Consider the following 57,671-nt stretch of genomic DNA (forward strand, 5'->3'; position numbering starts at 1 on the left):
TTAATAAATAAAGACGGCTTTACCTTTGAAGAAATAACAGAACTCTTCTTATCTAAAAAAGGAAATAAACTGCAAGCAGATAACTTAATTCCTTTCGAAGACATGAAAGAGAAAATTTGGTCTCTCGAAACCGAAATTTTTGCACCATGTGCAGCTTCAAGATTAATAACAAAAGCGCAAATAGATGAAATGATTAGCACAGGTTTAGAAGTGATTTCATGTGGCGCTAACGTACCTTTTGCTGATAAGGAAATCTTTTTTGGACCTATTATGGAGCATACCGATAATAAAGTCAGTTTAATTCCAGACTTTATTTCTAATTGTGGTATGGCCAGAGTTTTTGCTTACTTTATGGAACGAAGAGTACAAATGACAGATGAAGCTATTTTTAAAGACACCTCGCAAACTATAGAAGCAGCACTAAGAAAAGTACACGAAAAAAATAAATCTAAAACCGGAATTAGTAATACGGCTTTTGAAATAGCCTTAAGCCAACTTGTTTAAAAAATAATTATGGAAGCAATCATTATTAGTGTATTCGTCGTTGGTTATTTAGCCATTACACTAGAACACAATTTAAAAATTGATAAACTTATCCCAGCTTTGGTTATGATGGCTATTTGTTGGGCTCTAATAGCATTAGGATTAGATCACTTTACCCAATGGTTTGATTCTGGAAAGCATGCTTTATTAGATAACTTTGGTTTATTAGCGCATGAAGAAAAAATGCATCTTATGGAAGAAACGCTGTTGCACCATTTGGGCAAAACAGCCGAAATTCTAGTATTCCTTTTAGGCGCTATGACTATAGTTGAAATTATCGATTATTTTGATGGCTTCTCAACAATTAAAAATTATGTAAAAACAAAAAGTAAAAAGCGAATCTTATGGATTTTTGCTTTTCTGGCTTTCTTTCTATCGGCTATCATCGATAACTTAACAGCAACAATTGTATTAATTTCCATACTTCAAAAACTAATAAACGATAGAAATGTTCGTATTTGGTATGCTGGGTTAATCGTAATAGCCGCTAATGCAGGTGGAGCTTGGTCTCCAATAGGCGATGTAACAACCACTATGTTGTGGATAGGTAATAAAGTAACAACAGGACACTTGTTTGTATATCTATTTATTCCATCGTTGTTATGTATGTTGGTTCCTGTATTTATTGCCTCTTTTTTACCAGCATTTAGAGGAGAATTGGAAGGTCAAGACGACAGTAATGATAAACCTAAAAACAAGTTTAGTTCTACAATGTTGTATTTAGGATTAGGCGGCATTGTTTCGGTTCCTATATTTAAAACCGTTACACATTTACCTCCTTATGTAGGAATGATGTTGGCTTTAGGTGTAGTTGCCATTTTTGCCGAAATTTATAGTAATACTAAGTTTGCCATGTCTTTTGATACTACAGGAGATGCAGATCACCAAGGGCATCATAGTCCTGTGCATCATTCATTATCAAAAATTGAAATGCCAAGTATTTTATTTTTCTTAGGAATTTTAATGGCCGTTGCTGCCTTAGAATCTTTAGGAATCTTATTTGGTTTTGCAGAATCATTACAAGAAAATATGCCGATGTTAGGAACCGAATTACACCATGAAGGTGTTTCTGATTTAGTTGTGCTTTTATTAGGTGTAGGATCGGCTGTAATTGATAATGTACCATTGGTAGCGGCTAGTTTAGGAATGTTCTCTGTACCTACCGATAACGAATTGTGGCACTTTATAGCCTATTCAGCAGGAACAGGAGGAAGTATGTTAATTATTGGTTCTGCTGCTGGTGTTGTGGCTATGGGTATGGAAAAGATTGATTTCTTCTGGTACCTGAAAAAAATTGCTTGGTTGGCATTAGTAGGGTTTTTAGTAGGCGCTGTCGCATTTATGTTTACAAGAACAATTTTTTAACAAAAAATCAGTTATAATAGTTTTATAAGATTCATTAATTTATGATATATACAATAATTCAAGAAGCTCAAGAAGGTGCCGAGCTATTACCAGAAGGCGAAGAGTCTGTCGAAAAAACGTTATCTATAATCGAATTGATTGGTAGTGGTGGAACAGCAGGTCAAATTATTATAGGGTTGTTATTTATTTTATTAGTAGGCGCTTGTTATATTTATTTCGAGCGTTTATTTGCCATAAAAGCAGCTTCAAAAATAGATGCCAATTTTATGAATCAGATTAAAGATCATGTTAGTAATGGTAAAATAGATTCGGCTCAAATGTTGTGTGCTCAAGTAAACTCGCCAGTTTCAAGACTAATTAATAAAGGAATTACACGTATTGGTAAACCTTTAGAAGATATTAATACAGCCATTGAAAATGCAGGTAGATTAGAAGTCTACAACCTAGAAAAGAATGTAAGTATTCTAGCAACTATTTCTGGTGCAGCTCCTATGATTGGTTTTCTTGGTACAGTTATTGGAATGATATTATCCATATTTGAAATTGCAAATTCAGGAGGACAAATTGATATTAAACTTCTAGCAGATGGTTTATATACAGCAATGACAACCACAGTAGCTGGTTTAATAGTGGGTATAGTTGGTTATATCGCTTACAACCATTTAGTGGTTAAAACCGATAAAGTGGTATACCAAATGGAAGCTAATTCCCTAGAGTTTTTAGATCACTTAAACGAGCCTATCTAAATGAATTTAAGAGGAAGAAATAAAGTAACCCCCGAATTTAATATGTCGTCTATGACCGACATTGTATTCCTGTTGCTTATCTTTTTTATGCTAGCATCTACTTTGGTAACAACCAATGCAATAGACATTTTATTACCAAAAGCCAGTGGAAAAACCGAAAATAAAAAATCGGTAGCTGTTAGTATCAAGAAAGATTTAACATATTATATCGACCAAAGAAGAGTAGGCGTTAGTGTTCTTGAAAACGAACTTATTAATGCGCTTTCTGGAGATTCGCAACCTACCATTGTTTTAAGAGCCGAAAAATCGGTGCCTGTAGATAATGTAGTTAAGGTTATGGATATTGCAAATAGAAATAAATTTAAGGTTATACTAGCTGTAAAACCTAATTAACATGAAGTACCTCGAGACCAAGCACGAAAGAAACTCAGCAAAAATTACGGTATTAATTACGGTAATTTTACTGCTGTTGCTATTTGTCGTTGGTCCGCCTTATATGGATCCGCCAGTAGAGTATGGCGTAGCTGTTAATTTTGGGACTACAGACTTTGGCTCAGGACAAGTACAGCCCAAAAAACCTGTAAAATCTGAACCTGAAGTAGTCGAGCAACCACCTCAAGAAACTGTTTCAGAAACCACACCATCAACTTCTTCAGAAGCTAAAGAAGAAGTTATGACTCAAGAAACTGCAGAATCTATAGCTATAAAAAAACAAAAAGAAGCTGAAGCTAAGGCAAAAGCAGAGGCCGAAGCCAAAGCTAAAGCCGAAGCCGAGCGTATTGCCAAAGAAAAAAGAGAACAAGAAGAGAAGAAAAAGAAACTCGATGCTCTTATTGGTGGCGTTAGTAAATCTGAAGGTGTTACTGGTAGCGAAGGTAACGATAACCAAGCAGGAGATAAAGGGCAATTAGATGGCGACCCTTATGCGCCAAGTTATTTTGGCGATCCAGGTAGCGGTAATGGCGGTGTTGGCTATGGCTTAAACGGTCGCGGTAAAGCTACTTACAATACCTTAAGACAAGATTGTAATGAAAGTGGTATGGTAATCGTTAAGATTATTGTAAACCGCAAAGGAAATGTAATTCAAGCAACACCAGGAGTTAAAGGAACTACTAATACTGCGTCTTGCTTGTTAGAGCCAGCAAAAAAAATAGCATTGTCTCATAAATGGCGACCAGATGCGAATGCGCCAGCCAAACAAATAGGCTTTGTGAAAGTAAACTTCAATTTAGGACAGTAAGCCGTCCCATGACTTATCAAGAAACTATAAAATGGCTATTTTCCAGATTACCTATGTATCAAAGGCAAGGGAAGTCGGCATATAAAGCCGATTTAAGTAATACGCTTACATTAGCCGCTCATTTAAATCACCCAGAACAACACTTAAAGACCATTCACGTTGCAGGAACAAATGGCAAAGGTTCCACAGCTAATATGCTAGCATCAATATATCAAGAAGCAGGATACAAAACGGGCTTATTCACATCGCCACATTTAAAAGATTATAGAGAGCGTATAAGAATTAACGGAACCCCCTTAAGTAAACAGTTTGTTATTGGTTTTGTTAAACGAAACAAAGCATTTTTAGAAAAAGAATCGTTGTCATTTTTTGAAATGACTACCTTAATGGCTTTTGACTATTTCTCTAAAAAGAATGTTGATATAGCTATCATAGAAGTTGGTTTAGGAGGCCGATTAGATTCCACAAATATTATACAACCATTAATGTCTGTTATTACCAATATTGGTTTAGATCATACACAGTTTTTAGGGAATGATTTGCCGACTATAGCTAAGGAAAAAGCCGGTATTATTAAAAGAAAAACGCCTGTTGTTATTGGTGAAACACAAAAAGAAACACAAGCTGTTTTTAAGGCAATAGCGGCAGAGAAAGCATCACCAATTTATTTTGCTGACCAATTGCAAGAAAAGCTATCTTATAAAAGTGATTTGTTGGGAGCATATCAACAAAAAAATATAAAAACAGTGGTGCAAGTAATAACTGTTTTAAATGAAGTATCTTCTTTTAAGGTGTCAAATGATAATATAAAGCAAGGTTTTCTTCATGTTGCAAAAAATACAGGTTTAAAAGGCAGGTGGCAAGTGTTACAGCATAATCCAAAGGTTATTTGTGATACAGTTCATAATGCAGAAGGGCTTTCGCTAGTGATTAATCAATTAATGAAAGAGTCATTTAACAGTTTGCATATTGTTTTTGGTGTTGTAAACGATAAAGATTTAACTTCTTTGTTTACTATTTTACCCAAACAAGCAACTTATTATTTATGTAAGCCAGATATTCCACGAGGTATGGATGAAAAAAAATTAAAAAGTGAATTTGATAAAGCTAATTTTATGTCTAAAATATACGGCAGTGTAAATCAGGCGTTTTCAAGCGCAAAAGAGCAAGCTAAAGAGGACGATTTAATTTTTGTAGGCGGAAGCACGTTTACTGTAGCCGAAATAATTTAATTTTTTTTCGAAAAAAGTTTTGCAATATTAAAAACTGCATTATATTTGCAATCCCATTACGGAAGGGCGCGTAGCTCAGTTGGTTCAGAGCACTTGGTTTACACCCAAGGGGTCAGGGGTTCGAATCCCTTCGCGCCCACAAAAATTAAAAGGTCTGTTATTGTAACAGACCTTTTTTTATGGGTCATTAACTCAGTTGGTTTAGAGTGTTACCTTGACAGGGTAGAAGTCACTGGTTCGAATCCAGTATGACCCACTAAAAGAAATCTAAGTGCTAAACTTTAGGATTTTTAGTTTCTTTCATCAAAAAAATCTTCTATTTTTATCTACTAGATAGTAATGTGTAGATTATGCTTTTAAAAAATATTAAGAATCTTTATGAAGACATTTTTATGTCTTACAATACACCAGCATTAAAAAAGCATATTGAAAAAATTAAAGAGCTCGATGCATTTTTACCTCATACGTCTACCTTTTTTTGCATTACAAACACACAAGAGTTAGGTTTTGAATATATAAGCAAGAATATGTTTTCTTGTTTAGCTATTGAACCCGAAAAATTTAAACAAGATGCCATGCATTATTTTTGGAGTAGAATTCACCCAGATGATGTAGAGCATTGGTTAAAGGCATTAAACTCACTCATGGATTATACGTTAAATGAAATTGATGAGCAGGAACGTTATAAAATGAGTTATACCTGGAATTACCGATTTAAAAATGGTCATGGTAAGTATGTAAATATTGTTCAAAATACAACACCTCTTGAGTTTGATGCTTTTATGAAACCAATTATAGGGTTGGCCCATTATACCGTTTTAGATCCTAACATAAAATTGGATGTTACGGCTACAGCAAAATATTTAAGCGATAATGGCGAATATGAAACAAGGTATTTTAATTGTTTTAATAAAAAGCTTTTAGATAATGAGATAACTAATCGAGAGCGCGATATTGTACGCTTGTTAGTGCTTAATTATTCTAGTAAGGAAATTGCTGAACGTTTAAACATTAGTTCGAATACAGTTGATACACACCGTAGAAATATTTTAAAGAAATTAAATATAAACTCTACAGGAGAGTTAATAGGAATGCTAAAAATAAATCAAAATTTACTATAAAAATACTCAAATTGAGTATTGTGTATTAGGTTAATGATGCCGATCTTTGAATTGCTATTATTAATCTAAGGGAATATCATAGAGCGCTTATCGTTATTTAATGTTGAGTGCTCTTTTTTTTATAATACATCTAAAGCTCTTTCCAGCGCCATTCCTCTAGAACCTTTAATTAAAATGTACCTGTTTTTTAGCGGCGTTTCTTTTAAGTGATTAGCTAAATCTGCGTATGTTTTAAATGCCAACATATTTGCAGATGAAGCTTTAGTTTTTGAAAAGTGTTCTCCTACAACTATAGCTGTTATATCATTTTGTTTCTCTAAAAAAGATACAATATGTTGATGCTCGTTTAAAGCATTATCTCCAAGCTCAAACATATCACCTAAAATAAGTGTTTTATTTTTATAGTTGAGGTTTGCAAAGTTCTCAAGAGCAGCCATCATACTTGTAGGATTTGCATTATAAGCATCGAGAAGAACTTGATTAGACGCTGTTTTTATAATTTGCGAACGATTATTAGATGGGACATAACTTTCTATAGCTTGTTTTATGGCCGTTTTAGGAACTTTAAAATATTTTCCAACAGCTATTGCTACAGCAATGTTATTAAAGTTATACTGTCCAATTAAGTGACTGTTTATGCGTTCAGACATATATTCTAATGCGACAAAAGGCTCTGATGCTATAAAGGTGATTTTAGTATTTTTAGAAGATGAACCAAATGAACACGCATTGTTATAGTCGCCAATTTGTTTCGTTTGTGTTTTATCATCTTCATTAAAAAAGATAATCTTGTTATACTTTTTTAAGTGGTCGTATAATTCCGATTTAGCTTTTACAACACCTTCTAAGCTTCCAAAGCCTTCTAAATGAGCCTTACCAAAATTAGTGATTAAGCCAAAATCGGGTAGCGCTATGTTACATAAAAAGGCAATTTCTTTATGATGATTAGCGCCCATTTCAACTATAGCAATATCTGTATCGGGTTTTATGTCCAACAACGTTAAAGGAACGCCAATATGATTGTTCAAATTTCCTTTAGTGGCCGTTACGCTATATTTTTCAGATAATACGGCTTTAATTAACTCCTTGGTTGTGGTTTTGCCATTACTACCTGTTAATGCTATAATAGGCGTTTTTAATGTTTGTCTATGATGAGTTGCTAAGTCTTGTAAGCTTTTTAAACAATCTTCTACAAGAATATGGTTATTTGATGTTTTAAATTCTTTCTCGTCTATTACTACGTATTTAGCGCCTAATTCTAAAGCTTTGTTGGCAAAAGTATTGCCATTAAAATTGTCACCTTTTAGGGCAAAAAATAAATCACCTGGGTTAATTTTTCTGGTGTCTGTAGAAACCGCACTACATTCTAAAAATAGTTTATAAAGAGCATTAATTGTCATAAAGTAAATGTAAGAAAAAAGCCCTGATAAAAAATCAGGGCTTAGCTTTTTTTAAACGTTGAATTATTACTTAATTCTTTGTTTTGTTTCTTCCTTTAGATTTTGATCCTACTCTAGACATAGCACATCTAAACCCAATATAATCTGTGGCCATAGTTTGTGGGAAATAACGTCTTTGAGCAGGGTCTAACCAATATTCTCTATCTTTCCAAGAACCACCTTTATAAACTCTTACTTCGTCGTTAATAAGTGATGTTCTTTTGTTAGACTTATCGTATTCTCTAATCATTTCACCTGTAGAGTCTACATGTTCTACATTGTGTTTAGGAGAGTTATACATTTTTCTTGTTTGCGAAGCTGTTGTTTTTCTGCCATCATCAAATTCATCGTAGTCTCTGTAGTAACGAGAAGAACGTTTGTCACCGTCTCTAAAGTTACGGTTATCACTTCTATCAAAGTTTTGTCTTAAGTAAGTTTCGTCTTCATCTACAGGAACTTGAGCGATTTCACCTGGTAAATCTCTTGCAATAACATCGCCATTAGGAAGTGTATCGTAAACAATTTCATCAACTGTTACAATTTTAACGGTACCATCTTCACTAATAGAGTTTTTTGTATACACGTTACCACGGTAGTAGTTAAAGTCGTTAAACTCATCGTCTACGATAGGTCTGTAAACATCGGCAACCCATTCGGCTACGTTACCAGCCATATCGTAAAGACCAAAGTCGTTAGGCTCGTATTGTTTTACGGCATTGGTTATATCTGCACCATCGTCAGACCAACCTGCAATTCCACCATAATCACCTTTTCCTTGCTTAAAGTTAGCTAATTGATCACCTCTTACTTTACGTTTACCTGAACGTGTATATTGGCCATCCCATGGATATTTTTTTCTACCTCTATAAATATTGTAGTTTCTTAACTCTGTAAGGCCTAAAGCAGCATATTCCCATTCAGCTTCGGTTGGTAGTCTATAATCTGGTGAAATAATACCAGTTTCTCTACCTGCGTGTACATTAATAGTATCTCCAGAAGCAGTAGTTTGTACTCTTCTTCTAGTATTTTGTGGGCTAATAATACTATCGTTACCTCCGTATGTTTGTGTAGGCGCATTAATGTAAGTGTCTGTGTTAAATGTTTCGCCAGCTTCAACTGCTATTTTAGCATCTCTAGTAATGTAACCTTCTTCTTCTAGGTATAATTCGTTAACACGGTCTGTTCTCCAATTAGCGTATTCAACAGCTTGAATCCAGCTAACACCAACAACTGGATACTCTCCATATGCTGGGTGACGAAGATAATTTTCAGTCATAACTTCGTTGTAACCTAAACGGTTTCTCCAAACTAAAGTGTCTGGTAAAGCACCAGTGTAAATACCTTTAAAATTTTCTTCTGTAGGTGGGTAAGTTCTTTTAATCCAATCTAAGTATTCTGTGTACATTTTATTGGTTACCTCTGTTTCATCCATGTAAAAGGATTGTACGTGTTGTTGATTTGGACTATTATTCCAATCGTGCATAACATCGTCTCCAACTTTACCCATGGTAAAAGTTCCGCCTTCAACAAATACTAATCCTGGAGCTGTTTCTTGCTCTTTAAAATCGGTGTTGTATTGAAAACCACCATCTCTAGAGTTAATGTCCCAACCAGTTCCTCGTGAGGTGTTTGAACTGGAAGATCTTTTACAACCAACAAGAGATACTGCTAAAACCGTAGTTAACAATACCTTACATACCATTGCTTTTTTCATATCCATACGTTTAAGTAAGCTTAAAATATTTTTGGTGACGCAATATAATAATTATACCCAAGATTACAAGCAAAAATTAAAAATTTACATAAAAAAACATGCATTTCATCCTGTAATTTATGCATTACAACGATGATTTTTTGGGTTTAATCATAATTATTTGCCGTAGTATAACGCTAAATATTTTATTTTATTATTGTAATTTTGAAACGTTTTTTAAAAAACGTGCTATTAATCAATAATATTGCCATATTATTTACGTTATTGCTACCAATGAAAAAGAAATTAATACTTTTTGTTTTTTTAGTTAGTACTTATGTTCATGCGCAACAAAAGCAGTTTGAAATTCAGTGGGATGGGTATCAAACATTGTTTACTAGTAGTTATAAAGTAGAAGTACCTTTTTTTAATAAAGAGAACTTTAATTACAATGCTATTGATGGGTTACAATTTATAACGCAGTGGCAAAGTGGATTTATAAATGAAGCCTCTGTTTCGGTTGATAATGTTACTTATGAAACCATTTCGAGAGCGCAATTAAAAGATGTCGATGTTAGTACTATTCCTAATAATTTAAGATTTTCAGCAAAAAATACAGAGGCTCGTGGGGTTTCTGGCGTAGAGTTTAAGTTGTCACCGATAATAAAATTGAATAATAATTCTTTTAAGAGAGTAACTTCTTTTACGGTAGATTACAATTTGGGTAGTTATAATAGAAATGCTAGTAACAGGCAAAATATTGATGACTCTGCTTTAAGTACTGGACAATGGTTTAAGTTTTATATCGATAAAACGGGGGTGTTTAGATTATCGAAAAGTTTTCTGTCAAACTTAGGTGTTAATGTTAACGATATTGATCCAAGAACTATAAAACTGTATGGTAATGGCGGTAATATGATTCCTTACTCCAATGCATTACCTCAGTCCTACGATGTTCGTGAAAATGCCATTAGAGTGGTTGGAGAAAGCGATGGCGTTTTTAATGATAATGACTATATTTTATTTTATGGTCAAGGGCCAAAATCCTGGGATGTTGAAAAAGGCACACACGTAAACTGTTATACTAATAGAACTTATTACTATATTAATATAAGTCCAGGTTTGGGGAAACGTATTCAGCCTTTTATTCAACCTACAGGAAATGTAGATATGGTAATAAATACATTTCATGACTATCAATTTCATGAAAGCGATGAGTTTAATTTAGTAAGAGTAGGAAGACGTTGGTTTGGGGACCGTTTTGATATTGAGAATAATAAAACATTCACATTTCAATTTCCTGATCTTGTTGAAACAGAGCCTGTAAGTTTTAATATACAAACAGCATCAACAGCAGAGGTTTCTACAAGTTTAGATGTTTCTATTAACTCTCAAGATGTTTCTACATTAATATTTTCACCTATTACCGATTCTAATTTAGCTATTCCAGCTAGTTATGCACAAGATGTTAATGTTAATTCATCCACAATTACAGTTAATTTAAATTATAATAATAGTGGGAATCCAAGTTCTATGGCCTATTTAGATTATATTGCTATAGAAGCTACCAGGAATCTTAACTTTTCTGGAAGACAACTTACATTTAAAAACAATGATGTTAGTCGTGAAAATGGGATTGGACAATATGATATTACCAATACGTCACAAGTATCAGAAATTTGGGATGTAACAGATGTTTATAACGTTACTAATTTTGTTAATACAGATAATAGTAATACACTAAGTTTTACGTCCAATTTAGGGAGTGAAAAAAGCTACGCGCTTGTCACGCCTTCCGATTATTACCAAGCATTTTTAGGTGAGCGTACACGAGTGAGTAATCAAAACTTAAAAGGCACAATTTTTCAAAACCAACAAGGCGAATTTGAAGATATTGATTACCTTATAGTTGCTCCTCAAAATATGCTTAATCAAGCCGAACGATTAGCGCAAATTAATCGCAATTACAACAACTTAAATGTTAAAGTAGTCTCTTTAAGTCAAATCTATTCAGAATTTAGTACAAGTAACCCAGATATTGGAGCTATAAGAAACCTTGTAAAATATATTTATGATAACGCAAGTTCCTCAGAACATAGAATTAAATATTTATGCTTATTTGGCGATGCATCATTTGATTATAAAAACAGAATAGAAAATAATACAAACATAGTGCCTTCTTGGCATGCGTACAATAGTTTTAACTTAACCAATTCCTTTGTGTCTGATGATTTTTATGGTATGATGGGGGATAATGAAGGAACCATGGCGACTTCAGATAAACTAGATATTGCTGTAGGAAGAATTTTAGCAGATACACCACAACGTGCGAGAATTTTAGTTGATAAAATAGAGACTTATTACAAAGAAGCTTCTTTTGGTAGATGGCGAAATAATTTTGTCGTCTTATCAGACGATATAGATGAAGAATGGGAAAGTGTCTTGCAAGAAACCACAGATGGGATTGCAAATACCATTACTGAGGAACACCCGTTTTTAAACCCCATAAAGATTCATATGGATGCTTATCAGCAAGAGTCTACAGCAGGTGGAGATAGTTACCCTACTGTAAATACAGCTCTATTAAATGCAATTGAAAATGGCGCTTTAGTAATTAATTACTTTGGCCATGGTGGGGAAGACGGATTAGCACACGAACGTATTTTTCAAAAACCAGATTCACAAAGCTTAAATAATATTTGCAAACTTAATTGTTTTGTAACGGTAACCTGCGAATATACTCGTTTTGATAACCCGTTACGTCCAACAGCAGGCGAGTTTACTTATTGGAATGAAAATGGAGGTGCCGTTGGATTAATCTCAACAACACGTCAAATATTTGTAAATGTTGGTATTACATTTAATAATGTTTTAGAAGAATATCTATTTTCATTTAATGACGACGATGAATATCAAGATTATGAGTTTCCCTCAATGGCAGAGGCTTTAAGGCTAACCAAAAACCATCCTAATATCTCAGGTATTGGGCAAAGACGTTTAGTGTTTTTTATAGGTGATCCAGCCATGAAATTAGCGTTTCCTAAGCCTAATGTAAGATTAACCGCTGTTAACGATGTGCCTTTAAACCAAGGAATTGATGTGCTAAAAGCACTTGATAGAGTAAAAATTTCTGGCGAAGTTACTGATGTTTCAGGCAATGTGCTTTCAAATTATAATGGCGTGCTTTCTACAACTATTTTCGATAAAAAAATTGAACGTGAAACCTTAGGGAATGATGGAACGCGTTCCGGCGGTCAGCTTATAATTATGCCTTTTGAAACCTTAGGAGAAACACTCTTTAGAGGACAAGCTTCCATAACCAACGGGCAGTTTGAATTCGAATTCGTCATGCCTAGAGATATTGGTATAAACGAAGGTTACGGTAAAGTTAGTTTTTATGCAAAACAAGACGAGCAATTAAACGACCAATCTGGTGCCGCTGTAAATACCATTTTAATAGGGGGTATTAATAACGAAGCTCCAGAAGACAACAATGGCCCCATTATAAACCTGTTTATGAATGACGAAAGTTTTGTCTCAGGAGGCATAACTAACGAGTCTCCAAGTTTATTAGTGAAATTGGAAGATGATAATGGTATTAATACAGCAAGTGGCATTGGACATGATATTGTAGCAATAATCGATGGCGATGAAACCAATCCGTTTGTGTTAAACGATTACTACGAAACCGAGCTAGATAACTTTCAAAGAGGAATTGTAAATTACCCTTTTCGTAACTTAGACCCAGGCTTACATACATTAACATTAAAAGCTTGGGATGTTTATAATAATTCTTCCACCTCCGAAATCCAATTTGTGGTACAGAACGAAAATCAGCAACTTGTTATCGATAATGTATTGAATTATCCAAATCCTTTTGTTAATTACACCGAATTTTGGTTTAACCACAATAGTTCATCGCCGTTAAACGTTTCAGTACAAATATTTACGGTTTCAGGGAAATTAGTAAGAACTTTAAACAGTCAAACTAATTCCTCTAATTGTTGCAATAATGGAACATCGTCCTTGTCAAGAGACATTATTTGGGATGGTCGAGACGATTTTGGCGATAAAATAGGAAAAGGCGTGTATGTATATAAATTAAAAGTACATTCCCCATCATTAAATAAAACCGTAGAGAAAATAGAGAAACTTGTTATCCTTTAAGAAAAAATTATATTTGTTAAATAAATCATGTTTATGAAAAAATACATTCTTGCCCTATCTGCTTTATATTTTGGAGTGCAAATACAGGCACAAGCACAAACAGTTACAATTCCAGATGCACAAGATTCCCGCGTTATAACCACAGGATTGCCGTTTGTGTTAATTGCGGCTGATGCCAGAGCAGCAGGTATGGGAGATATGGGAGTGGCAACATCCGTAGATGCCTTTTCCCAACAATGGAACCCAGCAAAATATGCCTTTTCCGAGACTAAACAAGGTGTTGGGGTAAGTTATACCCCGTATTTAAGTAAGTTAGTAGATGATATATTTCTGGGAGGATTAACGTACTTTAATCGTTTAAATGAACGAAGTGCTTTTGGAGCTAGTTTTAGGTACTTTTCATTAGGAGAAATTGAATTTGTACAAGATGAAAATAGTACACCACTGGCTATGAACCCTAACGAGTTTACCTTGGATGTATCGTATGCTTTAAAATTAAGCGAGCAGTTCTCTATGGCGGTTGCCATGCGTTTTTTACATTCCGATTTAAAATTACCTGGTTATTCTGGCGATCCAGAACCAGCGAGTACATTTGGTGTAGATATTTCAGGATATTACCAAAGCGAAGAAGAAGCTTATGCTAATTTTAATGGGCGAACGCGTTTAGGCTTTGCTATACAAAACATAGGCCCAAAATTTAAATACGATGCTCAAGGTCAAGAAAACTTTCAACCAACAACCTTACGTTTAGGTGGTGGATTCGATTTTATTTTAGACCAATACAATACCGTTGCTGTAACTGCTGAAGTAACAAAATTATTAGTGCCAACACCACCTAAATACGGGACAGAATATGAATATACCGATAATAATGGCAATGGTGTTTACGATCCAGAAAATGGTACAGATGAAACCGATACAGATGAATTAGGAGCTATTGTGACGCCTTCTGTAATTATGGATGGCCAAGATCCAGACGTAGGCTTTTTTCAAGGAATGTTCCAATCGTTTGGCGATGCGCCAGGTGGATTTAGCGAAGAAATGAAAGAATGGACTTGGGCTTTAGGAGCCGAGTACCGTTACCAAGATTCGTTTGCCTTTAGAGCAGGGTATTTCAATGAATCCGAAGAAAAAGGTGCGCGTAAGTTTTTTGCTCTAGGCGCAGGATTTAAATACAATGTTGTTGGGGTAGATTTATCTTATTTATTCTCAGCATCAAAAGTGCAAAGTCCTTTAGAAAATACGTTACGCTTTACGTTGTCGTTTAACATCGATAGAAATGCGTACCAAGAATATTAATAGGACGCCTTAAAATAAAAGATTGATAAAAAACTATTGCGAATGCAATAGTTTTTTTGTCTCCAATAGTTTTTAATAACTTTATAATATGAAAGAGATTAAAATAGAAGCTACATTAATGGTATTTAATAATGTAGATGAATTGCCCGAAGATGTCGCTAAATTAATGGCAGTAGCCATGGAGGCAAGGGCTAAAGCCTATGCCCCATATTCTAATTTTAGTGTTGGAGCAGCTTTATTGCTAGATAATAACGAAGTTATATCGGGTAACAATCAAGAAAATGCCTCTTATCCATCTGGACTTTGTGCCGAGCGAACTGCTATATATTATGCTGGAGCAAACTTCCCAGATGCTAAAGTGTTAAAAATGGCCATTACAGCAGGTTCAAGAATGCAGCCAACCATAACACCTATTCCGCCATGTGGCGCATGTAGACAAGCTATTGCAGAATACGAAGTAAAACAAGAAACCCCTATAGAAATTTATTTTATGGGAGAAACAGGTAAAGTGGTTAAGTCTAATTCGCTAGCAGACTTATTACCTTTAGGGTTTGATAAGTCCTTTCTATAACGTTTTCGTGAATTTTTAAGGGTTTCAGGTTTTTTCATTAATAAGTAAAATGCTATTTTTGTTATTCGGTTTTTAAACAAACACAATCAATGCAAAAAGTAACTAAAGAAACATATCTAAAGTGGTACGAAGATATGTTGTTTTGGCGCAAGTTTGAAGACAAACTAGCCGCAGTGTATATTCAACAAAAAGTTAGAGGTTTTCTTCACTTGTATAATGGTCAAGAAGCTGTATTAGCAGGTGCTTTACACGCTATGGATTTAACCAAAGACAAAATGATAACCGCTTATCGTAATCACGTACAACCTATTGGTATGGGCGTTGATCCTAAAAGAGTCATGGCAGAGCTGTATGGTAAATCTACAGGAACATCGCATGGCCTTGGTGGTTCCATGCATATCTTTTCTAAGGAACACGGGTTTTATGGAGGCCATGGTATCGTAGGAGGCCAAATTCCTTTAGGTGCTGGACTTGCATTTGGCGATAAATATAAAGGCAACGACGCTGTAACTATTTGTTGCTTTGGCGATGGTGCTGCAAGACAAGGTTCGTTACACGAATCATTCAACTTAGCAATGCTTTGGAAGTTACCAGTAGTATTTGTTTGTGAAAATAATGGTTACGCTATGGGAACTTCAGTAGAGCGTACAGCTAATCATACCGATGTTTGGAAACTAGGTTTAGGTTATGAAATGCCTTGTGGTCCAGTAGATGGTATGAATCCAGTAAAAGTAGCCGAAGCATTTGATGAAGCAATTCAACGTGCTAGACGAGGTGAAGGACCAACATTTTTAGAATTAAAAACGTATCGTTATAGAGGACACTCAATGAGTGATGCACAGCATTACCGTACAAAAGAAGAAGTAGAAGAGTACAAGAAAATAGATCCTATTACACAAGTAAAAGATATTATTCTTGAAAAAAACTATGCTACCGAAGATGATATAAAAACCATTGACAAGCGTGTTAAAGATTTAGTGAAAGAATGTGAGAAGTTTGCAGAAGAATCACCATATCCAGACAAAAACGTGATGTACGATGTCGTTTACGAACAAGAAGACTATCCATTTTTACAACATAAACTATAAACTATGGCCGAAGTAATTAATATGCCGCGATTAAGCGACACTATGGAAGAAGGAACGGTTGCCACTTGGTTAAAAAAAGTTGGTGATAAAGTAGAAGAAGGTGATATTTTGGCCGAAATAGAAACCGATAAAGCTACAATGGAGTTTGAGTCTTTTCACGAAGGAACATTGCTTCACATAGGTGTGCAAGAAGGTGAAACAACAAAAGTAGACGAGCTTTTAGCTATTATTGGAGACGAAGGCGAAGATATTTCAGAGTTACTTAATGGAAGTACAAGTTCAGATTCTGAAAAAGAAGAAACTCCTAAAACAGATGAAACTACTTCAGAAGAGTCTTCTGAAGCTGTTGATATTCCAGAGGGTGTTACAGTGGTTACTATGCCACGATTAAGTGATACCATGGAAGAAGGAACGGTTGCCACTTGGTTAAAAAAAGTTGGTGATAACGTTGAAGAAGGTGATATCTTGGCAGAGATAGAAACCGATAAAGCCACCATGGAATTTGAATCATTCCAATCTGGAACCTTGTTACATGTTGGGCTGCAAGAAGGAGAATCGGCCAAAGTAGATGCGTTGTTAGCTATTATTGGCCCTAAAGGAACAGATGTTTCTAACATTGCCAAGAATTTTAAAGCACCTTCTACTGAAACAAAAGCAGAAGCACCTAAAAAAGAAACAGCACCCAAAACAGAACCTAAAGTTGAAACGCCAAAAGCAGAAACCAAAACGGTAGACTCTGCGCCAACAACAGCTTCTGGAGATCGTTTATTTGTATCGCCATTAGCTAAAAAAATGGCCGAAGAGCGTCATATTAATTTATCGCAAGTACAAGGTTCTGGAGAAAATGGACGCATTATAAAAAGAGATATAGAAAACTTTACACCAGCAACTGCCGGAGCATCAGTAAGTAAATTTGTGCCTGTAGGACAAGAAGATTTTGATGAGGTTGCTAACTCTCAAATGCGTAAAACAATTGCAAAACGTTTAGCGCAATCTAAATTTACAGCACCACATTACTATCTAAATGTGGAGTTTGATATGGATAATGCTATTGCATTTCGTCAACAGTTTAACTCCTTACCAGATACCAAAATTTCATTTAACGATATTGTTGTTAAAGCTTGTGCTTTAGCATTAAAACAGCATCCGCAAGTAAATTCGCAGTGGTTTGATGATAAAATGCGTATGAATAACCATGTGCACATTGGTGTTGCTGTTGCTGTGCCAGATGGTTTGGTAGTTCCTGTGGTTAAGTTTGCTAACGAGCAAACCTTACCGCAAATAGGCGCTGCTGTTAAAGATTTTGCAGGAAAAGCACGTAATAAAAAATTAACGCCACAAGAAATGGAAGGAAGCACCTTTACGGTGTCCAACCTAGGTATGTTTGGAATAGAAAGCTTTACGTCTATTATAAATCAACCAAATTCAGCCATTCTTTCTGTAGGCGCTATTGTACAAAAACCTGTTGTTAAAAATGGGCAAGTTGTTGCAGGAAACACAATGAAACTTTGTTTAGCTTGTGATCACAGAACAGTTGATGGTGCAACTGGAGCACAATTCTTACAAACCTTAAAAGGATATATTGAGAATCCAGTAACAATGTTAGTATAGTTTTTATATATGATATAAAATGATTAAAAATCCTGCTGTATTTAGCAGGATTTTTTTGTTAATGATAATTTTTATTGAATTGCTGGTAGCAATTTCTTTTTTTTCTTAAAAAATGTTAATTTGTTGTCTTTTACTAACTGAATTTAACGTTTATACGATGAAAAAAGGACGATTAACCCAACTTTTCTTTTTCTTTTTTATTGCAAATACATCTTTCCACTTTTTAGAAGCTCAAGTTTTTCAAAGAGTTGAAGACATAGCTGGGTTTGAATCCTTACTTCAAAATCATGGCGTAGCAGTGGCAGATTTTAATGGAGATCATGTTTATGATATTTTTGTGGTTGCAAAGGCAAAAGACCAAGTTGGCGTTGAAAAAACCCATAGTAAGTTATATATTAATAATAATAATGGCAGTTTTACAGATGTAACATTATCCTCTGGACTAAATAATTTACTAACCGAAGATTATGCTGATGACGATGTTTTTTATGTCTTTGATGGCCCAAAAATTGGAGCCTTTTGGGGAGATTACGATAATGATGGTCTACCAGATTTGTTAATGACTAATACTTATAATGTATTATTATTTCATAATGAGGGAGATGGTACTTTTTCTGATGTTACAAATATGGCAGGTTTTAATTTGCCAACAACATGCCAGTTTACTGGGGCAACTTGGTTTGATTATAACAACGATAGCCTCTTAGATATTTATATCTGTGAATGGGGTAATTGTAGTTCAAATCAGATGTTTAGGAATAATGGAGATGGCACTTTTACTAATATCACTGATGAAGCTGATATGATAGAGACTACCCCAAGAGCTAGTTTTACTGCATTACCATACGATTTTAATGATGATGGTTTAATGGATTTATACGTGACTAACGATTTTAGAATACCAAATTATTTATATATTAATGATGGAGACGGTACATTTTCAGAACAGGCAGAGTATTTTGGAGTAGACAGCACTATTGATGATATGGGGTTAACCATGGGAGATTACAATTTAGATGAAACCCTAGATATTTATATTACTGGTAAGGGTGAGTCTGCACTTTTTAAAAATGGGGAAAATGGGTATTTTTCAAATGATGAACAATCAGAAGAAATTTTATACAATTCTGGTTGGGCTTGGGGAACTACATTTGCAGATTTCGATTTAGATGGCGATGAAGATTTATTTATAACTAATGGTTATTATAATTCAGGCCCCGAGTATAACTTTTATTATCAAAATGAATTTAATATCAATAATGAGTTTCAGGATGCGACAAACTCTGTTGGACTTCATGATTTGTCTGAAGGAATCAACCCTGTAGATTTTGATTATGATAATGATGGCGATTTAGATTTATTTGTTACTAATGCAGATATAAATCCGTTTTTTTACGAAAATACTATACTTAATTTTGAAAATTCGATTACTTCAAGTAACAATTGGTTTCAAATATCATTAGAAGGGACTATTTCTAATAGAAGTGCTATAGGGACAGAAGTTACCTTAACAACAGAAACGAGAACACTTAAAAGATATTTTAGTGGCGTAGGCATGTTAAGTCAAAGTATAAAACCATTACATTTTGGATTAAATAATGATGAAAATATTCTTGAAATAACCATAAAATGGCCATCAGGTTTATTAGAAGTATATGATCAAAATATTCAAATAGATAGTTTTTATAAAGCTGTAGAAGGTGGAAGTTTAACAAATTTAAATATAGAACCTAGTATTAAGGTTTATGGCTGTACAGATCCTATATCGTGTAATTATAATCCTAACGCAACGTTAAGTGATGGAAGTTGTACTTATTTAGCATCAGGAACAATATCCGGTTCAGTAAATGTGAATTTTTTAAGTGAAGAAATTTATGGATACGCAATTGATCCAGAATCAACTGCTCATTGGGAAGTACAAGGAGGGGAAATTTTAGAAGGACAAGGCACTTCTCAAATTTTAGTTAAATGGGGCTTAAACCAGTCTGGAGAAATTAGTGTTACTGAGATGGGAACTAATTGTTCAGGACAAACAGAAACATTAAATGTAAACTTAGGTCTTTCCGAATCATTTGAAGGTGTTTCTGTAGCGCGACTTTGGAATGAAGCTTTATTAGGAGCAATTAGAAAAGATTTTGCTAGACCAACTGTACATGCTAGAAACCTCTTTCATTCTAGTGTGGCTATGTATGATATTTGGGCAATATATGATGATGAAGCTACACCCTACTTTATAGGAAATGAAGTTCATGGGTTTAGCAGCTCATTGGAGGAGTTCTCTTCATCAGAAGATATAAATGAATCCAGGCGAAGAGCTATTAGTTATGCTGTGTATAAGTTGCTAACGTATAGGTTCCAAAACTCACCAAACCAAGAGCAAACGCAACTTATGTTTGATTATTTAATGGAAGAATTAGGGTACGATACATCAATTACATCAATTGATTATCAATCAGGAGAACCTGCTGCTTTAGGAAATTACGTCGCCGAAATGCTTATTAATTATGGATTAATAGATGGAGCTAGAGAAAGTACAGGGTATGATAATGAGTATTATGAATCAATTAATCCACCATTGGCGCCAGAGTTTCAAAATAGTACTATTCAATATCCCAATCGTTGGCAGTCTTTAAATTTACAAACCTATATAGACCAAAGTGGTAACTTGATAGAAGGAGATAATATACCTTTTTTAAGCCCAGAATGGGGTAATGTTTATGCATTTGCTCTATCAGAAGAAGATAAAACAACGTATACAAGAGATGGAAATACCTATTTTGTGTTTAAAGATCCATCAGAGCCGCCTTATTTAGGAGCAACAGAAGAGGAAGCATCAAATAATGCTTACAAATGGGCATTTTCTTTAGTATCGGTATGGAGTTCTCATTTAGACCCAAGTGATGGTGTACTTTGGGATGTATCACCCAATTCTATTGGTGGATTGAATATAGAAGATTTACCAGACTCTTATTTACAGCATCCTAGTTTTTATGACCTATTAGAAGGAGGAGATCCTAGCGAAGGCCACGCTGTTAACCCTAGTACAGGTCTTTCTTATGAAGAACAATTAGTTCCAAGAGGAGATTACACAAGGGTTCTTGCAGAGTTTTGGGCCGATGGACCAGATTCTGAGACGCCTCCAGGTCATTGGTTTACACTCCTAAATTATGTGTCAGATCACCCTGATTTGGAGAAAAGGTTAAATGGTCAAGGCGACATTTTACCCGATTTAGAATGGGATGTTAAAACCTACTTTATTTTAGGTGGCGCAATGCACGATGCGGCAGTTGCTGCATGGAGTGTTAAAGGTTGGTACGACTATATAAGACCTATTTCGGCTATTCGTTATATGGCTAATTTAGGTCAAAGTAGCGATAATACATTAAGTAATTATCATGTTGATGGTATTCCTTTAATTCCTAATTATATAGAAGTAGTTGATGAAGGCGATCCTTTAGCAGGAGCTACAAATCAACATGTAGGCAAAATTAAATTGTATACATGGAAAGGACATGACTATGTGTATGATACAGAAACAGATGTGGCAGGTGTTGATTGGATTTTAGCTGAAAATTGGTGGCCTTACCAAAGACCTTCATTTGTAACGCCTCCTTTTGCAGGATATGTTTCTGGACATTCTACCTTTTCTAGAGCGGCAGCAGAAGTAATGACTTTAGTAACTGGCGATGAATATTTCCCTGGAGGCATGGGAGAGTTTGTAGCGAGAAAAAATGAATTTTTAGTTTTTGAAGAAGGCCCTTCAACCGATGTGGTTTTGCAATGGGCAACCTATAGAGATGCTTCAGATCAATGTAGTTTATCGCGTATTTGGGGAGGAATTCATCCACCTTCAGATGATATTCCAGGACGTTTTATGGGAGAGGAAATTGGTATTGAAGCTTATAATTTTGCCATTCCTTATTTTTACGGCTCTCTAGGCCTTGATGAGTATGTGTTAAATTCAAATTTATATCCTAATCCTGTAACTTCAGGTAATGTAATACATATTACACATGCTAATCCAAAAGATACTTATGTGCTTTATGATTTGAGTGGGAGACAAATAGATATTGAGAAAATTAACGATGGACATCAAAACGAAACTGTTAGAATAAGAATTCCTCAATCTACTTCAGAAGGCATTTATATACTGAGTTGGAATGGCCATTCTGAAAAAATCATTGTCAAAAATTGATAATACTTGTCTTTAAAATAGCTGTTAAAAATCCTGTATCCATACAGGATTTTTTTATATTCGGAAAATCATAAAAACACCTCATGAAACATCTACTTTTATTAGTAATTCCGTTAGCGCTTTTAAGCTGTAAAAAAACAAATGGCCAAGTTGAAAAGCCTTTTATATCAAATGCAGAGCTCAAAAATATGGTATCTTATTTGTCATCAGATGAGATTAAAGGCCGTAATACAGGAACCGAAGGAATAGACAAAGCCGCAACATTTATAGCGCGTAAGTTTAAAGAATTTAATGTAAAACCTTACTATAAGACTTATCGCGATTCATTTATGGTAAAAGGAAAGCAAGCATTTAATGTGATTGGTTTTATAGAAGGAACAGATAAAAAGCTAAAAGACGAAATTATCATTCTAGGAGCACATTATGATCATATAGGATTTGGGAAAAAAGTAGGAAACGATTCTATTGCTAATGGTGCAAACGACAATGCAACAGGAACAAGTGCAGTTATTGCAATGGCGAAGTATTTCTCTAAAGTAAAAAATAACAAGCGTAGTATAATGTTCGCTTTATTTTCGGCAGAAGAGATGGGACTACGAGGTTCTATACACTTAGCAGAGCGTTTAAAAGAAGGCCATGCTAAAATTTATACTGTAGTAAACTTTGAAATGATAGGCGTCCCTTTAATAAATGTAAAGCATCAAGCTTTTTTAACAGGGTATGAGTTATCTAATATGGGAGAAAAGATAAACGGTTATGCCAATACAAATTTGGTTGGTAAATCTGATGTCTCTAAAAAATATAATTTGTTTAAGAGATCGGATAACTATGCATTTTATAACGCATTTAAAGTGCCAAGCCATACATTATCATCTTGCGATTTAACTAATTTTGATTATTACCACCAAGTTGGTGATGAGGTAGAGCTGTTAGATTTTACTTTTATGACAGATTTAATAAACAATACAATTCCGGCAATAGAGAAAATGAGTAACACTCCAGTGCAAGAAATTAAAATGCATAAATAGCAGAGTAACATGAAAAATATTATTATAACAGGAACAAGTAGAGGAATTGGCTTAGAATTAGTGCAAATTTTAGCCAATGCTGGACACAATATTTTAGCACTTTCTAGAAATGAACTACCAGTTGCCAATTTAAAGTTAGAGAATGTAACAACATTTTCTTTTGATTTAAGTCAGGAAACCAATTATAAAAAAGTGGCCGAATTTGTAACATCCAATTGGAACCAAGTAGATATTTTAATAAACAATGCAGGCGCCATTTTAAATAAACCGTTTTCAGAAACAACAATGGCCGATTTTGATTATGTGTATAAAACAAATGTTTTTGGAGTTTCAGAAATGATACGAACAGTATTGCCCTTTATGCATAAATCAAGTCATGTAGTTACTATAAGCTCTATGGGCGGTGTGCAAGGAAGTATGAAATTTCCCGGATTAGCAGCATATAGTTCTAGTAAAGGCGCCGTTATTACGCTTACCGAATTACTTGCCGAAGAGTATAAAGAACAAGGCCCATCGTTTAATGTATTAGCGTTAGGTGCTGTGCAAACCGAAATGCTTGAAGAAGCGTTTCCTGGCTATAAAGCCCCAACATCAGCTAAAGAAATGGCCAATTATATTGCCGAGTTTTCTCTAACAGGGAATACATATTACAATGGAAAAATGCTTCAAGTATCTAATTCTACACCATAAGCTTGTTCTTAAGCTGAAAATAAATAATTTTGCGGCATAAAATAAACTAACAATGCAACAAACTACAAACACCATATTAATGATTCGTCCTATAAACTTTAGGATGAACGAGCAAACAGCTGTTAATAACTATTACCAAAAGGTTTTAGATACTTTATTACCAGAAACAGTTAATGCAAAAGCACAACAAGAATTTGATAGTTATGTAGAAAAACTAAGACATGTTGGTGTCAATGTGGTTGTTGTAAGTGATACAACGGAGTTTGATACACCAGACTCTATTTTTCCAAATAATTGGATTTCATTTCATGAAAACGGAACCATAGCCTTGTATCCTATGTTTGCAGAAAATAGAAGACTAGAGCGTCGTGAAGATGTTTTAACGCAACTAGAAGATAGCGGTTTTATTATAAAAGACGTTGTTGATTATACAAGTGCAGAGGAAGAAGATGTTTTTCTTGAAGGTACAGGAAGTTTATTGTTAGATCGTGTAAACAGAAAAGCGTATTGTGCATTGTCACCAAGAGCAGATGAAAGTTTGTTTATTGAGTTTTGCGAAGATTTTGAATTTACACCTGTAGTTTTTCATGCCAATCAAACCGTAAATGGCCAACGAAAAGCTATTTATCATACCAATGTTATGATGTGTTTAGCCGAAACCTTTGCCGTAATTTGTTTAGATAGTATAGATGATAAAAAAGAACGTAAGAATGTTATCGAGCACCTTAAATCTGATGGAAAAGAGATTATAGCAATTACCGAAGATCAGGTAAATAGCTTTGCGGGGAATATGTTGCAAGTAAAAGGCGAAAACGAAAAGCGTTTCTTGGTAATGAGCCAAGCTGCTTATCAAATCTTAAATCAAGGGCAAATATCAAAAATAGAAACCCATTGCGAGATTCTTACAAGTTCATTAGATACAATTGAAGCTTGTGGTGGCGGAAGTGCAAGATGTATGATGGCAGAAGTGTTTTTGCCTAAGGCTTAATTAACAGAAGCCATAGCGGCTAAATTTTGTGTATTACCGTTGCCGTTTTCGGGTTTACTTTTAGGGAGTTCAATATAAAACGTACTTCCTATGTTTAAATCGCTTTCAACCCATATTTTGCCATGGTTAAGCTCCACTAAATCTTTACAAATGGTAAGACCTAAACCAGTACCTTTTTCATTTTGTGTACCAATAGTTGTAAAAGACGTGTTTTTAAACAACTTATCTTGATTTTCTTTAGAGATACCAACACCAGTATCAGAGATACTAATAATCGATTTGCCAGCGCTAATATGATTAGATATGGTTATAATATCTCCAGCTTTGCTAAATTTTATAGCATTTGTGAGTAGGTTTTGAATAATAATCTCAACCATACTTCTATCGGCGTAAACAAAATCCTTTAAAGTTTTATCTTGAAGTCGGATGTTTTTCTTTTCTAATTTGTGCTCTAATAAGTGGACTTTTTCTTCAAATACTTCTTGAATATCAAAAAGACTAGGATTAGGCTCAAGTGCTTGCATTTGCGATTTAGACCAGTTTAAAAGGTTAAATAACAGTAAAGAGGCGTTGTTGGCGTTTTCGCTTAATTCTGGAATTAACGACTGAAATTCTTCGGGGGTTACAGAGCCATCTTTTAATAAATCTATAAAGCCTTTAATAGAGGTTAGCGAATCTTTTAAATCGTGCGATACAATAGAAAAAAGCTTGTCTTTTACTTTGTTTATTTCTTCAAGGTGATTTGCTTGTTCAAGAATAGCTTCGTTTTGCAACTCGATTTTCTTGTTTTTGTTTTCTAATGCTCGGGTGTACTTTATTCTGCTATTGCGTTTCAGATAAATTAACACTAAAAAGGTAGAAACAATGACTAGTGCGGCAAGTAATGCGTAAAGAATTAATTTAAATCGATTGCTTTCTTCTTTATGGGCATCTAAAGAGTTGTTGGTTGTTGTTTTTTCTGGAGCTATCTCGGTGTCATCAGTTTCAAATAAATCTGAAACAACAAAGTCCTCTTGTTGTGCCGTATCTTGTTGAGTGGGAGATTGTTTGTCTAGTTTATTTTTTAGTTGATAGAATTCACGCTGCCAAATAAAAGCTCTATCGAAGTTTTTGTTGGTAGAGTCTAAAGCTTTTAAAAGTTTAAAGTTTCTAAGCTGTTCTTCTTTATTGTCTATAGTTACAGCAATATCTTTAGCTTCTATTAATTGCCCTTCGGCGTAGCGTAAATAATTGCGCTTAAGGTTTAGTTTTCCTAAGTTATTTAAGGTGACTAATAAGCCATTTTTATTATTAAGATTACGATTTAGTTTTAATCCTTGTATTAAATATTCGGCAGCTTTGTCGTAATCGTTAAACTGTAGGTATTCGCCACCAAGTTTAGGGTAAACTTCACCTTTTAGAGAATCGGTTAGCGTATTTGAGTTTAGTCCTTTTTCGTAATACTCAATAGATTTTCTATACTCTCTTTCTTTTGAATATAATTCGGCTAATCTTAGTATGGTATTAATCTCTCCATCGCCCTCATTTTGTTGCTCAATATGTAATGATTTTGAATAAAACTCGATGGCTTTATCATAATTGTTAACACTGTAATAAGCCTTTGCTAGATTGTTGTAGGCTAAGTGTAAATCATTAATAAGATGTCTTTTTTCAAATTCTTTTATAGCTGAAAGCGAATATTGCAACCCTTTATTATAATGGCCTCTTTCTATTTCTATTAAACCAATATTATTATTTATTTGGGCTATGCATAAGGTGTCGTTTAAAGAAGCATAAATACTTTTGGATTTATTGTAATAATCCATTGCATTTAAGTAGTCTTTCTTTTTAGTGTAAATAAGTGCTTTGTAGTAATTTACTTTGGCAACACCTAAATTATACTCTAATTTATTTGACAATTTTTCACTTTCCGAAATAAATTTTAGGGCTTTATAGTAGTCTTTTTGTTCATATAATACCTTAATTAATTCTATAGAGGTCTTAACTTTTAAGGTATCTGGATTTTGAAAAGCTAATTGTACGGTAAGACTATCCTGTTTTTGGGTTTGAGAATAACCAAAAAAAAGACAACAAAAAGCAAATACGGTAATTAGCTTCTTCATACAATAGTTACACACCAAAGGCACATAATTCCTGTCTTCTTGTAGAGGGATGGAGAAGCGGACTAATTCTTTATTTACCTAGGTAAAATGTGTTAGTTAGTTTTAAAAAGCCCATTATATATATTAAGGACTTAATAATTAATAGCTTTTACAGTAACAAAAATTGTAAAATCACATCTTAAAAACTAATTTTTGCGTTTTATTGCGAAAAAATTAGACGAAAGGTTCTCTTGATTTTTTTGACAAAAAGGGTGTTCGATGAACGGTAAAAAACACAGAAAAAGAGCTAATTTCATCGATAAATGGTTTTAGCTAAAATGAGTGTTTTAAATAAGATTCTTCTATGTTTCCAAAAAACGCGATAAAACGTATCTTTGCATACTTAAAAAAGTACGTTTTCTTATGAACCTTCAACAAGAGTTATCTATTCAAGTAAAAGAAGCAGTTAAAAATATCTATCAAAAGAATTTAGATTCAGTAGAGTTTCAAGCAACTCGTAAAGAGTTTGCAGGAGATATTACTGTGGTTGTTTTTCCAATGTTGCGTGTGGTTAAAGGAAACCCAGTTCAAATAGGAGAAGCTATAGGAGACTTCTTAGTTGAACATGTTGAAGATGTTAAAGCCTATAATGTTGTAAAAGGGTTTTTAAATATTGAAATTAACGATAGCTTTTATATTAATTTTTTTAACCGAATAAGAGAGCAATCTAAATACGGATTTGAAACGTCTAAAGAAGGTGACAAGGCTGTTATGGTAGAATATTCTTCGCCAAATACAAACAAACCGTTGCATTTAGGTCATATAAGAAACAACCTTTTAGGCTATAGTGTTGCTGAAATTTTAAAAGCATCGGGAAAGAAAGTTTACAAAACTCAAATTATTAACGATCGTGGTATTCATATTTGCAAAAGTATGTTAGCATGGAAACGTTTTGGTAATGGTGAAACGCCAGAATCTACCGGACTTAAAGGAGATAAACTGGTTGGTAATTACTACGTAAAGTTCGATCAAGAGTATAAAAAAGAGATAGAGAAACTAATGTCTAAAGGCGTATTAGAAGACGATGCCAAAAAGCAAGCGCCCATTTTTATTGAAGCCCAAGATATGCTTAGACAATGGGAAGCTGGCAATGAAGAGACTGTCGCACTTTGGGAAAAAATGAATGGTTGGGTTTACGATGGTTTTGATATTACCTATAAAAACTTAGGTGTAGATTTTGATTGTTTATATTATGAGAGCAATACCTACCTTTTAGGGAAAGAATTTATAGATCAAGGTTTAAAAACAGGCGTATTTTATAAAAAAGACGATGGGTCTGTTTGGTGCGATTTAACCAACGAAGGTCTCGATGAAAAACTGGTGCTTCGTGCCGATGGAACGGCTGTTTATATGACACAAGATATTGGTACAGCCATACAGCGTATAAAAGATTACCCCGATGTTGGTGGTATGGTTTATACCGTTGGTAACGAGCAAGACTATCACTTTAAAGTACTGTTCTTAATCTTAAAAAAACTAGGCTTCGATTGGGCAAAAAACCTCTATCATTTAAGCTATGGTATGGTAGATTTACCTACTGGAAAAATGAAAAGTAGAGAAGGAACCGTTGTCGATGCCGACGATTTAATTGTCGAGATGGCAAATACTGCTGAAGACATTTCGCAAGAATTAGGCAAATTAGATGGTTATAGCAAAGAAGAAAAACAAGACCTTTATAAAACCATAGGTTTAGGTGCTTTAAAGTATTTTATACTAAAAGTTGATCCTAAAAAACGCATTCTGTTCGACCCTAAAGAATCTATCGATTTTCAAGGAAATACGGGGCCTTTTATTCAATATACTTATGCTAGAATACAATCTATTTTAAGAAAAGCAGATAATATAGATATATCGGTTTCAATTGAAAACATCACGTTACATGACAAAGAAAAAGAGCTTTTAAAACACGTTCAGTTATTTCCTGAAACAATTCAATTAGCCGCCGATAATTATAGTCCAGCCATAATTGCCAATTATATTTACGATTTAGTTAAAGAATTTAATTCATTCTATCAAAATGTATCTATTTTAGGAGCCGATTCCGATGTCGAAAAAGTGTTTAGAGTACAATTGTCTAAAACAGTAAGTCAAGTTATTAAAAATGGCTTTTTATTACTAGGTATTCAAGTGCCAGAACGTATGTAACCTCTTTATTTTTTTATGGATGATACCTTAAAAAATCACTTACCAGATAACGCCATATACCATGTGCTTCAACTTCTAACCGAAGAACATCTTACGATAAAAGTTACAGGCGAACGCAAAACAAAACATGGCGATTATAGGCGTTTACCAAATGGAAAACATCAAATTACCATAAATGGAAACCTTAATCCTTATCGGTTTTTAATAACTTTAATTCATGAGATTGCTCATTTTGAAGCATTCAAGAATTACGGAAAATCTATTAAACCACATGGCATTGAATGGAAGCAAACATTTAAACAATTAATGTTACCTTTTTTAAATCCAAGTATTTTCCCTGCGGAACTATTACCATTACTAGCAAAGCATTTTAAAAACCCCAAAGCGTCAAGCGACACCGATGTTACGCTTTCGTTAGCATTAAAACAGTTTGACGAACCTAACAATAAAACCTATATATTTGAAATACCTTTTGGAAGCACGTTTAAACTTTATAATGGGCGCGTTTTTAAAAAAGGGAACAAGCGTGTAAAGCGTTATGAATGTGTTGAGGTTAAAACAGGAAGACTATACCTTTTTAATCCTAATGCAGAAGTTGAACTAATAAATTCTTAAGATGAATAAAAATTATTATGCCATATTAATGGCAGGTGGAGTAGGATCACGATTTTGGCCAGTAAGTACACAAGATTACCCCAAGCAATTTCACGATATGCTTGGAACAGGCGATACCTTAATCCAAAAAACATTTCATAGATTAAGTCAACTTATTCCACAAGAAAATATTTTCATCTTAACCAATGAAAAGTATAATAATTTGGTTCTAGAACAGTTGCCAGAAGTAAAGCAACGACAAGTCGTTTTGGAACCAGCCATGCGAAATACAGCACCATGTATTTTATATGCTTCTTTAAAAATACAAAAAGAAAACCCCAATGCTGTAACGATTGTAGCACCAAGCGACCATTGGATTGAAGATGAAAAAGCTTTTATAAACAATGTGGAAGAATCCTTCGAGTTTTGTGCTAAAAATGATGCGTTAATAACATTAGGAATTCAGCCTACATTTCCTAATACAGGTTATGGTTATATAGAGTTTGATAAAACAACAACCCAAAGTATAAAACCCGTTAATCAGTTTCGTGAAAAACCAGATTACCAAACAGCAAAAAGTTTTATATCGCAAGGTAACTTTTTATGGAATGCTGGTATTTTTATGTGGAGCGTTGAAAGTGTTATTTCAGCATTTAAAAATAATCAACCAGAACTTTTCGAACTTTTTCAAAAAGGGTATGCATATTATAATACCAAAAAGGAGTATGATTTTATTTTAGAGAATTATGCCAAAGCCGAAAATATTTCGGTTGATTATGCAGTTATGGAAAAATCTGAAAATGTATTTGTATTACCCGCTACTTTTGATTGGAACGATTTAGGAACTTGGGGAAGTTTGTATGATAAGCTTGAAAAAGACACCAATAATAATGCTGTGGTTAATGCCAAAACATTGGTAAACGAGGCTTCTGGAAATATGATTAGAAGCAACAAGGATAAAATTGTAGTAGTTGATGGACTAAATGACTATATTATAGTTGATAAAGACGAAGTTTTGCTTATCTTTCCTAAAGCAAAGGAGCAAAATATTAAACAAGTTCTTCAAAATGTAAAAGACACCTTTGGAGAACAATATGGGTAAATAACCTATGGAAGAAAATAAATTCAACTTCAACGAAGACGAAAAAATAAAAGAGCAAAAAGTAGAAGAGTCTAAAGAAGCCGTAAGGAAAGATGCTAAAGGACTTATACAAAGCGTTAAAAAGTTTTTAGACGAATTACTAGATTTTAGAGACGACACCGATAGGGACGCTACCATAGAAGCCATAAAAAATGATATTTCATTTAAAGGCGCAACAGCATGGATTCTTATTTGCTCTATTTTTGTAGCCTCTATAGGGTTAAATGCTAACTCAACAGCAGTTGTTATTGGTGCCATGTTAATTTCGCCATTAATGGGGCCAATTTTAGGGGTGGGAATGTCTATAGCTATAAACGATATAGACACTTTAAAACGATCTTTAATAAACTTAGCCATCATGATTGTGTTAAGTTTAATTACAGCTTTTTTATTCTTTTATTTATTTCCACTAAGCGAAGATAATTCAGAACTTTTAGGAAGAACACGACCAGATATTCGCGATGTTTTAATTGCGTTTTTTGGTGGTTTAGCTTTAATTATAGCCAGAACCAAAAAAGGAACGATAGCTTCGGTAATTTTTGGTGTAGCCATTGCTACCGCTTTAATGCCACCGTTATGTACTGCAGGTTACGGTTTGGCACAAGCCAATTTTGAATATTTCCTTGGGGCGTTATATCTATTCACTATAAATACCATATTTATAGCCTTGGCAACTTTTATAGTGCTGAAAATTTTAAGGTTTCCAATGCTTAAATATGCCAATTCTAAAAAGCGAAAGCGTATTGCTAGAATTGCAACTACTTTAGCCATTGTAGTTATGTTCCCGGCTACTTGGACCTTTGTTCAAGTGCTTCGTGAAACAAACTTTAATAATGCGGCCAGCTCCTTTATAGATAAGGAAGTAACAGCTTTACCGCATGGCGACTATTTAAAAAAGAATGCGACGTATAATTATATGGATGGCAATGAGCCTGTAATAGAAATAAACACGTTTGGCTTAGATGAAATTCCTGAAGAAACCATAGCTCTTTTAGAAGGAAGATTAAAAGATTATAGTGTTTTAAATACCACATCTTTAATTATTAACCAAAATGATAATGATGGTATAGACAGCTTTAAATATATGCAAGAATTAAAATCTAGAGACTCTATTGCATTATTAACACAAAATCAGAAAATAACAATTTTAGAGAATAGAGTGAAGCAACTTTCTAAGTTTGAGAAAAATCAAATTCCTATGGATAAAATAGGGCAGGAGATTAAAATAAATTACGATAATTTAGAGCGCTTATCTTTCTCAAATGTGATTACATCCGATTTTTCTAAAATCGATACCATTTCAGTATTTACTGCAAAATGGAAAAAAGAAGTGGATAATAATACGATTGAAAAAGAACGTAAAAAATTAGAAGCCTGGCTTAATTACAAACTTGATTTAGATAGTTTAATTGTAAGGGTGCAATCTTAACTTGCTATTGATTTTCTTCTAAATACATTTTACGAACCTTCTTAAATAATTCAGAAGAGTACACAAAATTAGTTACAGCATCGTTATCTGTTTTAAAAATGGTGTTTTTACTACCTTCCCATGCTTTATGACCATTTTTTAAGAAAACAATTTTCTCACCTATTTCCATAACCGAATTCATATCGTGAGAGTTTATTACTGTTGTAATATTATATTCGTCTGTAATTTCTTGTATTAGGTTATCAATAACAATAGCTGTTTTAGGGTCTAATCCAGAGTTTGGCTCATCGCAAAACAGATATTTAGGTTTGTTTACTATGGCTCGAGCAATGGCAACACGTTTTTGCATACCACCGGAAGCTTCGCTAGGCATTTTATGGTGCGCATTTTCTAAATTCACACGTTTTAAAACAAAGTTTACCCGATCTTCCATCTCACTTTTACTTTGTTTAGTAAACATACGTAATGGAAACATAACATTTTCGGCAATCGTCATAGAATCAAATAAAGCACTGCCTTGAAAAACCATACCTATTTTTGATCTAATATCACGTTTTTCATCGCTATTAAGGTTGCCAAAAACTTTTCCGTCGTAAGATATAGTACCTTTTTCATAGTCAAAAAGACCTAATAAACACTTTAAAAAAACAGTTTTACCAGAGCCACTTTGCCCAATAACTAGGCTTGTTTTACCTTTTTCAAAAGATGTACTAATGCCTTTTAAAATGTGGGTGTTACCAAAAGATTTATGTAAGTCTTTAACTTCTATCATTAGCTTAAAAGTAATTGGGTAATAATGTAATTTAAAAGTATAATAGCCACACTAGTCCATACAAATGCCGTTGTACTTGCTTTTCCTACTTCTAAAGCGCCGCCTTTCATAAAAAAACCATAAAACGATGGAATTGTTGCTAAAAGGAAGGCAAAAACAATAGTCTTTATAAAAGCGTAAGTAATATGAAAGGGCATGAAATCTAATTGAATACCTGTAATGTAATCATCTAGAGTACTAAAACCACCATAAATACAAGCTGCCATACCGCCTAAAATGCCTAAAAACATAGCAATTGAAATTACAAATGGATATAGCATTAAGGCAACAAACTTAGGGAAAACCAAATAGTTAATAGCGTTAATTCCCATAACTTCAAGAGCATCAATTTGCTCGGTAACACGCATGGTTCCTATACTAGAGGTTATAAACGACCCCACTTTTCCGGCCATGATTATAGAGATGAATGTAGGGGCAAACTCTAAAATGACAGACTGTCGTGTTGCAAACCCAACTAAATACTTTGGAATAAGAGGATTGGTAATATTTAGCGCAGTTTGTATGGTAACAACACCACCAACAAAAAACGAAATAAAGGCTACAATACCAAAAGATCCAATTATTAAGTCGTCAATATCTTTAAGGATAAGACCTTTCATCACAGACCATTTAGTAGGCTTGCGAAAGATGTCTTTTACCATAATAAAATAGGCACCAATGTTATGAAGGTATGTCATAAAGGATTTTGTTGTTGCTAAAGTATAAAAACTCTAGGTTTTTTAACCTTAATTTTAAATTAAGATGTGCAAAAAAATGTACTTTTGATGTTCAAAATCAAATATTGTATCATGAAAGGCTTCCTTAGTTTATCACTTGTTTTATTATTCATATTACCAGTAACAGCCCAACAGAAAAGTAACCAAAATAATCCTAAATTAGTAGTAGGTATTGTGGTTGATCAAATGCGTTACGATTACCTAACAAGGTTTGAAAGTAAGTATGGTAATGGCGGTTTTAAACGATTAATAAATGATGGTTACAACTGCAAAAATCATCATTTTAATTACATTCCAACAAAAACAGCGCCAGGACACGCATCGGTTTATACAGGAACGACACCAAAAAATCATGGTATTATAGCTAACGATTGGTATGATAAGTACACTAAAGAAATGGTGTATTGTGTAAATGATAATTCAATGACTCCTGTTGGAACAACATCTGATGATGGGAAAATGTCGCCACACCGATTAAAAACCACAACATTTGCCGATGAAAATAGAATGTTTACACAAAAAAGAGGCAAAACAATAGGTATAGCCATAAAAGATAGAGGGGCTATTTTACCTGCTGGGCATACGGCTAATGCAGCATATTGGTTTAGAGGTAAAGATGAAGGGAAATGGATAACAAGTTCGTTTTATATGGACGAGTTGCCAACATGGGTAACCAATTTTAATGCTTCTGGAAAAGCAGCATCTTATTTAAAAGTTTGGGATACATTTTATGATATTGATACCTATGTTGAAAGTACTAGCGATTTAAATAATTATGAGGGTGGTTTTAAAGGCAAAGAAACCGCAACATTCCCTTACAATTTAAAAGCCTTGTCAAAAGACAATGGAGGTTACGATATTATTAAATACACCGCTTATGGAAATAGTTTAACGGCCGATTTTGCTATAGCAGCAATAGATGGTGAACACCTTGGAGATGATGCTATTACTGATGTACTAACAGTAAGTTTTTCTAGCCCAGATTATGTAGGGCATAATTTTGGGGTAAGTTCAAAAGAAGTTCAAGACACGTATATCCGTTTAGATAAAGATATTGAGCGTTTACTAAATAAACTAGATAAAACAGTTGGAAAAGGTGAATACACGGTATTTTTAACAGCAGATCATGGTGCTGTAGAAGTACCAGCATATTTACACGATCATGATATTCCAGCAGGATATTTAAATACTAAGGAAGCAAAACAGCGATTGTCTAAATTTTTGCAGAATACGTTTGGAGATTCAGATTTAGTTGAAAATGTAAGTAACGATCAAATATTTTTAAATAGAGAAAAAATAAATAACTTAGGATTAGATTTAGCTCATGTGCAAACAGCTATTGTAAACGAAATTATTAATTATAAGGATGTTTATAAAGCTTACACAGCAACAAATATGGCATCGTTATCTTATAATAATGGTATAGAAATGTTATTGCAAAATGGTTACAATCAAAAACGATCTGGCGATGTTTTAGTTATTTATGCACCAGCACATATTTCATATAGTAGAACAGGTTCAACACATGGTTCTGGATTTAATTATGATACGCATGTACCATTATTGTTTTATGGAAAGGGAATAAAACAGGGCGAAACTTTTGAAAAAACAACTATTCCTGATATAGCTCCAACTATATCTGCATTACTAGGGGTAAGCTTTCCTAACGGAAGTACTGGACAGCCTTTAGAGAAGGTGTTAGATTAATTATCTTCTGTAAAGAAAATAATTATCTACTAGTTCTATATAAGTTCGTTTTGCTTCTTCTTTAGAGATGTTTTTTGCTTGAAATAAAGCGTTTGTTTTAAACGCATTTATAATAGGTTTTCTGCTGCTAGGTCTACCATAGTTATCTGTAGCCTTTTTGTAGTAGGCGTATAAGCGAAGTAAAAAATCTGCTGGGAAAGGCTCTTTATGGTTATTAATCCTTTCTACAGCATCTTTAAAAGCGATATCTAATTCTTCTGAGTTCATTAGTTCATTTTACTTTTCTGCAATAACGGTTTCACCTCCACGAACTTTTTGGTTAAGTTCTACTTTAATATTGCTATCTAAAGGTAATAATAAGTCAACTCTCGATCCAAATTTAATAAATCCAGAATCGCTTCCTTGTATAACACTTTGGTTTACTTTAGCGTAGTTAACAATGCGCTTTGCTAAGGCTCCTGCAATTTGCCTATGTAAAACTTCGCCAAAATACGTGTTTTTAACAACAACTGTAGTTCTTTCGTTTTCTTCGCTAGACTTAGGGTGCCATGCTACTAAATATTTACCTGGATGATATTTACTGTAAAGTACTTGACCACCAATAGGGTAACGTGTTACATGAACATTTAAAGGCGACATAAATACACTTACTTGAATTCTTTTATCTTTAAAGTATTCTTTTTCAAAAACTTCTTCTATGGCAACAACTTTACCATCTACGGGAGATACGGCTTGTTGTTCGTTTACTTGTGTGTAGCGTTTAGGGTTTCTAAAAAACTGAAGAATAAGAATAAAAAATACTAAAATGGCTATCATTAATAGTGTACGAAGCCAAGAAATAGTAATAAAATAGTCGGTAAGTAGAAAGGTAGCCACAACAAAAAAAGTAGCTCCTAAAATAATTTTATGTCCTTCTTTATGAAACATAATGTAATAGTTGTAAGTATAAATATATAAATGGTGCTGCAAAAATAATACTGTCTAATCTATCTAAAAGACCACCATGTCCAGGCATGATAACACCACTATCTTTTACATTGGCTTGGCGTTTAAATTTAGATTCTATTAAATCTCCTAAAGTACCAAATACACTAATTATTATAGCTAATACTAACCAATTAGTAAATCCTAATGTTTCGGTAAAGGTAGCAATAAAATAGCTAGCTATGGTAGAAAAAAATAAACCGCCTAAAAAACCTTCTACAGTCTTTTTAGGAGAAATTTTTTCGAATAACTTTTGTTTTCCAAAATTCTTACCTACTAAATAGGCAAATGTATCGTTCGTCCATATTAAAATAAAGGATCCTAATAGTAAAAAAGGATTGTATTCTTCATAGTATTGAGCAATCAATATTATAAAAACAAAGCCACTAGATAGGTAAAACGTTGTAATGATGAATCGTTTAGAAATAAAAAGCGGAATGTTCTTGTGCGTGAATAAGTCTTTAACCAAGAATAAAAGTACAAATATCGTGGTTACATGAAATATTTGTGTAGCTTCTTTTAGCCCATAATCACTTTTCATTACAAATTGCCAATAGCCAAAAACAATATATAAAATAGTAAAAATGATGTATGGAAAAAAAGACTTATAGTGAATAAGTTTTTTTAATTCTGCTAAAGCGATAATGCCAAAAACAAAAAACAACGCAATAACAGCATGTTCGTTAAATAACGATAGTATTAGGACAGAAATATAGAGTAATCCTGATAATGATCTAACGAGAACTTCTTTCATTTTAAAGGTCTTCTAACAGTAGTAAGTACAAGTTTTTAGAACTACTACCGTAACTCATAAAGTCTTTTTCCTCTGTTGTTTTTTCGGGTTTGAAGTTTTTTATGGTTGTAATATTGGTGGGTATTTTAGTTTTGTTTTTAGACTTAATCCCTCTAAGTCCTTCACCAATACTTCCAACAATTTGACTTGTTGTAGCAAAAACCACAAAATGGTCAGGGAGTTCTCTAAGTTTTTTTTCTGCAATTTGATTAGAAGATATAAGCAAAGACCCATCATCTGCAATTAAATTCTCGCAGGTTGTTAAAAAGTAGGTAGATTCTTGGGTAGAAGTTGTTTGGTTTAAATTAAAATCTTTAAATCGGTCTTTGAGATTTTTATCAAAAACAAGAGCTTTATCGCCTTGCCAAGAATTTTCTACAATAATATTTTTTAAGCTATCAAAAATTTCGTTTAAATCTTCACAATACAAAAATTTCCCACCATTTGCTTTAAAGTTTATAGTAAACCTTTCGTCAATTGGTAGTTTAACTTCTGGCATGTATTTGCTTCGTTCCTCTGATTTTATTTCTTCCTTTGATTTATCAGATTTGGAACCAAAAATTTTTCTAAATAAGCTCATTTACATCTTTTGCTATTAATACAATGCTTAAGGGAGTTTTTCAAATATAAAAAATCTTAAACTAACTGTTAAGTCAATTTAAGATTTTTGATACTAGTTAACAAAAATACTAGAAATTATTCTTCTTCAGAGGTGTCTTTTACTACAGAAACCTCACTTTCTTTGTCTTGAGTCGCGTTTTCATTTTCAAAAGGGCGTTTCCCGAAAATTTTCTCTAAATTATCTTTAAAAATCACCTCTTTTTCTAATAAAACTTCGGCTAACTCTGTAAGTTTATCTTTATTGTTAGATAACAAATCAATAGCTCTTTGATATTGCTCTTCAATAATATCAGAAATTTCTTTATCAATCAATTCAGCAGTTTGCTCGCTATAAGGCTTAGTAAACCCGTATTCATTTTGTCCAGAAGAATCGTAATACGTTAGGTTTCCTACCTTGTCGCTTAACCCATATATGGTTACCATAGCTCTAGCTTGCTTGGTTACTTTTTCTAGATCGCTTAAAGCTCCTGTTGATATTTTATTGAAGATTACCTTTTCGGCTGCACGACCACCTAAAGCAGCACACATTTCATCTAGCATTTGCTCAGGGCGAACAATTAAACGTTCTTCTGGTAAATACCAAGCAGCGCCTAACGAGCGTCCTCTAGGAACAATAGTAACTTTTACTAAAGGCGCAGCATGTTCCAGCATCCAACTTACAGTAGCATGTCCGGCTTCATGGAAAGCAATGGCTTTTTTCTCAGCTGGAGTTATAATTTTATTTTTCTTTTCTAAACCGCCAATAATTCTATCTACAGCATCAAGAAAGTCTTGTTTATCAACCGCTTTTTTACCGTTTCTTGCAGCAATTAAAGCAGCTTCGTTACAAACGTTAGCAATGTCGGCTCCAGAGAAACCTGGTGTTTGTTTCGATAAGAAATCGGTATCTAAGTCTTTAGCCTTTTTTAAAGGTCGTAAATGAACTTCGAAAATTTCTTTACGTTCACGAACGTCTGGTAAATCGACAAAAATTTGTCTATCAAATCGTCCAGCACGCATTAAAGCTTTATCTAAAACATCGGCACGGTTTGTAGCGGCTAAAACAATAACGTTTGTGTTTGTGCCAAAACCATCCATTTCGGTTAAAAGCTGGTTTAAGGTATTTTCACGTTCGTCGTTTGAGCCTGAGAAATTACTTTTTCCTCTAGCGCGACCAATAGCATCAATTTCATCAATAAAAATAATTGATGGCGATTTTTCTTTAGCTTGTTTAAAAAGGTCGCGAACACGAGAGGCTCCAACACCAACAAACATTTCTACGAAATCTGAACCTGATAATGAGAAGAAAGGTACTTTAGCTTCTCCGGCTACAGCTTTTGCTAATAAGGTTTTTCCTGTTCCTGGGGCGCCAACTAATAAAGCACCTTTTGGAATTTTACCACCAAGAGCAGTGTATTTTTCTGGGTTTTTTAAGAAATCAACAATTTCTTGAACCTCTTCTTTGGCGCCTTCTAAACCAGCAACATCCTTAAACGACACTTTTACATCGGTATTTTGATCGAAAAGTTTGGCTTTAGATTTTCCGATGTTAAAAATTTGACCGCCAGCGCCACCAGCGCCACCAGAAGACATACGTCTCATAATAAAAATCCAAACAGCAATAAGGATGATAAATGGAAGTAATCCAATAATAAAATCGCCCCAAAGGTTTTGTTCGGTTTTATATTCAATTTTTGGTTTTGGGTCTAGCTTGTAGTTATTAACAACTTCTGCCATATCATCTTCAAAATTTTGAAGATCACCAAACTCAAACTTGTAATTAGGTAACTGGCTTGAAGAAGCTAATAGTGTTGAAGGTTTAGAGTTTTTATGAATCTCTTTTTCTTGTGCTTGAGCTGTTAAGTAAACTTTCGCTTCGCGACGGTTTACAATCTCCACTTTTGCAACATCGCCATTTTTTAAAAACTCCATAAATTGCGATGGCGTCGTGGAACTTGCATCCTGAAATCCACCACCACTAAAAAGTTGCATACCCAAAAAGATGGCTATAATACCACCGTAAATCCAATAAGGGTTAAATTTAGGTTTCTTGTTTTTTGTATTTTTTTTATTGTTTGTTGCCATTAATTCTTTTAATAATTTGTTTCAATAACCGTTGTTTTTGCGTCTCCCCAAAGACTTTCTATATCATAATAACTTCTAACGTGCTTTTGGAAAACATGAACAACAACGTTTACATAATCCATTAAAACCCATTCGGCATTATCAACACCTTCAACATGCCAAGGCTTGTCTTTTAGTTCTTTACTTACTTTTTTCTGAATTGAATTTACTATGGCATTTACTTGCGTATTTGAAGTACCTTCGCAAATAATAAAATAGTCGCAAACCGTATTTTCAATATCACGTAAATCTAAAATGGTGATTTCTTGTCCTTTTACATCTTCAATTCCACTTATAATTGTAGCTATGAGTTGATCTGCGTTAGAGTCCTTTTTGGTCATTAAATTTATTTAGTTTGTGCAAAGTTATTATTTTTTAGTTCTTTATACTTTAAAAATTTCATAAGATTTTACAGTACGAAGATAACTATTTATTATGCGTATAATCAAACTTGATGCCATTGATTCGACTAACCAGTATTTAAGGCAGTTGAGCTTAGAACATAAACTACAAGATAATACTGTTGTTGTGGTTAAAAACCAAACAAAAGGAAAAGGGCAAATGGGAAGTGTTTGGTTATCTGAACCAGGTAAAAACCTTATGTTTAGTGTGTTTAAACAGCTTCAACTTCCTGTAAAAGATAATTTTTATATAAGCATGGTGGTTTCTCTAGCTGTTGTTAAAGCACTACAAACTGTTGGTATTCCAGAATTAGCGATAAAGTGGCCTAACGACATTTTGTCATGCAATAAGAAGGTTTGTGGTATTTTAATTGAGAACGGACTTAAGGGACAAAATATAAAATCATCTATAATAGGCATAGGTCTTAACGTAAATCAGGAAGGTTTTGAAGACTTGCCTAAAGCGTCGTCATTAAAAAATATAACTCAACAGACTTATGTTATAGATGAGCTTTTAAATGTAATTTTAAACCAATTGGAGTTGTATTTCTCTAAGTTAAAAACCAACCAGTTTGCTAGTTTAAAGCAAGACTATGAGCGTTTACTTTTTAAAAAGGATGTTATGGTTGAGTTTAAAAACGAGGAAGGAAATGTGTTTTACGGTATAATAAAATCGGTTTCAGCATCTGGTAAATTGCAAGTGTTACCAAAGGGTGAAACCGATATTAAAGCGTTTGATTTAAAACAGCTCGTTTTAAATTATTAAATGGCGTTAGGAATGTTTTCTGCCAATGTTTTTATAAAGTTAGAAATAGGGCTTTTAATCATCATGGCCATCATAGGGTTGAAATCGCCATTAAAGGTTAGTTTTACGTTGCTTTCTTCGTCGTTAATTTGAGAAATATCTCCAGTAAGTGAAAAATCTATTTTTCCACCAGCAGCACCAAGCACTATTTTATTAGGCGATTCGATGTCTTTTTTCTTAAGTTTTATTTCTGGCATGCCTTTAAGTGCAAAAAGAAAAGAGTCGCTATCTAAAACTTCAAATTTGGTGTTTTCTGGCATAAGTTTTTCAAAATTTTCTACGTTGCTTAAAAATTCGAAAACTTTTTCAGGAGTTTGTTTTACCGTAACTTTTGGTGATTCTAAATTCATGTGTTTTTTTACGTTTGTTTATCAAATAGCGTTCCATTCACTAGGATTGGCATTCCATTCGGAAAGGGTTTCTAATTCTTTTTGAGAAATATAATTTGTGTCTAGTGCTTGTTCTAGTAGCGTATCGTAATTTCCTAAGGTATGTAATGTAATGTTTTCTTTTTCAAAATTTTCCTTAGAAACATCAAACCCATAAGAAAAAATAGCGACCATGCCTTTTACATTTAAATGGGCTTCTTTTAAAGCTTTTACAGCATTTAAACTACTTTTTCCGGTGCTAATTAAATCTTCAACAACCACGACGTTTTGGCCGCTTTCTGCATAGCCTTCAATTTGGTTTTGTCTACCATGTTCTTTGGCTTTAGGGCGAACGTATATAAATGGAACACCTAAATACTCAGCCACCAGCATACCAATGCCAATAGCTCCTGTGGCTACACCTGCAATAACATCGGGTTTACCGTATTGTTTTTCTATGTGTTTAGCCATCGTTTCTCTAATATAATTTCTTATGGTAGGGTAGGATAGCACAATTCTATTATCGCAATAAATTGGCGATTTCCAGCCCGATGCCCAAGTAAAAGGCTTTTTAGGGCTTAGTTTTATGGCATTAATTTGTAATAAAACTTCTGCGGTTTTTCTGGCGGTATGTTTGTTGAAAATCATAGTCGCAAAATTACATTTTTTTATTAATTATTTCATATTGAATTTTTAATATAATTAACAATATGATAATTTTTGTGCGGCTAAAAATTATATTTTTACATTTACATAAATCCGCGAATAGATTATAAGATGTATAAAGTTTTTGTTGGTGATAAACCTATTATACTAACGACAAAAGTAGAAAAGGAAACAGATTTTAAAAATTACCTTTTAAACTCTGTTAATATTAATAAGGTAATTAAAGAATTAAATAAAACGGCTTTAAAGGAAGTGCGTTTAATTCATAAAAAAGAAGATAAACTCTTAAAAAAGTTTTTAAAATTACTTCCTAATGTAACTGCAGGAGGAGGCAAAGCATTTAACGATAAAGGCGATATTCTTTTTATTTATAGAAATGATAAATGGGACTTGCCAAAAGGAAAAGCTGAGAAAAAGGAAACTATTGAAGAGACCGCGATTAGGGAAGTTGAAGAAGAAACAGGTGTAGAAGGACTTGAAATAATAAAACCATTAGATGTTACGTATCATATTTTTAGAAGAAATGGTAGGAATAAAATAAAAATAACGCATTGGTTTGAAATGAAAACCTCTTATCAAGGCAAGCTACAGCCGCAGGAAAACGAAGGTATAACTAAAGTGGCATGGCTGGATGAAATTGCGAGCATTAAAGCATTAGAAAACTCTTATGCTAATATTAAAGCATTAGTTTAAACTATAAATGTATTCTAAAACTAAAGTTTGGTGTAATTCCTAAAGAGGTGTTTTCTACTTTATTTACTGTATTATTATCTTCTAATATATAATAGGTGTTAATTATGTTTTTTCTGTTTAAAACATTCCAAACAGACGCTCCTAAAACAGCTTGTTTATCTTTAAAAATTGCAAACGTATAAGTGGTAGAAATATCGGTACGCAAATAATCATTTAAATTTTGATTATTGGGCGATTGATAATTGATAGTGGTATTTTGAGTTTGACTAAACTCTTTTGGAGCCGTGTAAGGTCTGCCAGTGTGCCAATTTAAACCCAGAGCTATTTTAAACCTGTTAATAGCATAAGATCCAGCAAATGAAAGTTGATGCCTAATATCTATATTATTAGGAAAGCTATGGTTGTTATTTAATGCCTTAAAAACGTAATCGTTTTTACTGTAAGTGTAGCTAAGCCAAGTACTCAAATTATTAAACTGTTTGTTAATTAAAAAATCAATACCGTAGGTTTTGTAATGCCCTGTAGCGTTTGTAAATTGGTATTGATTTTGAAACCCTTGACTTCTTGTTGTAATACCATCAACGTGTTTAATAAAACCTTCCGCACTAACTAATAAGCTGCTTTTATTAAAATGAAGTCCAAGAGAAGCTTGCTTGCTTTTTATAATGGGAATAGTGGTGTTGTTAGCTAAAACCCAACGCCTTTTTTCTATGCCTAAAAAGTCTTTTTGAAGATCTATAATTTGAGATGTTGTCTGGCTTTTTAATTCACCTAATACTTCAATTTTAAAGTAGTTTAAAAACTGTTGATTAAAACGAATTCTAGGTTCCACTAAAAAGGTGTTGAATTTTGAAATATAATTTGTTCTAGCTCCTATTTTTAACAGCGTTTGTTGGTTTTTAGACGATAATTCTCCTTCAATATATCCAGAATGTGTACGAATAACCTCTTTAATGTAGCTGTTAAAAGGCGGGTTGTTAACATCTTCAAAATTACTTATGCCAACTTCAAAAAACTGGTAGCCACCTTCAAATTTTAAATATGGAGATACACTAAAATCTACATGTAATTTAAATGTGTTTTCAAAAACTTCGTTTTCCTGTTTTAAACGCTGATTGTTAACTAAATCGACATTAGCAGCATTTAAATTGTAATTAGAAATGTATGCTTCGGCTGTTGTGGTTAGCTTATTATTCCAGTATCTAGAATAGTTTAAACCACTAGCGATATTGGTTTGTTTTAAGTAACTATCAGAAGCCGATGTTTCTCCATGTATGTTGGCTTGTTCTTTATAATCAAGGGTGTTTTTACTTAGCATGCCATAAACCTGAAATTTATCTTTTGGCGAGACATTGTATATATATTTTGCAGAGACATCGTAAAAGTAAAAGGTCTCATCGCTAGAAATACTATGCGATAAATCTGAATCTTGAAACACACGTTTAGTGTATTGTTTATAAGTTGGCGTTTTTACAACATCTGTAAGCGAACGTCTTGCAGCTATTTGGATGTTACTATTCTCAGAAATAGGTGTTTTAGCAAAACCATCAACACTAATTAAATTTACACCAGCGCCATAACTAGGTTTTTGTTGAATAGAATCGGTTAATTGCATGTCAATTACACTAGACACACCATCACCATGTTTAGCACTACTACCATTTTTAGTAACGTGTATTTTTTCGGTTAAATAAGGATTAAATGCAGAAATTAAACCAAAAAAGTGACCAGATTGATACATTTTAATGCCTTCCCAAAGGATTAAGTTTTGGTCGTGTGTACCGCCTCTTACATTAATGTTGGAAACCGTTTCATCCACACTCAAAACACTAGGAAGCGTTTGAATGGTGTGCAGGACATCGGGTTCGGTTAAACCGGGAAGAAGGCCAAATTCTTCTGGTCTAATAATAATATGGCCTTGTTTGGAAATAGAGAGTCCTTTGGTTAGATATTTCGTGATAAAGACTTCGTCTAATTGCTCTATTTTATAGTTGTTTAATTGTGTTTTTTTTATCACCACAAACCTATTGTTTAAAACCTTAAACTGTAAGTGAGTATTTTTTTCTAAAATGTTTAAGGCTTCCTCTAGAGTAAGTGTGTTGTTGGGTAATGGGCTTGTAATGTTTTTTATGTGCTTGTCAGCATAAGAAAAGCTAATATTGTAACGAGATTCAAGTGTTTTTAAAATGTTGGTAAGTGGTTGTTGTTCTTGTTGAATAGTTTGTGAAGAGAGTTCAAAAGTATTCAACAAAAATAAGATTAGAAAAAGAAATAAAGAGCTTCTTTTACTCACGTTTTAATACAATTGTATCCTTTGTTTTGCTGTAAGATAGGTGCATTGGCATTGTTATGGACTTTATGGCAACATCTAAGTTGTTGTGTGTAAAACTTCCTGTAAACAACGTTTTTGTATCTACCTTATCTGTAATAAATGTTACTTTGTATTGACGCTCAAATTCAGCAATAACATACTCTAACGGAATGCTTTTGAAAGTACTTTCGTTGTTAAGCCATTGTGGTACTTGAGCGGTTTCTTTTTCAGTGGCAATTTGTTTTCCATCGCGTATTATAAACGTATGTCCAGGAGGTAATTTAGTGTTTTTAGACTGGTATGTAACGCTAACCAAACCTTCGTAACAAGTGACTTCAAAAAAATTGTCGCGTTGTTTTACATTAAATTGTGTGCCTAAAACAGTCACGGTTCCTAAATCTGTAATAACATTAAATTTAGAGCCTTTGGCTACTTTAAAAAACGCTTCGCCTTGTAGGAAAACTTCACGATTATCTTTCCACGAATGTTTGTTGTAGGTTAAAGTTGATAGGGCATTTAAAGTTACCTTAGAGTGATCGGGTAAATTAATGTTATTTTTTTGTGCTATAAGTGTTTTAGTAGTAGTGTCTTGTGTTGTTGTGTAATAATACACACAAAACCCAATAGCTAATAAAGCTGCTATACGTAATAATGGTTTAAACCATTGACGTTTTGGTTTTATAGAATCAATATGGTTTAATGTAGATTTTAGCGCGTTTTCTGTATGGAGCTCAGGAGCTTTAAAATGTTTTAATCCATGAGATAGTTGGGTTAATTTGGCAAAATCTTCACGCTGTTTAAATGCCTGAAACTCTTCCTGAGTTAACTCATGATTTAGCCATTTTTTTAATAAATCGTCTTTTTCCATAATCTATGTAACACTTATATAACAGTTGTAGGTTTATTTTTCCTACCCTTGTTATGTCTTTTTTTAATTTATAACTCATCAATGTCTTTACGTAGTTTTTTTAAGGCTCCATAAATACGCTTTTCAACAGCTTTTGTCGAGATGTCTAAAAGAGTTGCAATCTCTTTAAAGGTTTTTCCTTCAATTCTATTAAGCATAAAAGCTACTCGTTGGGCTTCGGTTAATTTAGAGATAGCTATTTCTAATTTGTTTAAATATTCTTTTTCCTGAAGTAAAAATTCAGGAGATTCGTTAGTATGCGATTTTGGTTTTATTTGTTGATGTTTCCATACTATTTTTTGATGAGCAGCTTCATTAAGCATTAAATTATTAGCAACAGTAAATAAAAAACTCTTGGCTTTTTCGGGAGACACTTTGGCGCAATTTTGCCAGAGTTTAATAAATGCTTCTTGTACTTTGTCTTCTGGGTTTAAATGGCTTCCAAACTTATAATATAAGAAGTTGTGAAGGTTTTCTGCATGCGTTTTAAACAGCTTAGAAAACAAGATTTTATTACAAATATTATTGTTTAAATTGTTAGGCATTTTAGTTTTTTAGGAGTATAAATGTAAAAAAAAATGACTACCATGGTAGGGGATTTTAGCTTTTGTCTGTTTCATTAACAAACAATGTTTAATTTAAAAACCAGCTATGAAACCAAATTTTAAGTACCTGTTTGTTTTGGCATTTATTACACTATTTTTTGTGTCTTGTCAAGATGAAGAAACCGAAATTAATAACCCAACACCAGACGAAGTTGTAGAATCCAATTCCTCATTGGCCGATTTAATGCGTTCAACAGCCGCTTTTGATGGTTCTTTTGATAATATTTTAGATAACGCTAATTGTATTGGTGTTAATTTACCTGTAACCGTTACAGTTAATAATACAACAATAGTTATTGAAACACTAGACGACCTTGAGCTTGTCGAAGACATTTTTAATGCTTTTGATGATGATGAAGATATTCTAGAATTTTTATTCCCTATTACCATTACACTAAACGATTACACTGAAGTTGTTGTGGAAAATGAAGAAGAATTAGATGCTTTTGTAAATAATTGTGTTAACGAACCCGACGTTATAGAATGTGTCGATTTTGTATATCCTATTGTGTTCTCTATTTACAACTCTAACTTTCAGGTTATTGATACTGTAGAGATTCAAAGCGATTTTGAACTATATGTGTTCCTAGAAAACTTAGATAGCGATGAAGGCGCTGTATTAGCTAGCTTAAATTTTCCAGTGTCATTAATATACGCAAATGGTGATTCAGTTGAGGTAACAAGTAACCAAGAATTGGAAAATGCTATTAATAATGCTGAAGAAGATTGTAATTATGTAGCTTGCCAAGCTGAAGAGATAGCGGCTAATTTACAAGAATGCCAATGGGTTATTACATCGTTCAATGGCGATGATAATTTTATCCAGTACGACTTACATTTTAATACCAATGGCGAACTTCAAATCACCCACGGAGATACTACCGAATTTATAGGTGGCGAGTGGAGTGTTACAACTGAAGAAAATGTTGTTTTAACGCTATCAAACCTAACTGCTTTTTCGGGAGATTTAGGTGGCGATTGGTTAGTGCAAAATTGCGAGTCAAATCAGCTTGTTCTTACGCAGGAGTTTGAAAATCAAATCGTAGAAGTTATTATGGAGCAAGATTGCGAAACTGCAGAAACACCATTTAATTGTTTTGAAAATACAACCATAACAGCTTGCGATTATGATAATGATGGATTTGCAACATTTGAAATGGAAACACAAGTTTTAGGGAATGTTGTTTGCAATGTAGATTTTGTAGCTTCATTTCATGTTTCTCAAACCAATGCCGAAGCTAATGTTAATGCTATTGTAGCACCAAATGCGTATACCAACACATCAAACCCACAAACTATTTATCTAAGAGTAGAAGCAATCAATGGTGATTTCCAAGTTTTTGAAATAGAATTAGTTGTTGAGGACTGTAGTTCAAATTGTTCTGAAACAGATGTTGACGCGTACCTACAAGGATGTAATTGGAACGTAGTTAATTTTAATGGCGATGACCATTTAATAAACTATAATTTAGATTTCACTTCAAGTACAGAGGCAATTATTACAGGAAACGGTATAACTACAACAATGTATTGGTCGTCTTATCAAGCGGCAGAAGGTGTTGTAGTAGAGTTTTCAAATGTTGCTGCTCCTAATATACAAGCTATAACAGGAAGTTGGTTAGTTGTAGCTTGTGAAGAAGGTAGGTTAGAATTTGAATCTCTTAATAGTGCAAATACCATGGTTATGGAATGTCATTATTACACTCCAGAAGAACTATTAACTACTTTAAGTGAATGCCAATGGGAAGTATATAGTTTTCAGGTTGATAATGTAGATCAAACATCAGATTACAACGACGTCTTATTCTCATTCTTTGAAAACGATTTTGCCATTGCCGAGGTAGGAGAGAGTACAGTAAATTATGGAAACATAGAGGCAGAAAATACTAACGAAGGTACAGAGTTGTCAGTTCTTTTTGCTATGACAGGAGAGACACATAGTTTAGGAGGGTATTATTCTGTTATTTCAATAACAGAAGACGAAGTAACGTTTTATACATCGCAACCTAGACGTTTAATTTTAAGAAAAACTTGTACAAATGATAACCAAGATGACGACACTACTCAAATTAAAGACTGGTTATACGATGGTAATTGGGAAGTAACATACTCTACAATGGAAAGCGCAGATAACTCTCAAGATTATGATGGTATTGTATTTAACTTTCAAAATAATGCCACCTTTTTAGGCGATAATGGCAGTTGGATAGCAGAATTAGATTACGAAGTGCTTAGAGACCACGAAGGAAATTTAAGATTTATAATTAATTATTTAGGACAATTCCCTTATTGGCAAATGGATGACGATTGGTACATTACTAGTGTCACCAGTACACGAATAGAACTACATGCTGTAAACGATGCGAACAATTCAGATTTCGTATTAGTATTTGAAAAAATGTAAAGTATTAAAAACTAGAGAAAGAAAAATTTAGGTTATTAAACTGGGAGAAAACCATTCTAAAAATGTTTTCTCTCAGTTTTTATGTATATAATTAATCACTACGCTTTATAAATACATGACAAATCCTTAAATTTGCAAACTTTAAAACAGATGACAGATTATGTTTAATAATTTAAGTGAAAAGTTAGATAAAGCGTTACACGTATTAAAAGGTCATGGTAGTATTACCGAAGTTAATGTTGCCGAAACCTTAAAAGAAGTCCGTCGTGCGCTTTTAGATGCCGATGTTAACTTTAAAATAGCCAAAAACTTCACCAATACCGTTAAGGAAAAAGCCTTAGGTCAAGACGTACTTACAACGTTACAGCCGGGGCAGTTAATGGTAAAAATAGTTAAGGACGAATTAACCCAATTAATGGGTGGCGATGCCGAAGGGATTAATCTTTCAGGAAATCCTAGTGTGATTTTAATGTCTGGTTTACAAGGATCTGGTAAAACAACCTTTTCTGGTAAGTTGGCTAACTATTTAAAAACCAAAAAAACAAAAAAGCCTTTATTAGTTGCCTGTGATGTGTATCGTCCAGCAGCGATAGATCAGTTACATGTAGTAGGAGATCAAATTAATGTAGAGGTTTACAGCGATAAAGGCAATCAAGACCCTGTGGCTATTGCACAAGCGGGTATAGCGCATGCAAAAGCAAATGGTCATAATGTAGTGATTATAGATACCGCAGGTCGTTTAGCTGTAGATGAGGCCATGATGACCGAAATATCTAATATCCATAACGCCATCCAGCCTCAAGAAACGCTATTTGTAGTAGACTCTATGACCGGTCAAGATGCCGTAAATACTGCAAAAGCATTTAACGACGTCTTAAATTTTGATGGGGTTATCCTTACCAAATTAGATGGCGATACACGTGGTGGAGCTGCCATTTCTATTAAATCTGTAGTCGATAAGCCAATTAAGTTTATTGGTACAGGTGAGAAAATGGAAGCGATAGATGTGTTCTATCCAGCACGTATGGCCGATCGTATTCTCGGCATGGGAGATGTAGTATCTTTAGTAGAAAGAGCTCAAGAACAATACGACGAAAAAGAAGCCAGAAAACTTCAAAAGAAAATTGCTAAAAACCAATTTGGTTTTGACGACTTTTTAAATCAAATCCAGCAAATCAAGAAAATGGGTAACATGAAAGATTTGGTGGGGATGATTCCTGGAGCAGGAAAAATGATGAAAGATATCGATATAGATGATGATGCCTTTAAACATATCGAAGCTATTATTCATTCTATGACACCAAAAGAACGTACAACGCCTAAGGTGTTAAATGCTAGCCGCAAAAAACGAATTGCAAAAGGATCGGGAACTTCAGTACAAGAAGTAAATCAATTACTAAAACAATTCGACCAAATGAGTAAGATGATGAAAATGATGCAAGGCGGAAAAGGAAAAGCCATGATGCAAGCTATGAAAAACATGAGATAATCTCATGTTTTTTTATTTACAATAACGACACAACATATACAACAAGATGATTTTATTAGACGGAAAAAAAACCAGTAATGACATTAAAGATGAGATTGCTGCTGAAGTGAAAAAAATGAAAGCAGATGGGGAAAAAGTTCCTCATTTAGCAGCCATTTTAGTAGGTAACGATGGGGCGAGCTTGACTTACGTGGGAAGCAAAGTAAAGGCATGCGAGCGTGTAGGATTTGAATCGACTTTAGTTAAAATGTCTAATACAACTAGCGAAATAGAGTTGTTAGATAAAATTGAAGAGTTAAATAATAATCCAGAAATAGACGGCTTTATTGTGCAACTACCATTACCAAAACAAATCGATACGCAAAAAGTGTTGTTAGCTGTAAATCCAGATAAAGATGTTGATGGATTTCATCCTACTAACTTTGGAAAAATGGCTTTAGATATGAGTACCTTTATTCCAGCGACGCCATTTGGAATTTTGGAATTGCTAGACAGGTATAATGTTGAAACAAAAGGAAAACATACCGTTGTTATAGGTAGAAGTCATATTGTAGGACGCCCAATGAGTATTTTAATGGGAAGAAGAGGGTTTCCTGGAAATTCAACCGTTACATTAACACATAGCCATACTAAAAATATCACGCAAATAACTTCACAAGCCGATATTATTATTACAGCTTTAGGTGTTCCTGGGTTTTTAAAAGCTGAAATGGTAAAAGACGATGCCGTAATTATTGATGTAGGAATTACACGAGTAGCAGACGATAGTTTACCTAAAGGTTATAAAATTACAGGTGATGTCGATTTTGAAAATGTAAGCAAGAAAGCAAGTTTTATTACACCAGTTCCAGGCGGCGTTGGACCAATGACGATAGCTATGTTACTTAAAAATACGCTTCTAGCTAGAGAGCGTAATATGGAGAGAAACAAATAACATTTATTAACGTCTAGAACGTGATTTGGGTTGAAAGGTTTTAGAGGAGTCTTTTAAAAGACTGTTTAATTCTTTCAACTCATGGTTTGTTAATTCTCTATGTTTTCCAACAGGAACATCCAGTTTTATATTCATAATACGAACACGTTTTAAGGTTTGCACCTCGTAGTTTAAGTACTCGCACATACGACGAATCTGGCGGTTCAACCCTTGTGTTAAAGTGATTTTAAAGGTAAATCTGTCTAATTTTTCAACACGACATTTTTTAGTCACTGTATCTAGAATAGGAACGCCGTTACTCATGCGTTCTATAAATGTTTGCGAGATAGGCTTGTCTACTGTTACAATATATTCTTTTTCATGGTTGTTGCTAGCACGCAATATTTTATTTACAATATCGCCATCATCGGTAAGTAAAATAAGGCCTTCGCTGGGTTTGTCTAACCTACCAATAGGAAAGATGCGTTTATGGTAGTTAATGTAGTCTATAATATTATCTTTCTCAACCCTAGTGTCGGTCGTACATACAATACCAACAGGTTTGTTAAATGCCAAATAGGTAAAGGACGATTTTGTGTTTTTAACAACATTTCCATCAACAGCAACTACATCATCATTGCTGATTTTTGTACCCATTTCAGGAACTTTTCCGTTAATGGTTACTCTTCCAGCATCAATTAATCTGTCAGCTTCTCTTCTTGAGCAAAACCCAACTTCACTTAAATATTTATTAATACGTTTTAAATTATCTGCCATAATGCAAAAATAACACTAGTTTTCTAGAAACTGGCAAATGTGTTGATTTATACTTGTATCTCTTAGCGAATGCCCAAGCCCATTAGTCGTTATTAGCGTACTATTTTTAAAGTGCTTTTTTATTAAAATAGCATCTTCATAAGGGATAATATCGTCTTCTTTATCGTGTATAATAAGACCTTTTGAAGTAATGTTTTTAAGTTGTTTTGCAGTTGAGAAATCTTCAGGAGAAGTGCCGTATCGTTCTATAATAGTTGAGTTAATTTGTGTAATAGTTCTTTGGTTGTAGCCAAGCATATTGGTATAGCGTTCTAGAATATTTTTAAATTCAGAAGGCGACCCTAATAAAATAATTTTTTCAACCGATGGGTTTTGGTACTTGCTTTGAGAAAAAATGGAAGCCATGCCACCTACCGAGTGTCCAATAATGATATTGGGGTGAAATCGTTGTGAAATAATATTAATAAACTCGGCGTATAATAACGCATTAAATCTGTTGCTGCCAGAGTTTCCATGCGCAGGAGCATCTAGGGCAATAACATTAAAGTCTTGTTTTTTAAGTTCAAGAATTAAATTTTTCCAGCGTGCCGAATTACTTTCCCATCCATGAACTAAAAGCACGGTTTTTTTGCTTCCTAACCAACGATAACTCATTATCGGAAGATTTTTATAGCTAAACTCTTCTGTAAAAGCAGTTTCTAAAAAGTCAGATTGTTCTAGAGTTATTTGTCCTTTAAAGGGTTTTGTAAACAGGAAAATAGCTATTCTAGCAGATAGTTTAGGGGAAATAAAACTGGTTAGGTTAATAATAAAACCTATAATTTTTTGAAAAATAGTCATGTAATGGTTACTCTCTGTTTACAGTTTTAATATTGAAAGCAGGTTGGCAAATAGAGATGTACTCGCAAGCCTCACTAAAAGGGTTCGCGTATTGTACTCTTGTATCACGGTTAATTTTAATAGATTCTCCAGCCTTTAGTATAACTATTTCACCATCAATATTGAATTGTTTTTTGCCTTTTATAATAAAAGTATATTCATCAAATTCTGGTGTTTGAAAAGGTTCGCTCCAATTTGGTGGTGCAATCATGTGTGCTATGCTTATATCTTGATTACCATCGCTAGCCAATCCAAAATGTTCTTTAATGGTTTTGCCGTCAGTAGTAGGAACCACAAATGGTTGTGTTTGTTTGGTATATTTTTTCATTTTTTTTCTAAAGGTTTGCGTTTAATCATACCGCCTTTTAAATCTTTAACTAGTCCCATAATAATAAACGCTTTGCTATCAATTTTATCAATTTCTGTGTGTAGTTTAGCCAATTCTAAACGAGTAACAACAGTGTAAATAATGTCTTTGTCGTATGCTGTTTTAGAGTCGCCATAACCACCTTTGCCAGCATAGATAGTACAAGCACGTCTTAGTTTTTCTGTAATCATAACCCGAATAGCTTCATGTTCTTTAGAGATTATGGTTACCCCCACATATTCTTCAACACCATCAACAACAAAGTCTACTGTTTTTGCAGCTGCTAGATAGGTTAAAATGGCATAAAGTGCAATTTCTATAGAAAGCACATAGGCACCAAAAGAAAAAATGATAATATTAATAAGTAATAAAACGTCGCCAACAGTTAAAGATAGTTTTCGGCTTAAATAAATAGCTAATACTTCGGTGCCATCAATAACGCTACCGCCTCGCATAGAAAGTCCTATACCTAATCCAAGAAAAAAACCGCCAAAAACGGCAATTAATAATTTATCGTTTGTAATTGTAGGGTAGTCTACATAATGAACCACAAATCCTAAAAACGCAATAGCAGCAATACTTTTTAAGGCAAATTTGACACTAAATGTTTTAGCGCCAAGAATTAAAAAGGGGATGTTGACAAGAATAAGTAAAAAACTTAATTCTATAGCTGTTATATTTTCAAGTAAAAGTGAAATACCAGTAGCGCCACCATCTATAAACCGGTTTGGAAGTAAAAAGCCTTTTAACCCAAATCCGGCAGAAAAAACACCAATTACAATATAAATAAATTCTTTTATAGCATGTGTTATTTCTACCTGAAGCGATTTAACTAAAGGCACTATTTGCTTATTAGATATTGGCGTGGAAGGTGTTTTTGCCTTGAGCCTTTTTTGAGCTATATTAACTAGTATTTTTGAAAAAAATGGATTCATCTATGTTACCAACCTATCATGAAGTATTTAATTTTAGCTTTTTCTGGTATTTGAATAGCTTCAATTTTGGCTGAGGTATTAAATTGTAATTCCGAAGGTAATTCTTTCTTGTCAATAGTAAAGAACGCATTAATATCATTTACAAAAACAACCACGTTTTTTAATGTATTTTGTATACTCGAAATTTTGTAATTGTTTTGAATGTCGCCAAAAGTACTGTTAACAGTAATTCCTTTTTTAGTTTTAAATTTAGAATCTACAACTTTTATTGTTGTTATAGTAGAGGTTGAGTCGTCTATTTTTTCTGGGGTTAACGTTAAAAGCTTGTTGTTGCTTTTATCGAATATTGAGATAGAATAATCTGCTTTTAAATAAGCCTCTTCAGGATTGTTTTTTGCAATAGAATCCTCAGGGAAAACCAGTTTTAAATCTTTAACTTGAGTAGAATCTGTAAGCAATCCTACGTTTTGTTTTTCAATTAAAAAAGGGTCTTGTTTTTTCTGACAACTTAATGCTGTAATAGCTATTGCGAAAACGATGATAATGTTTTTTCTCATAATATTTTAGGGGTTTTATTTTAGCATTTTTCCAAGTATTCCCAAAACACTGCGTATAACAGTTGGACTGGTTAAAACTTTTACAATAGGGTTTTGTCTTGTGCTTCGTCTTGAAGATGATTTTCTAGAAGAGGCTTTTTCTAGTTTTTCTTTTTCTTCTTGAGCTTTTCTTTTAGCTTCTTCGGCTTCGGCTTTTTCAATTTTTTCGTTTAGTAATTCGTAAGCACTTTCACGATCTATGGTTTCATTGTATTTATCGACCATTCGTGACGAACGCAATAAATCTTTCAATTCCTTATCGGTTAAAATATCCATCCTACTCATAGGAGCACGCATCATTGTTGCGGCCAAAGGAGTGGGGCGACCTTTTTCATCTAGAGCAGAAATAAGTGCTTCGCCAGTTCCTAACGATGTTAAAACTTCGGCAGTATCATAATAATCTGTATCTGGATAGTTTTGCGCCGTAAGTTTAATGGCTTTTCGGTCTTTTGCAGTAAACGCACGTAAAGCATGTTGCACTTTTAAACCTAATTGCCCAAGAACTTCTTCGGGAACATCGGTTGGGTTTTGGGTAACAAAATACAAGCCAACGCCTTTACTACGAATTAATTTTACAATACTTTCTATCTGATCGAGTAAAGCATCGGAAGCTTCGTTAAAAATTAAGTGAGCTTCATCGATAAACATCACCAATTCTGGTCTTCCAGTATCGCCTTGCTCTGGAAATGTGGAATAGATTTCTGCTAGCAAGCTCAACATAAAGGTTGAGAATAATTTGGGTTTATCTTGAATATCGGTAAGCCTGATAATATTTATAAAGGCGCGACCGTTGTCATCTAATCTTAGTAAATCTTGAACGTCAAACGATTTTTCACCAAAAAATAAATCGCCACCTTGTTGCTCGATTTCAATAATTTTTCTCAAAATGGCACCTGTAGAAGCTGTTGAAATTCTGCCATATTCTTTTTGAAACTCTTCTTTACCTTCATTCGTAGTATATTGAAGCATTTTTTTAAAATCCTTCAAATCCAACAAAGGTAATTTGTTGTCGTCACAGTATTTGAAAATCACCGAGATAATTCCTGCTTGTGTTTCGGTAACATCCAAAATTCTAGACAAGAGAACGGGGCCAAACTCACTTACGGTTGCACGAAGTCTTACGCCGTTTTGTTCGGAGATGGTCATGATTTCTACAGGAAACTCTTTAGCTTCAAATGGCATCTCAATTAATTCGTGGCGTTCATCAATTTTTTCATGACCAGGACTTGGCTGGGCCAAACCACTTAAATCGCCCTTAATGTCCATAAGCAAAACAGGAACACCTCTTTCACTTAAGTTTTCAGCTATAACTTGTAGTGTTTTGGTTTTCCCTGTTCCTGTAGCACCAGCAATTAATCCATGACGATTCATTGTTTTTAGAGGTACATTAACATAGGCTTTTTTTACAGTTTTGCCGTCTAGCATGGCAGAACCTAAAGTAATATAGTCACCTTTACAAGTGTTACCTTCGGTTATATGCTTGAAAAATTCATCTTGTCTGCTCATTCTTTTAAGAAATTTGGGTAAAAATACTACAATTTAATCGATAATTTAGGCTAAACACGGTAGCACTTATATTAAAGCAATTAGGTGTGTTACCTTAAGTTCTTTTCTTAACTCGTTCTTAGGGTTTTTGTGTGATTTTATAACTAGGGCGTCATAAGAAAATATACATTTTTGAAGTTTTATAAGCCAAAGCTTCTATCTTATTGATTATCTTTGCGCCAATGAAAGAAGATGTACAGAAATTGGTAGACAAAGGCGAAATGCTTCCATTGATGGAAGAATTTTATACCATTCAAGGCGAAGGGTTCCACAAAGGAACAGCAGCTTATTTTATTCGTGTTGGTGGTTGCGATGTAGGTTGCCATTGGTGCGATGTCAAGGAAAGCTGGAATGCCGAGATTCATCCACCAACCGAAACGTCTAAAATCGTAGAAAATGCCAGTCGATATAGTGATACCATTGTGGTTACTGGTGGTGAACCTTTAACTTGGGACATGACGCCTTTGACCCAGCAATTAAAACAAAAAGGGCTGCAAATTCACATTGAAACCTCAGGTGCTTATCCGTTAACTGGAACCTGGGATTGGATTTGCTTATCACCAAAAAAATAAAACTTCCAACGGATGAAGTTTATGCAAAAGCCAATGAGCTAAAGGTAATTGTTTACAATAAAGATGATTTTAGATTTGCTGAGGAACAAGCGGCCAAAGTTAATAACGATTGTATTTTGTACTTGCAACCAGAATGGAGTAAACGAGATAAAATGATGCCACAAATAGTAGATTATGTTATGAAACATCCTAAATGGAAAGTGTCGTTACAAACTC

Annotated in this window: 48 protein-coding genes, 2 tRNA genes and 1 pseudogene (2 of these 51 cut by a window edge); 29 read left to right on the forward strand and 22 right to left on the reverse strand. The window is 33.8% G+C overall.

The genetic code is table 11. From position 1 onward, the window contains the following. The 9 genes from R3L15_RS02980 to R3L15_RS03020 all read left to right on the forward strand — a co-directional run. Positions 1-504, forward strand: partial view of a Glu/Leu/Phe/Val dehydrogenase dimerization domain-containing protein gene (locus R3L15_RS02980; RefSeq protein ID WP_338733142.1) — the 3' end only. Its footprint begins 723 nt before the window's first position; the window shows 504 of its 1,227 coding nt (coding positions 724-1,227); its start codon lies off the left edge, out of view; its stop codon occupies positions 502-504. Positions 505-513: 9 nt separating this feature from the next. Beyond that, a complete protein-coding gene (gene nhaD, locus R3L15_RS02985) occupies positions 514-1,908 on the forward strand; it encodes a sodium:proton antiporter NhaD (RefSeq protein ID WP_338733144.1) in 1,395 nt (464 codons plus the stop codon). A gap of 41 nt (positions 1,909-1,949) precedes the next feature. Further along, positions 1,950-2,654: a MotA/TolQ/ExbB proton channel family protein gene (locus R3L15_RS02990; protein WP_338733145.1), complete on the forward strand. Its 705-nt coding sequence runs from the start codon at positions 1,950-1,952 to the stop codon at positions 2,652-2,654. Next, a complete protein-coding gene (locus R3L15_RS02995; RefSeq protein ID WP_125467567.1) occupies positions 2,655-3,047 on the forward strand; it encodes a biopolymer transporter ExbD in 393 nt (130 codons plus the stop codon). Between the two features lies 1 nt (position 3,048). After that, positions 3,049-3,894, forward strand: coding sequence for an energy transducer TonB (locus tag R3L15_RS03000; RefSeq protein ID WP_338733146.1), 846 nt, complete (start codon positions 3,049-3,051; stop codon positions 3,892-3,894). A gap of 8 nt (positions 3,895-3,902) precedes the next feature. After that, entirely contained in the window at positions 3,903-5,126 is a 1,224-nt protein-coding gene (locus R3L15_RS03005; RefSeq protein WP_338733147.1) for a folylpolyglutamate synthase/dihydrofolate synthase family protein, read from the forward strand. A 64-nt stretch (positions 5,127-5,190) separates the two neighbouring features. Continuing rightward, positions 5,191-5,265, forward strand: a tRNA-Val gene (locus R3L15_RS03010). A gap of 42 nt (positions 5,266-5,307) precedes the next feature. After that, a tRNA-Val gene (locus R3L15_RS03015) sits at positions 5,308-5,382 on the forward strand. A 136-nt stretch (positions 5,383-5,518) separates the two neighbouring features. After that, positions 5,519-6,247 (forward strand): LuxR C-terminal-related transcriptional regulator, encoded by a 729-nt coding sequence (locus R3L15_RS03020; protein WP_338733149.1) that lies wholly within the window; start codon positions 5,519-5,521, stop codon positions 6,245-6,247. A 119-nt stretch (positions 6,248-6,366) separates the two neighbouring features. On the opposite strand, the gene murF is transcribed toward R3L15_RS03020, so the two are convergent. Next, entirely contained in the window at positions 6,367-7,647 is a 1,281-nt protein-coding gene (gene murF, locus R3L15_RS03025) for a UDP-N-acetylmuramoyl-tripeptide--D-alanyl-D-alanine ligase (RefSeq protein WP_338733150.1), read from the reverse strand. 70 nt (positions 7,648-7,717) lie between these two features. Next, positions 7,718-9,406 (reverse strand): gliding motility lipoprotein GldJ, encoded by a 1,689-nt coding sequence (gldJ, locus tag R3L15_RS03030; protein WP_338733151.1) that lies wholly within the window; start codon positions 9,404-9,406, stop codon positions 7,718-7,720. Positions 9,407-9,673: 267 nt separating this feature from the next. Here gldJ and porU point away from each other — a divergent pair, with 267 nt between their 5' ends. The 9 genes from porU (at position 9,674) to ctlX (ending at position 25,016) form a co-directional block, all read left to right on the forward strand. Next, the gene (gene porU / locus R3L15_RS03035) at positions 9,674-13,546 is read left to right on the forward strand and encodes a type IX secretion system sortase PorU (protein WP_338733152.1); all 3,873 of its coding nucleotides are present in this window, start codon (positions 9,674-9,676) and stop codon (positions 13,544-13,546) included. Between the two features lie 33 nt (positions 13,547-13,579). Then, entirely contained in the window at positions 13,580-14,845 is a 1,266-nt protein-coding gene (porV, locus tag R3L15_RS03040) for a type IX secretion system outer membrane channel protein PorV (RefSeq protein ID WP_338733153.1), read from the forward strand. A gap of 88 nt (positions 14,846-14,933) precedes the next feature. Further along, on the forward strand, positions 14,934-15,416 hold the full coding sequence (gene cdd / locus R3L15_RS03045) for a cytidine deaminase (RefSeq protein ID WP_338733154.1): 483 nt from the start codon (positions 14,934-14,936) through the stop codon (positions 15,414-15,416). A gap of 89 nt (positions 15,417-15,505) precedes the next feature. Beyond that, positions 15,506-16,504, forward strand: a complete 999-nt coding sequence (gene pdhA, locus R3L15_RS03050) for a pyruvate dehydrogenase (acetyl-transferring) E1 component subunit alpha (RefSeq protein ID WP_338733155.1) — start codon at positions 15,506-15,508, stop codon at positions 16,502-16,504. A 3-nt stretch (positions 16,505-16,507) separates the two neighbouring features. Continuing rightward, positions 16,508-18,115: a pyruvate dehydrogenase complex dihydrolipoamide acetyltransferase gene (locus R3L15_RS03055; protein ID WP_338733156.1), complete on the forward strand. Its 1,608-nt coding sequence runs from the start codon at positions 16,508-16,510 to the stop codon at positions 18,113-18,115. 157 nt (positions 18,116-18,272) lie between these two features. Then, positions 18,273-22,310, forward strand: coding sequence for an FG-GAP-like repeat-containing protein (locus R3L15_RS03060; RefSeq protein ID WP_338733157.1), 4,038 nt, complete (start codon positions 18,273-18,275; stop codon positions 22,308-22,310). An 83-nt stretch (positions 22,311-22,393) separates the two neighbouring features. Beyond that, on the forward strand, positions 22,394-23,338 hold the full coding sequence (locus tag R3L15_RS03065) for a M28 family peptidase (RefSeq protein ID WP_338733158.1): 945 nt from the start codon (positions 22,394-22,396) through the stop codon (positions 23,336-23,338). A gap of 9 nt (positions 23,339-23,347) precedes the next feature. Beyond that, on the forward strand, positions 23,348-24,028 hold the full coding sequence (locus R3L15_RS03070) for an SDR family oxidoreductase (protein ID WP_338733159.1): 681 nt from the start codon (positions 23,348-23,350) through the stop codon (positions 24,026-24,028). A 52-nt stretch (positions 24,029-24,080) separates the two neighbouring features. Further along, positions 24,081-25,016: a citrulline utilization hydrolase CtlX gene (ctlX, locus tag R3L15_RS03075; protein ID WP_338733160.1), complete on the forward strand. Its 936-nt coding sequence runs from the start codon at positions 24,081-24,083 to the stop codon at positions 25,014-25,016. Here ctlX and R3L15_RS03080 read toward each other — a convergent pair. Further along, positions 25,013-27,118, reverse strand: coding sequence for an ATP-binding protein (locus R3L15_RS03080; protein ID WP_338733161.1), 2,106 nt, complete (start codon positions 27,116-27,118; stop codon positions 25,013-25,015). The two genes, ctlX and R3L15_RS03080, sit on opposite strands and share 4 nt — an antisense overlap. Positions 27,119-27,520: 402 nt before the next feature. Between R3L15_RS03080 and argS the strand changes: the two genes are divergently transcribed. From argS to R3L15_RS03100, 4 genes are read left to right on the forward strand one after another with little or no spacing between them, the layout of a single operon-like run. Continuing rightward, positions 27,521-29,302 carry an arginine--tRNA ligase gene (gene argS, locus R3L15_RS03085; protein ID WP_338733162.1) on the forward strand — a complete coding sequence of 594 codons (1,782 nt, stop codon included), beginning with the start codon at positions 27,521-27,523 and terminating at the stop codon, positions 29,300-29,302. Positions 29,303-29,317: 15 nt separating this feature from the next. After that, the gene (locus tag R3L15_RS03090; RefSeq protein WP_338733164.1) at positions 29,318-29,917 is read left to right on the forward strand and encodes a SprT-like domain-containing protein; all 600 of its coding nucleotides are present in this window, start codon (positions 29,318-29,320) and stop codon (positions 29,915-29,917) included. Between the two features lies 1 nt (position 29,918). Beyond that, a complete protein-coding gene (locus tag R3L15_RS03095) occupies positions 29,919-30,998 on the forward strand; it encodes a mannose-1-phosphate guanylyltransferase (protein ID WP_338733165.1) in 1,080 nt (359 codons plus the stop codon). Between the two features lie 7 nt (positions 30,999-31,005). After that, on the forward strand, positions 31,006-32,466 hold the full coding sequence (locus tag R3L15_RS03100; protein WP_338733166.1) for a DUF389 domain-containing protein: 1,461 nt from the start codon (positions 31,006-31,008) through the stop codon (positions 32,464-32,466). Positions 32,467-32,470: 4 nt separating this feature from the next. On the opposite strand, the gene R3L15_RS03105 is transcribed toward R3L15_RS03100, so the two are convergent. After that, on the reverse strand, positions 32,471-33,238 hold the full coding sequence (locus R3L15_RS03105) for an ATP-binding cassette domain-containing protein (protein WP_338733167.1): 768 nt from the start codon (positions 33,236-33,238) through the stop codon (positions 32,471-32,473). Beyond that, positions 33,238-33,975, reverse strand: coding sequence for an ABC transporter permease (locus R3L15_RS03110; protein WP_338733168.1), 738 nt, complete (start codon positions 33,973-33,975; stop codon positions 33,238-33,240). The genes R3L15_RS03105 and R3L15_RS03110 overlap by 1 nt, the downstream gene beginning before the upstream one ends. 111 nt (positions 33,976-34,086) lie before the next feature. Between R3L15_RS03110 and pafA the strand changes: the two genes are divergently transcribed. Further along, positions 34,087-35,721 carry an alkaline phosphatase PafA gene (gene pafA / locus R3L15_RS03115; protein ID WP_338733169.1) on the forward strand — a complete coding sequence of 545 codons (1,635 nt, stop codon included), beginning with the start codon at positions 34,087-34,089 and terminating at the stop codon, positions 35,719-35,721. Here pafA and R3L15_RS03120 read toward each other — a convergent pair whose 3' ends face one another. From R3L15_RS03120 to rsfS, 6 genes are all read right to left on the reverse strand, one after another. Next, positions 35,722-35,988 carry an acyl-CoA-binding protein gene (locus R3L15_RS03120; RefSeq protein ID WP_338733170.1) on the reverse strand — a complete coding sequence of 89 codons (267 nt, stop codon included), beginning with the start codon at positions 35,986-35,988 and terminating at the stop codon, positions 35,722-35,724. A gap of 9 nt (positions 35,989-35,997) precedes the next feature. Beyond that, positions 35,998-36,648: a phosphatidylserine decarboxylase family protein gene (locus R3L15_RS03125; protein WP_338733171.1), complete on the reverse strand. Its 651-nt coding sequence runs from the start codon at positions 36,646-36,648 to the stop codon at positions 35,998-36,000. Then, positions 36,638-37,459, reverse strand: a complete 822-nt coding sequence (locus R3L15_RS03130; protein WP_338733172.1) for a phosphatidate cytidylyltransferase — start codon at positions 37,457-37,459, stop codon at positions 36,638-36,640. Before R3L15_RS03130 ends, R3L15_RS03125 begins: the two co-directional genes overlap by 11 nt. Position 37,460: 1 nt before the next feature. After that, complete coding sequence (locus R3L15_RS03135) at positions 37,461-38,078, reverse strand: LUD domain-containing protein (protein WP_338733173.1); 618 nt, start codon at positions 38,076-38,078, stop codon at positions 37,461-37,463. 116 nt (positions 38,079-38,194) lie between these two features. Then, on the reverse strand, positions 38,195-40,183 hold the full coding sequence (gene ftsH / locus R3L15_RS03140; RefSeq protein WP_338733174.1) for an ATP-dependent zinc metalloprotease FtsH: 1,989 nt from the start codon (positions 40,181-40,183) through the stop codon (positions 38,195-38,197). An 8-nt stretch (positions 40,184-40,191) separates the two neighbouring features. Then, positions 40,192-40,563: a ribosome silencing factor gene (rsfS, locus tag R3L15_RS03145; RefSeq protein WP_125467540.1), complete on the reverse strand. Its 372-nt coding sequence runs from the start codon at positions 40,561-40,563 to the stop codon at positions 40,192-40,194. A gap of 94 nt (positions 40,564-40,657) precedes the next feature. Between rsfS and R3L15_RS03150 the strand changes: the two genes are divergently transcribed. Then, positions 40,658-41,389: a biotin--[acetyl-CoA-carboxylase] ligase gene (locus R3L15_RS03150; RefSeq protein ID WP_338733176.1), complete on the forward strand. Its 732-nt coding sequence runs from the start codon at positions 40,658-40,660 to the stop codon at positions 41,387-41,389. Here the strand turns inward: R3L15_RS03150 and R3L15_RS03155 are convergent. Both R3L15_RS03155 and pyrE read right to left on the reverse strand, forming a co-directional pair. Next, positions 41,386-41,778, reverse strand: a complete 393-nt coding sequence (locus tag R3L15_RS03155; RefSeq protein WP_338733178.1) for an SRPBCC family protein — start codon at positions 41,776-41,778, stop codon at positions 41,386-41,388. The two genes, R3L15_RS03150 and R3L15_RS03155, sit on opposite strands and share 4 nt — an antisense overlap. A gap of 21 nt (positions 41,779-41,799) precedes the next feature. Beyond that, positions 41,800-42,444 carry an orotate phosphoribosyltransferase gene (gene pyrE / locus R3L15_RS03160; RefSeq protein ID WP_338733179.1) on the reverse strand — a complete coding sequence of 215 codons (645 nt, stop codon included), beginning with the start codon at positions 42,442-42,444 and terminating at the stop codon, positions 41,800-41,802. Between the two features lie 129 nt (positions 42,445-42,573). Between pyrE and R3L15_RS03165 the strand changes: the two genes are divergently transcribed. Then, entirely contained in the window at positions 42,574-43,155 is a 582-nt protein-coding gene (locus R3L15_RS03165; protein ID WP_338733180.1) for an NUDIX domain-containing protein, read from the forward strand. Between the two features lies 1 nt (position 43,156). Here R3L15_RS03165 and R3L15_RS03170 read toward each other — a convergent pair whose 3' ends face one another. From R3L15_RS03170 to R3L15_RS03180, 3 genes are all read right to left on the reverse strand, one after another. After that, complete coding sequence (locus tag R3L15_RS03170) at positions 43,157-45,448, reverse strand: FecR domain-containing protein (RefSeq protein ID WP_338733181.1); 2,292 nt, start codon at positions 45,446-45,448, stop codon at positions 43,157-43,159. Further along, the gene (locus R3L15_RS03175; RefSeq protein WP_338733182.1) at positions 45,441-46,334 is read right to left on the reverse strand and encodes a FecR family protein; all 894 of its coding nucleotides are present in this window, start codon (positions 46,332-46,334) and stop codon (positions 45,441-45,443) included. The genes R3L15_RS03170 and R3L15_RS03175 overlap by 8 nt, the downstream gene beginning before the upstream one ends. 68 nt (positions 46,335-46,402) lie before the next feature. Next, on the reverse strand, positions 46,403-46,918 hold the full coding sequence (locus R3L15_RS03180) for a sigma-70 family RNA polymerase sigma factor (protein ID WP_338733183.1): 516 nt from the start codon (positions 46,916-46,918) through the stop codon (positions 46,403-46,405). 106 nt (positions 46,919-47,024) lie between these two features. Here R3L15_RS03180 and R3L15_RS03185 point away from each other — a divergent pair, with 106 nt between their 5' ends. The 3 genes from R3L15_RS03185 to R3L15_RS03195 all read left to right on the forward strand — a co-directional run bounded on the left by R3L15_RS03185 (position 47,025) and on the right by R3L15_RS03195 (position 51,805). Beyond that, the gene (locus R3L15_RS03185) at positions 47,025-49,382 is read left to right on the forward strand and encodes a hypothetical protein (RefSeq protein ID WP_338733184.1); all 2,358 of its coding nucleotides are present in this window, start codon (positions 47,025-47,027) and stop codon (positions 49,380-49,382) included. A gap of 160 nt (positions 49,383-49,542) precedes the next feature. Then, a complete protein-coding gene (gene ffh, locus R3L15_RS03190) occupies positions 49,543-50,871 on the forward strand; it encodes a signal recognition particle protein (protein WP_338733186.1) in 1,329 nt (442 codons plus the stop codon). A gap of 46 nt (positions 50,872-50,917) precedes the next feature. Next, positions 50,918-51,805, forward strand: coding sequence for a bifunctional 5,10-methylenetetrahydrofolate dehydrogenase/5,10-methenyltetrahydrofolate cyclohydrolase (locus R3L15_RS03195; RefSeq protein ID WP_338733187.1), 888 nt, complete (start codon positions 50,918-50,920; stop codon positions 51,803-51,805). A 6-nt stretch (positions 51,806-51,811) separates the two neighbouring features. Here R3L15_RS03195 and rluF read toward each other — a convergent pair whose 3' ends face one another. Genes rluF through R3L15_RS03225 form a run of 6 tightly spaced genes read right to left on the reverse strand, consistent with a single transcriptional unit; the run spans position 51,812 to position 56,844 of the window. Next, entirely contained in the window at positions 51,812-52,561 is a 750-nt protein-coding gene (gene rluF, locus R3L15_RS03200; RefSeq protein ID WP_338733188.1) for a 23S rRNA pseudouridine(2604) synthase RluF, read from the reverse strand. Positions 52,562-52,576: 15 nt separating this feature from the next. After that, positions 52,577-53,401, reverse strand: a complete 825-nt coding sequence (locus R3L15_RS03205) for an alpha/beta hydrolase (RefSeq protein WP_338733189.1) — start codon at positions 53,399-53,401, stop codon at positions 52,577-52,579. Positions 53,402-53,408: 7 nt separating this feature from the next. Beyond that, positions 53,409-53,768, reverse strand: a complete 360-nt coding sequence (locus R3L15_RS03210; protein ID WP_338733190.1) for a cupin domain-containing protein — start codon at positions 53,766-53,768, stop codon at positions 53,409-53,411. After that, positions 53,765-54,742 (reverse strand): YitT family protein, encoded by a 978-nt coding sequence (locus R3L15_RS03215; protein WP_338733191.1) that lies wholly within the window; start codon positions 54,740-54,742, stop codon positions 53,765-53,767. Before R3L15_RS03215 ends, R3L15_RS03210 begins: the two co-directional genes overlap by 4 nt. A gap of 5 nt (positions 54,743-54,747) precedes the next feature. Beyond that, a complete protein-coding gene (locus R3L15_RS03220; protein WP_338733192.1) occupies positions 54,748-55,299 on the reverse strand; it encodes a hypothetical protein in 552 nt (183 codons plus the stop codon). Positions 55,300-55,314: 15 nt separating this feature from the next. Then, on the reverse strand, positions 55,315-56,844 hold the full coding sequence (locus R3L15_RS03225) for a helicase HerA-like domain-containing protein (RefSeq protein ID WP_338733193.1): 1,530 nt from the start codon (positions 56,842-56,844) through the stop codon (positions 55,315-55,317). A 221-nt stretch (positions 56,845-57,065) separates the two neighbouring features. Between R3L15_RS03225 and R3L15_RS03230 the strand changes: the two are divergent. Then, positions 57,066-57,671, forward strand: a pseudogene (locus tag R3L15_RS03230) (7-carboxy-7-deazaguanine synthase QueE) (it continues 23 nt past the right edge of the window).

The organism is Mangrovimonas cancribranchiae (assembly GCF_037126245.1).
GTDB classification, from domain to species: domain Bacteria; phylum Bacteroidota; class Bacteroidia; order Flavobacteriales; family Flavobacteriaceae; genus Mangrovimonas; species Mangrovimonas cancribranchiae.

Excerpts from the sequence above, each read along its gene's own strand:
- R3L15_RS03215 (WP_338733191.1), bottom strand. The coding sequence starts at position 54,742 with ATGAATCCATTTTTTTCAAAAATACTAGTTAATATAGCTCAAAAAAGG.
- pdhA (WP_338733155.1), top strand. The coding sequence starts at position 15,506 with ATGCAAAAAGTAACTAAAGAAACATATCTAAAGTGGTACGAAGATATG.
- porU (WP_338733152.1), top strand. The coding sequence starts at position 9,674 with ATGAAAAAGAAATTAATACTTTTTGTTTTTTTAGTTAGTACTTATGTT.
- R3L15_RS03165 (WP_338733180.1), top strand. The coding sequence starts at position 42,574 with ATGTATAAAGTTTTTGTTGGTGATAAACCTATTATACTAACGACAAAA.
- R3L15_RS03150 (WP_338733176.1), top strand. The coding sequence starts at position 40,658 with ATGCGTATAATCAAACTTGATGCCATTGATTCGACTAACCAGTATTTA.
- R3L15_RS03210 (WP_338733190.1), bottom strand. The coding sequence starts at position 53,768 with ATGAAAAAATATACCAAACAAACACAACCATTTGTGGTTCCTACTACT.
- R3L15_RS03205 (WP_338733189.1), bottom strand. The coding sequence starts at position 53,401 with ATGACTATTTTTCAAAAAATTATAGGTTTTATTATTAACCTAACCAGT.
- R3L15_RS03220 (WP_338733192.1), bottom strand. The coding sequence starts at position 55,299 with ATGAGAAAAAACATTATCATCGTTTTCGCAATAGCTATTACAGCATTA.
- argS (WP_338733162.1), top strand. The coding sequence starts at position 27,521 with ATGAACCTTCAACAAGAGTTATCTATTCAAGTAAAAGAAGCAGTTAAA.
- R3L15_RS03120 (WP_338733170.1), bottom strand. The coding sequence starts at position 35,988 with ATGAACTCAGAAGAATTAGATATCGCTTTTAAAGATGCTGTAGAAAGG.
- R3L15_RS03070 (WP_338733159.1), top strand. The coding sequence starts at position 23,348 with ATGAAAAATATTATTATAACAGGAACAAGTAGAGGAATTGGCTTAGAA.
- R3L15_RS03130 (WP_338733172.1), bottom strand. The coding sequence starts at position 37,459 with ATGAAAGAAGTTCTCGTTAGATCATTATCAGGATTACTCTATATTTCT.
- R3L15_RS03100 (WP_338733166.1), top strand. The coding sequence starts at position 31,006 with ATGGAAGAAAATAAATTCAACTTCAACGAAGACGAAAAAATAAAAGAG.
- R3L15_RS03080 (WP_338733161.1), bottom strand. The coding sequence starts at position 27,118 with ATGAAGAAGCTAATTACCGTATTTGCTTTTTGTTGTCTTTTTTTTGGT.
- R3L15_RS03000 (WP_338733146.1), top strand. The coding sequence starts at position 3,049 with ATGAAGTACCTCGAGACCAAGCACGAAAGAAACTCAGCAAAAATTACG.
- R3L15_RS03135 (WP_338733173.1), bottom strand. The coding sequence starts at position 38,078 with ATGAGCTTATTTAGAAAAATTTTTGGTTCCAAATCTGATAAATCAAAG.
- rluF (WP_338733188.1), bottom strand. The coding sequence starts at position 52,561 with ATGGCAGATAATTTAAAACGTATTAATAAATATTTAAGTGAAGTTGGG.
- R3L15_RS03060 (WP_338733157.1), top strand. The coding sequence starts at position 18,273 with ATGAAAAAAGGACGATTAACCCAACTTTTCTTTTTCTTTTTTATTGCA.
- R3L15_RS03125 (WP_338733171.1), bottom strand. The coding sequence starts at position 36,648 with ATGTTTCATAAAGAAGGACATAAAATTATTTTAGGAGCTACTTTTTTT.
- R3L15_RS03225 (WP_338733193.1), bottom strand. The coding sequence starts at position 56,844 with ATGAGCAGACAAGATGAATTTTTCAAGCATATAACCGAAGGTAACACT.
- ftsH (WP_338733174.1), bottom strand. The coding sequence starts at position 40,183 with ATGGCAACAAACAATAAAAAAAATACAAAAAACAAGAAACCTAAATTT.
- R3L15_RS03065 (WP_338733158.1), top strand. The coding sequence starts at position 22,394 with ATGAAACATCTACTTTTATTAGTAATTCCGTTAGCGCTTTTAAGCTGT.
- R3L15_RS02995 (WP_125467567.1), top strand. The coding sequence starts at position 2,655 with ATGAATTTAAGAGGAAGAAATAAAGTAACCCCCGAATTTAATATGTCG.
- nhaD (WP_338733144.1), top strand. The coding sequence starts at position 514 with ATGGAAGCAATCATTATTAGTGTATTCGTCGTTGGTTATTTAGCCATT.
- pafA (WP_338733169.1), top strand. The coding sequence starts at position 34,087 with ATGAAAGGCTTCCTTAGTTTATCACTTGTTTTATTATTCATATTACCA.
- murF (WP_338733150.1), bottom strand. The coding sequence starts at position 7,647 with ATGACAATTAATGCTCTTTATAAACTATTTTTAGAATGTAGTGCGGTT.
- R3L15_RS03105 (WP_338733167.1), bottom strand. The coding sequence starts at position 33,238 with ATGATAGAAGTTAAAGACTTACATAAATCTTTTGGTAACACCCACATT.
- porV (WP_338733153.1), top strand. The coding sequence starts at position 13,580 with ATGAAAAAATACATTCTTGCCCTATCTGCTTTATATTTTGGAGTGCAA.
- R3L15_RS03180 (WP_338733183.1), bottom strand. The coding sequence starts at position 46,918 with ATGCCTAACAATTTAAACAATAATATTTGTAATAAAATCTTGTTTTCT.
- R3L15_RS03020 (WP_338733149.1), top strand. The coding sequence starts at position 5,519 with ATGTCTTACAATACACCAGCATTAAAAAAGCATATTGAAAAAATTAAA.
- R3L15_RS02990 (WP_338733145.1), top strand. The coding sequence starts at position 1,950 with ATGATATATACAATAATTCAAGAAGCTCAAGAAGGTGCCGAGCTATTA.
- R3L15_RS03195 (WP_338733187.1), top strand. The coding sequence starts at position 50,918 with ATGATTTTATTAGACGGAAAAAAAACCAGTAATGACATTAAAGATGAG.
- ctlX (WP_338733160.1), top strand. The coding sequence starts at position 24,081 with ATGCAACAAACTACAAACACCATATTAATGATTCGTCCTATAAACTTT.
- gldJ (WP_338733151.1), bottom strand. The coding sequence starts at position 9,406 with ATGGATATGAAAAAAGCAATGGTATGTAAGGTATTGTTAACTACGGTT.
- rsfS (WP_125467540.1), bottom strand. The coding sequence starts at position 40,563 with ATGACCAAAAAGGACTCTAACGCAGATCAACTCATAGCTACAATTATA.
- R3L15_RS03175 (WP_338733182.1), bottom strand. The coding sequence starts at position 46,334 with ATGGAAAAAGACGATTTATTAAAAAAATGGCTAAATCATGAGTTAACT.
- cdd (WP_338733154.1), top strand. The coding sequence starts at position 14,934 with ATGAAAGAGATTAAAATAGAAGCTACATTAATGGTATTTAATAATGTA.
- R3L15_RS03055 (WP_338733156.1), top strand. The coding sequence starts at position 16,508 with ATGGCCGAAGTAATTAATATGCCGCGATTAAGCGACACTATGGAAGAA.
- R3L15_RS03095 (WP_338733165.1), top strand. The coding sequence starts at position 29,919 with ATGAATAAAAATTATTATGCCATATTAATGGCAGGTGGAGTAGGATCA.
- ffh (WP_338733186.1), top strand. The coding sequence starts at position 49,543 with ATGTTTAATAATTTAAGTGAAAAGTTAGATAAAGCGTTACACGTATTA.
- R3L15_RS03155 (WP_338733178.1), bottom strand. The coding sequence starts at position 41,778 with ATGAATTTAGAATCACCAAAAGTTACGGTAAAACAAACTCCTGAAAAA.
- pyrE (WP_338733179.1), bottom strand. The coding sequence starts at position 42,444 with ATGATTTTCAACAAACATACCGCCAGAAAAACCGCAGAAGTTTTATTA.
- R3L15_RS03110 (WP_338733168.1), bottom strand. The coding sequence starts at position 33,975 with ATGACATACCTTCATAACATTGGTGCCTATTTTATTATGGTAAAAGAC.
- R3L15_RS03005 (WP_338733147.1), top strand. The coding sequence starts at position 3,903 with ATGACTTATCAAGAAACTATAAAATGGCTATTTTCCAGATTACCTATG.
- R3L15_RS03185 (WP_338733184.1), top strand. The coding sequence starts at position 47,025 with ATGAAACCAAATTTTAAGTACCTGTTTGTTTTGGCATTTATTACACTA.
- R3L15_RS03090 (WP_338733164.1), top strand. The coding sequence starts at position 29,318 with ATGGATGATACCTTAAAAAATCACTTACCAGATAACGCCATATACCAT.